Raw genomic sequence first — 57671 nt, forward strand, 5'->3', positions numbered from 1 at the left:
GTTCTACGCGCACGGGCCGAACAATGCCGAGGGGCAGAACTCGTACAGCCTGCTGGTCGCCGATCCCGCGTTCATCGCGCGCTTCGGTGCGTTCGTAGATCTCCTCGATCCGGCTCGGGTGGATCCGGCCGTCGAGCACCAGCGAATCAAGGGTCAGCCGCGCCGTCTCCCGCCGGACCGGATCGAAGCAGGACAGCAGCACCGCTTCCGGGGTGTCGTCGATGATCAGGTTGACGCCGGTGGTCTGCTCGAACGACCGGATGTTGCGGCCCTCGCGGCCGATGATCCGGCCCTTCATGTCGTCGCTCGGCAGGTGTACGACGGAGACGACCGACTCGCTGGTCTGCTCCGAGGCCAGCCGCTGCACAGCGCCGGTGATGATCTTGCGCGCCTTCGTCTCGCCCTCGTCCAGCGCCTGCCGCTCGATATCGCGGACGATCGTGTGCGCGTGCCGCTTCGCCTCCGCCTCGATCGACGCGACCAGCTCGGCCTTCGCCTGCTCGGTGGTGAGGTTCGCGACGCCCTCGAGGATCCGGCGGCGCTCGTCCTCCAGGTCCTTGATCTCGAGCTTGTGCTGCTCGAGTTCGGCGAGCTGCGCGGTCAGCTCGACCTGGCGCTCCTCGATCGAGCGGTGCTGCTCGTCGAGCCGGTCCTCACGCTCGGTCAACCGGTGGTCCCGACGCTCCATCTCGAGCCGTTGCTCCCGCAGGTCGTCCCGGATCGACTGCGCTTCGGCCTCGGCTTCCCGCCGTACGTCGGACGCGCGCTGGTCGGCTTCCCGCCGTACCTCCGAGGCGCGATCCTCCGCGGCCCGGCGCACCTCCTCGGCCCGCTGCTCGGCGGTCTCGGCCCGGACCCGCAGTACGGCGGCCTCTTCCTCGGCCTGGCGGCGGAGCGAGTCGGCCGCGGTCTTCGCACCGGCCGCGATGTGAGCGGCCTCGAGTTGCGCGTTCGCGGCGGCCGTGGAGGTATCGGCGGCCTTTCGGCGGGAGAGGGTGAAGCCGATCCAGCCCAGCAGGCCGGCGATCAGCAGTCCGATCAGGGTCAGCCCGAGCGACGTCGGCGTCATCGGCATCTCCCCTCTTCTTCGAGTCCCGCGCAGGCGGAGCTTTGGCGTCGGTCGAAGGGACTAGCCACTCGTACGGTCGCGGATACGGCTGAACGCATCACCGTCGTCCGGCGATGCGGGGTTGGCGCTGTTCGGGGTTGTGCTTGTGAACAGCCGACGCCGTCCGGGTGCCGATCGTGGCGGCTGCCGGAGCCTCGCCAGGGTGTGCGTCACCCACGGTCAATGCTCCTGGTCGCTGCCACCGCCGGATCCGTCCGTCGCGGTGCCGCCTATCCGACGGCGCTACCTGCCGCCGTCGTCCTGCCTTCAGCTCGGTCGAGCGTTGTTTCGTGTCTTCTTCCCGGCCGGTGTGGCCGAAAACAACCGGCCCGCCGGTGCTATGTCCGCCACCGTTCGGTGGAGTGATCCCTTCTTGATCCCGAGGCTAGGCGTGCCCCACCAGCCGGTCAAGACGGACACTCACAGCCCACCCCACCGATCACGGCGCGCACCACAGCCGCTCTGGCCCGTTATGACCACCGTCTGTGCTGGTCTGCTCCACAAAGAGGTCGCCCTGGGCGTGACACAGCCCAGGGCGACCTGCGGTTCGAGGTGCCGGCCGGGCTCCGCTTTTATGCGGCGGTCCGCCCTATGGACGCGGACCGGCCTGCGGGTCGGCGCTGCCTTCGCTGTCTTCGCTGCCGGCGTCTGTCTGGCCGGCGTCTGTCTGGCCGGTGGCGGTGCTGCCGGCGTCCGTCTGGCCGGTGGCGGTGCTGCCGGTGGCGGCGCCTTCTGTGCCGGAGCCGGCCGAGACGTCCGGACCTTCGGACGCATCCGGAACTGTGCCGCCGACGACCGTTCCCTCGGCGGCTGGGGTATCCGCTCCAGCCGTCCGGGCTTCGGTCGGGCCATCGGCCTGCTCGGAGGTGGTCTCGGGGGACGGCGCGGTGCCGTCGGCGCTCGGTCCGGGGGTCGGCTCAGGCGCCTGTCCGGAGGCTTGCTCGGAGGTGGTCTGCTCGGAGGATTGGTTGTCGACGAAGGTGCCGACCTTCTGCTGGACCGCGTCGACCTTCTCCGCGTACTTCCCCCCGGTCTGCTTGTCGATCAGGTCTCCGGCCTTCTCTACGCCGGCCTTGATCTTGTCCGGGTTCTGCTTGACGACGTTCCGGAGCCAGTTCTTAGCCTGTTCCTGGAAATCGTTCATTGCACCCTCCGCGGTGTGTCAGGGGCGGATCGACGGAAAATCCCCAGCGTACGGGCCGGTCAAAGCACCGGTCCTACTTCGGATAACACACCGTCACACCGCACCCGTCAACGCCCCTCGCCGCTCACGGCCCTTCGAGTACCGTCACTCTCCGTCGCCAAGCCGTGCCTTCGCCACGTTCGGCGGGGCGAAAACCAGCCATCCGTCGAGCAGCGCCTCACCCAGCGCAGTCTCCGAAACCCGGTCCAGCTCGACCAGTACGGCGGCATAGTTGTCGAAGTGCGGGATCGTGAAGAACCCGTCGTCCGCGCGGGCCGCGAGCACCGCTTCCTTCTCGGCGAGATCCTCCACGCGGATCGCCAGAATCGGTTCGTCCGGCGGGGTCTCGTCGCCGAACCGCTTCAGGTCCGCCTTGCTGAACGGCCGTTCCCACGCGAACGTCTTCCCGCCCACACCCCAGGCCCGCGTGCCACGTTGCGTCGTCTCGACGGTCTCCGGCAGGGCCGCGACCAGCCGCTCCACATCCTCCAAGCTCGCCATGCCGCTCACGCTACGCCGCCGGTGATGCCCGGGGCTTGAACATCTGGGAACTCTCGCGGCGCTCCTTCTGCGGCAGAGCAACCAGCCTCCTGCGGCACAGCAATCAGCCTGCTGCGGAGGAGTGACCAGCCTTCCGCGGAGGAGTGACCAGCGTGCTGCGGAAGAGTGACCAGGCGATGGGGCGGTCGCCTGGTCACTTCTCATTCGCCGGCGGTCAGAGGCGGTGTCGCGAGCCGTGCTCCTGGTGCGGGACAACCTGCGCCGCCCCGGGGAAGGTCGGCGCCGGGAACTGCGCCGTCTCGTAGGTGGCCAGGTTCAGCCGGGCACCCGTCTCCGGGAGGAGCGGCGGCTTGGCCGTGTGGTCCTGACGGAAGACCGACGTGAGGTCACCGAACGTCCGGCGGCGCCACTGGCTGACGTTGGTCTCCTTGACCCCGGTCAGCTTCTCCAGGAACTGCACGACCGACGTGTGGTCGAACTTCTGGCTGCTCACCCAGCCGCCCGCGGTCCACGGCGACACGATGATGCACGGCACCCGGAACCCGCCACCGATCGGCAGGTCGAGCGCGTACTCGTCCGCCGTACCGGCCGGAGCAGTCGGCGGTACGACGTGGTCGAACAGGCCGTCGTTCTCGTCGTAGTTGAGGATGAAGACGGTCTTCTTCCACACGTCCGGGTTGGCGGCGATGGCGGCGATCTTCGAGGCAACGAAGTCGGCACCGGCGGCCGGCATCTCCTTCGGGTGCTCGGAAACCCCACCGGCCGTCATGAGCCACGACACGGTCGGCAGCTGGTCGTGCAGAGCGTCGTACTCGAACTGGCCGAGCGACGAGACCTTCATGCCCTTTTCGTACAGCGGCGTACCGGGCGCGGCGTCCTGGAACTGCTGGAAGTGCGGCAGCATGTTGTAGCTGTTCAGCCCAACCTGGTCCTGGTAGACCTTCCAGCCAACACCAGCTGCCTCAAGGCGTTCGGCGTACGTCGTCCACCGGTAGGCGCCGTTCGGCAGCGAGTTCGAGGTGATCGGACCACCGAGCGTGCCGCCCGGGTCGATCGTTCCGGTCTGCCAGTACAGGCGGTTCGGCCAGGTCGGACCCTGGACCGAGCAGAAGTACTGGTCGCAGATCGTGAAGGCATCCGCGAGCGCGTACTGGAACGGGATGTCGTCACGGGTGTAGTAGCCCATCACGTACGGCCCGTTGGCCTTGTCCGCAGCCCGGTGCGCGGGCAGCCAGGCGTCCATCTTGCCGCCGTTCCACGCCTGGTGCTGCACGGAGTACGCGTGGCTCGTCGACGGGATGGCCTGCGAGTTGGTCGAGTGGGTGTCGAGGTGGAACGGCAGCAGGTAGCCGTCCGGGTTCTCGGCATCGGGCTGGTGGAACACGTTGCGTCCGGTGGACAACTTGATCGCCTGCGGGTCGTCGAACCCCGCAACTCCGGACAGTGTGCCGAAGTAGTGGTCGAAGCTGCGGTTCTCCTGCATCAACATCACCACGTGCTTGATGTCGCGGAGCCGGGCCGGGCGCGGCGGCGGAGTAGCCAGCGCCTTCTGCACACTGGCAGGCATCAAGGCTGCGGCAGCACCCAGGCTGGCAGTAGCGGCTGCGCCACCAAGGAAACGGCGGCGAGAGAAATCAGACATCGGGCGGAACCTCTCGGGGGGATAGACGGTGATTCCGACCACCGACATTCCGCCCCGAACATGACCACCACCCAGCCCCCACTCCAACGTTGGAGAACTAGTTTCCAATCACAACCTTGTCCCCAGGTAAACGATTTCAACCCAGCTCACCTAACCAAACCAGACCACCCCCACAACTGGTGATCTCCCCACCCACCCACAACCACCTGAAGCTCCGAGCCCCCCAAACCCGAGTGCCAACCCCGCAACCAGCCACCCACACGCACAACAACAACCCTCCGCCCCCACGCCAAACCCAAACCACAGAGCTCTACCAACCCGCCCCAACGATGCCGTCCGGGAGACCGAGGAGCTCACGCAGCAGGTTGCCGGCGACGTCCGCACAACCTCAAGTTGCAAAGCCCCCAGGCCACCCCGACTCGCCGCCTCGGCCCACCACTCACTCGGCATACGAGTAGACGCCCCTCAAACTCAACGCCCCGCCCACCCGCCCGACACGTCGCAGAACGCCCCCCAACCCAACACCCTCGACCACCCCACACCCAGCACGTCGGGGAACCCCCCTCGAACCCGACGCCCCGACCACCACACGTCCAGCACCTCGGAGAACGCGCCTCGAACCGACGTCCCAGACCACCACACGCTAAGCACGTCACAGAACGCTCCCCGAACCCGACACTCTGGCCACCACACGCATGGCACGTCAGAGAACGCCCGTCGAACCCGACACCCCTCAACCACCACACGCACGGCACGCGGAAAACGCCCCACGGACCCGACGCCCCAGACCACCACCTGCCCAGCACGTCAGAGGACGTTCCTTCAAGCGGGCAGCCGTACCAGCACCTGCTCAAGGTGTGCCGGGGAGCTTGTCGGACTCGATGTCGGGGGTTTACTCGATTTCGATGCCGGAGGGGTCTAGGAGAGGGAGTTCTTCGTGGCCGGCGTCCAGTTCCTGCTTGATGATGTTCATCGCGAGACCACCGGGATATCCCTTGCGGGCAAGCATTCCGAGCAGTCTCCGCATGGCGACCTGACGATCGAGTGAACGCATCGACCGAAGCTTCTTTCGGACCAGCGCACGAGCCGTCTCCTCTTCCTGCTCAGGCTCCAACTCGTCCAACGCATCCCGCGCCAGTTCGTCATCCACACCCCGACGACGAAGCTCCTGAGCCAGCGCCCGCTTCCCCAACCCACGCCCACGATGCCGCGACTCCACCCAGGCATTCGCGAACGCCGCATCGTCAATCAGCCCAACCTCAGTGAACCGATCAAGCACCTCATCGGCCACCTCGTCCGGAATCTCCCGCTCAGCCAGCAACCCCGCCAACTCAGCCCGAGTCCGAGGCTGCCCCGACAACTTGTCCAACAAGATCGTCCGAGCCGCCGACGCCGGATCCTCCACCCCGTCCAACCCGGGATCCGCCGCCCCCTCCGGCCCCTCCGCCCCCCGCCGCTTCCGACGCCCCCCACCAAACTCCCGCCGAGCAACACCTCGGCGTCCACCAGACCGCCGCGCCGCAGGCTCCTCACGTGGCTCGCGGGCTGTAGGCGTTTGCTCCGGGCGCGCATCGGGCCGCCAGGGTGCGGGCTCTTGATCCGTGCGACCAGTGATTCCACGAGACGGTTGGGCTACGGAGGCCACATCCGGCTGTTCATCGACGGATGAGTAAACGGCAGGTTCAGGAGCTCGAGCCACGGTTGGGTCCGGCGGCGTTGCTGTCACGCCGGAGGACTCGCCCCAGGGGTCGACCTGCTCTGGACGTGAATCACGAGCTCGGGCAGGACTCTTCCGGGAGATTGGCGCCGGGTTCGGGGCGACCTCCACCGACGCGTCGTCGGATCCGGGAACCGAGTCGTCCGGTCCGGGGTACTGCGTGCGAGATTTCGAGGTCAGCTCGTCAGGCGCAGGAGCTCGCGTGACAGGTTCAGGTGCAGGTGTTGGTTTGGTTGCCGGTCGGCTCGAGGGTGGCTCGGGTGCGTCATCGGCGAAGGCTCGTGCCGCAGCCAGCCGTTCAGCCGCGCTCGCGACAGAGGCTTCTGTACTCGCGGAGTCGTTCAGATCACCCCACGGGTCAACGGCCTGTGCGTCCGACCCAGCCTTGGACGACGACTTCCGCTTACCTCGGCGACCGGACTCAGCGCGGCCGTCCTCCTGACCTCCCCCGGCGACCTTCTCGGGGCCCGCGGCAACGTCTTCAGGATCTGCCCACGGGTCGTACGCCGCCGCGGTCCGCCTGATCCTGCCCACGCGACCGCGAGCAGACCCTGCATCCGACGGCTCATCGCCCGCGAAGTCATCCGAATCAGCCCAAGGCTCAGCGGCTTTCGCACTAGCCCCACGACCACGAGTACGACGCTCCCCGCGGCCGGCGCCCCGATCCGCACCAGACTCACCGCCGCGACCACCAACGTCAGATGCACGCTCGGCGACGTCGTCTGGTTGGCTCCGCGCGGGTGCCGCGGGCGTCGCGGGAGCCGGACGAACATCCCGCGCCGACGCGGACCCGGCCACGCCCTCGGCCAGAAGTTTTCGGGCCAGGGCTAGGCGGTCGGCGTGGGGTAGGGAGAGGGCTGCGGGGGCAGCGTCGTCGGCCGGGGGCCGAGGGACGCTGCCGTCCGCAGCGGGCCGATCAGAAGTCGACATCGACCTCGGCCGTGGCGGCCGCGTCGGCCGGGGCGTCGAGAGTCGGGCCGATGCCCATCTTCTCCTTGATCTTCTTCTCCAGCTCGTTGGCCAGATCGGGGTTGTCGCGCAGGAAGTTCCGCGCGTTCTCCCGGCCCTGGCCGAGCTGGTCGCTCTCATAGGTGAACCAGGCGCCGGCCTTGCGGACGAAGCCCTGATCGACGCCGAGGTCGAGCAGGCTGCCCTCGCGGCTGATGCCCTGGCCGTAGATGATGTCGAACTCGGCCTGCTTGAACGGCGGAGCCACCTTGTTCTTCACGACCTTGACGCGGGTCCGGTTACCGACGACGTCGGTACCGTCCTTCAGCGACTCGATTCGGCGCACGTCCAGCCGCACCGACGCGTAGAACTTCAGCGCCTTACCACCGGTCGTCGTCTCCGGGGAGCCGAACATCACGCCGATCTTCTCGCGCAGCTGGTTGATGAAGATCGCGGTCGTGTTCGTCCCGCTGACCGCACCGGTCATCTTCCGCAGCGCCTGGCTCATCAACCGGGCCTGCAGACCGACGTGGCTGTCACCCATCTCACCCTCGATCTCGGCCCGCGGCACCAGCGCGGCCACCGAGTCGATCACGACGATGTCGATCGCGCCGGAGCGGACCAGCATGTCGGCGATCTCGAGTGCCTGCTCACCGGAGTCGGGCTGCGAGACCAGCAGCGCGTCGGTGTCGACGCCGAGCTTCTTCGCGTACTCCGGGTCGAGCGCGTGCTCCGCGTCGATGAAGGCCGCGATCCCGCCGGCCCGCTGGGCGTTCGCCACCGCGTGCAGGGCGACCGTCGTCTTACCGGAGGATTCCGGACCGTAGATCTCCACCACGCGACCGCGCGGCAGACCGCCGATCCCGAGCGCGATGTCGAGCGCGATCGACCCGGTCGGGATGACCTCGATCGGAGGCCTGTTCTGCTCCCCCAGGCGCATCACCGAACCCTTGCCGCACTGCCGCTCGATCTGCGTCAGCGCGGTAGCAAGCGCCTTCTCGCGATCGCTCGCCGCGCGCTCCGCACTCGCCGTTGCACCAGCCATGTGACTGCCACCTGACCCATCTCATAATCGGGGCCGCTTCCCAGCCGCCCGGAGGACTTCTCGTGTCGCCAGAGAAGGTATCCATCAGCTCGGACAGTTTTCGTCGCCACTTCAAATCTGTGGACAACTTCGGCCGCCCGGCGCACCTTCAGGACCCAAACTATCCCGAACACGTGTTCGAATCGCAAGTGACACGCCGAACCTGCCCCGACAACCATTCTGGCCCGCCGACTCCCTACCCTGGCGGTCGTGACCGACCGTCCCGACGTACCCGATTCCGCTGTCGTCCTCGCGCTCAGCCGGGTCGAGTTCGGCATCGACGCCGTACTCGACGCGCTCCGCACGCAGGACCCGTTCGGCATCCGCAGCATCCTGACCGAGTACTCCGCCCAGGAGCAACCCAACCTGGCTGAGAAGGGTCTGATCCTGGCGATCGACCGGCTACTGAAGATGAAGGTGCCGGGGCACGCGGAGTGGCCGACACTGCCGCTGGCGAAGCGCTGCGACTGGTGGGTCGAGCGCCTCGGCGGGTTCGCTGCCGTCGTCGCCGGACTCCCCCCGGATCAGCGGAGCGGCCGCGGACCGGCTGCCGGTCAAGGACACCCTCGGGGCGGCTGTCCAGGCGATGGTGATCGGCGCGGTTTGCCGCGAGTACGGCGTCGATGCGCATGCCGACCGTACGGCGGTCATCGCACGCGTACTCACGGACCGCCCGATCACGCCGGACGACGTACTGAAGTACGACGATCCGACCGCGGCCGGACAGGACGTCGCCAAGCAACTGGGGCTCGGCGACGAGTCCGAGGAGGCCGGGGTGCGTAAGGGCATCCGGCTGGTGTGGCGGATCAGCAAGCTGTTCGGTGGGCTCGGTGAGGTGTTCGAGGAGCGCCCACGTGGCAGCCTCGGCGCCCGGTTCATCGGCAAGCTCCCCGGGGTCGGCGTCGTCGGCGGGTTCTTCGACGAACGCAAGGGCATCCGCAAGGCGGCGTACGAGGCCGCGGACCTGCTCACCAACAGCACGTTCCGGGTCAAGCCGACCTGACCAGGACTGGGGCCGGAGGCGCGGTACTGGGATGATCTGGTCATGACTGGGATCGTCATCGCCCGACCGGACGAGAGCTGGCCGGCGCAGTACGAGAAGACAGCACACGCGGTCGGCGGCCTGCTGGGCGAACTGGCGCAGCGGATCGACCACATCGGATCGACGTCCGTACCGGGCTTGCCCGCCAAGGACATCATCGACATGCAGGTGACGGTCGGGACGGAACCCGAACTGGACGACGTGGTCGAGCGAATGGTTGCCGCGGACTGGGAGTCCCGCCCCGCGAAACGGGATCACGTCGTGCCCGGGCTGCCTGCCGACGACCCGCAGTGGGTGAAGCGCCTGGTGGTCGAACCGATGTACCGCCGGAAGGTGAACCTGCACATCCGTGTGGCCGGCCGGGCCAACCAGCGCTATGCCCTGCTCTTCCGTGACTACCTGCGCAGCCATCCGGACACGGCCAAGGCGTACGGCACATTCAAGCGCCAGGCTGCGATGTTCAAGCTCGACGTCGGCGACTACACCGACCTCAAGGACCCGGTCTGCGACCTGATCTACCTACCTGCCGAGGAATGGGCCGCCAGCACTGGCTGGACTCCCTGAACGCAGTGTGAGGGCACTACTACTCCAGGGTCGTTGACCCGTTCCCAGCGCACCAGCCAGGCTGGACTCGGGGGTGGTTCGGGTGGCTGGAGCGGGACGGCTGGCGGCGTTGCCGTGCGGCAAGGTGTCGAAGTGGATCGTGCTGGCGCTGTGGATCGTGGCTATCGCGGTGTCCTTCAGCCCGGCAGGCAAACTGACCGGTGCGCAGGAGAACGACGCGGTCTCCTGGCTGCCCGGTAAGGCCGAGTCCACCGAGGTTCTGAAGGCGACCCAGCAGTTCTCGTCACCGGACGAGATCCCAGCGGTGCTGGTGTACGAGCGTTCGTCCGGTATCACCCCGGACGACCAGCAAGCCGTCGGTCGGCATCTGGCCCAGTACGGCGATTTGCAGGACGTGGACCGGGATGTGATCGGGCCGATCCGTTCTGAGGATGGCAAGGCATTGCAGGTGCTCGTGCCGATCAACGCCGGTACTGGCGGCTGGGAGACGATCGGTGCTCGTGCTGACGACATCAGACGCGTTGCTGCCGACCGCCCCGACGGGCTGTCGTTCCACCTGACCGGACCGGGCGGGTACGCCGCTGACTCGCAGGAAGCGTTCGCAGGGATCGACGGCAAGCTCCTGTACTCAGCCGCGGCCGTAGTCATCGTCATCCTCCTGCTGACCTACCGCAGCCCAGTCCTGTGGCTACTGCCCTTGCTGTCCGCCGGTGTCGCACTGTTCGCGGCACAGGCGGTCGTCTATGTCCTGGCGACCCAAGCGGACCTGACGGTGAACGCGCAGAGCGCAGGCATCCTCACAGTCCTGGTGTTCGGTGCAGGGACGGACTATGCCCTGCTACTGGTCGCCAGATACCGCGAAGAGCTCAGGAGGCACGAAGACAGACACGAGGCGATGGCCTTCGCCCTCCACCGATCCGGACCGGCCATCATCGCCTCCGGATCCACAGTGGTGGCAGGCATGCTCTGTCTGCTGTTCGCGTCACTCAACTCCACTCGTGGACTCGGTCCGGTCGCAGCGGTCGGCATCGTGATCGCACTGCTCGCAATGCTGACTCTGCTGCCCGCGCTGCTTGTCATCTGCGGTCGCTGGGTGTTCTGGCCGGTGCGTCCGACGTACGGCTCGGACGACCACACCGAGACGAGTGTCTGGGGCCGCATCGGCAGGCGGATCGCCGTACGGCCGCGGCTGACCTGGGTCACGACGTCTGTCCTCCTGGCTGCCGCCGCACTCGGCATCCTGACGCTCCAGGCCAACGGACTGTCCAACGAGGAATCCTTTGTCGGTACGCCGGACTCCGTGGTCGGCGAGAAGGTCGTGGCGGCTCACTTCCCCGCCGGCGCAGGGAACCCACTCGTCGTGGTGAGCAACGCCGACAAAGCCGCAGAGGTCCGTACGGCGATGTCCTCGACGCAAGGTATTGCGGCAGTTGCCGAGCCGCGGATCACCAACGGGGTGGCGTATCTCGAGGCGACCATGACCGATGCGGTGGACACCCAGGCCGCGAAGGACACAGTGGATCGCGTGCGGGCGTCAGTACACGCCGTACCGGGTGCGGACGCGCTGGCCGGCGGCGGGGCCGCCATTGTGCTCGATACCCAGCGGGCCGCCGATCACGACAACAAGATCATCATTCCGGTCGTGCTCGCGGTCGTGCTGGCAATCCTCGCGCTGTTGCTGCGGGCCCTGGTCGCGCCGGTGTTGCTGGTAGCAACCGTCGTGCTGTCCTTCGCTGCCGCGCTCGGAATCAGCTCGCTGGTGTTCAAGGCACTCGGGTTCGAGGGCGCGGACACTTCGTTCCCGCTCTTCGTCTTCGTGTTCTTGGTTGCCTTGGGCATCGACTACAACATCTTCCTGATGACGCGCGTCCATGAGGAAGCGAAGGTGCACGGCACCCGGCGCGGTGCGCTGATCGGCGTGGCGGCGACCGGTGGCGTGATCACCTCGGCGGGGCTGGTGCTGGCGGGAACGTTCGCGGTGCTGGCGACGCTGCCGGTGGTTGCGTTCGCGGAGATCGGGATCGCGGTCGCACTCGGCGTACTGCTCGACACCATCGTGGTCCGGTCCGTGCTGGTCACGGCGCTGAACCTGGATGTCGGCCGGCACCTGTGGTGGCCGAGCCGGTTGTCTCGTCAGCGTGACCCGGAGCCGGCTGACGACCTGCCTGAGCCGGAGCCGGAAGCGAGCCTCACCAAGGCCTGACCGCTCGGCTCCTCAGCGGTCACTCGGCGGAAGTTGGAGGTGTGCCCAGACAGCGCGCCAGATGAACTTGGCGTGCTCTCCGTCGGCGAGGGCCTCGTTGACCGTGCGGCCGCCAAGGCCCTGCACGACCTGGGTCTCGGCCCAGGTCCGTGCATAGGCGGAACCCAGATGTTGATCCATCCGGTCCCAGAACTCCGTCAGTCTCATGCCTACCCGTTGTCGTCCTTCGGTGGCTGCTCCCAGCCACCCTGCTGCGGCGGCTGCCCCTGCTGAGGCGCCGACGGACCGCCCTGCTGTTGTTGCTGTCCCCATCCGCCCTGCTGCGGCGGCTGCTGGCCGTGCGGCGGTCCCTGCTGGCCCTGGCCGGGCTGTTGGCCCTGCCCCGGCTGCGGTCCCCAGCCACCTGGGCCTTGCTGCGGCGGCTGTCCTTGCGGACCCCACTGACCCTGCCCCGGCTGGCCCTGCTGTGGCTGAGGCTGCCCAGGGTACTGCGGCTGCCCACCCGGTCCCGGATACGGCGCCTGCCCCTGACCAGGCTGGCCTGGTCCCGGCTGACCCGGGTACTGCCCCGGTTGACCGCCGTACGGACCGGGCTGGCCGCCGTACTGGCCGGGCTGTCCTGGGTACTGACCGCCTGGGCCGTAGCCAGGCTGCTGTCCGTAGCCCGGCTGGCCGCCGTACTGCCCCGGCTGGCCCGGGTACTGACCTGGGTATTGCCCGTAGCCCTGCTGCGCCTTCGCCTTGCGTCCACGCAGGACGAAGAACAGGACGCCACCGATTACCAGCAGCACCAGCACGATGATGAGGATGAGCAACCAGACCGGGAAGCTGCTGCCCGCCTCGGACGTCAGCGAGACCTTGCCGAGCTTGTCGAGAGTGTCGTACGTCGCCGTCCGGCCGCTGACCGAGGCTCCGTCGTCGTGCTCGAGGATCTTGCCCGGCATGGTGATCTTGAAGTTCACCTCGGGGTTGCTGCCGGACGGGACCTGGCCCAGGCTCGAGTCCTTCACCGAGACGGTGACCTTGCTGCCGTCCTTGCGGAAGCTCACGCCGTCGCCGCTCGAGCTGCCCATCTTGTCGAACGGCACGCTCTCGAACTTGCAGTCCGACCCGACGTACTTGTCGTCGTCGAACGGCTTGCAGTTGACGCCGTCGGTGGTGGTGTCCTTGATCGACTTGTCGATCTGCCCCCGGACCTTGTCGAGCGACTGACCACTCGCCTCCAGCAGCTGCTTGTCGACGCCGATCTTCATGGAGCCCGAAACCGTCTCGTTCGACCCGACCTTGAGGTCGGCGTCGACCTTGACGCACCCGGTCAGTGCGACCAGGCACGCCGCGACGACGAGCGCTGCACGTACGCGGTTGATCATGGCGACGATCATTCCAGACGATGGGGACAAGATCCGCACCGGACGGAAACCACCTGCTCACCGTCGGCGATCGGAAGGTCATCACCGGGTGATTGCCGGGTGATCGGGCGGTTGATGAAAACTGTCGGCGCGACCCGGCAAGATGGTCAGCGTGAAGAAGACCAGCGCGTTGAGCCGGTTCTCGCCCGCGACCCGGGCGTGGTTCGGCGACGTCTTCGAGGCGGCGACCCCGGCCCAGCTCGAGGCGTGGGACGCGATCACCGCGGGCCGGGACGCGCTGGTGGTTGCCCCAACCGGCTCAGGCAAGACGCTGGCGGCCTTTCTCTGGGCGCTGGACCGACTGGCCACCATCCCGCCTCCGGACGACCCGAAGCTGCGCTGCCGGGTGCTGTACGTGTCGCCGCTGAAGGCGCTCGCGGTCGATGTCGAGCGCAACCTGCGCGCGCCACTGATCGGGATCCGCGAGACCGCACGCCGGCTCGGTGAGGCGCCGGTCGAGGTAGAGGTCGCGGTTCGATCGGGTGATACGCCGGCCAACGAGCGACGACGGTTCGCCACGCGGCCGTCCGACGTACTCATCACGACGCCGGAATCACTGTTTCTCCTACTGACATCGCAAGGGCGGGAGTCGCTGCGCGGCGTCGAGACCGTCATCGTGGACGAGGTGCATGCGGTCGCGGGGACGAAGCGCGGCGCGCATCTGGCCCTCACGCTCGAGCGGCTCGACGCTCTGCTGCCGAAGCCGGCGCAGCGGATCGGGCTGTCGGCAACGGTGCGGCCGGTCGAGGAGGTCGCGCGCTTCCTCGGTGGCGAGCGGCCGGTGACCGTGGTGCAGCCCAAGTTCACGAAGCAGTGGGACCTGAGTGTCGTCGTACCGGTCGAGGACATGGCCGAGCTGGCGTCCACTGAGCTCGAGACGTCCGGATCGGCTGCCGGTCCCCCGCAGCACGCCTCGATCTGGCCGCATGTCGAGGAGCAGGTCTTCGATCTCATCAGTCAGCACAAATCGACCATCGTCTTCTCGAACTCGCGCCGCCTGGCCGAGCGCCTCACCGCCCGGCTGAACGAGATCGCCGCCGATCGGGCCGAGCTCGAGCTGCAGGAGGAGGGTTCTCCGGCGCAGGTGATGGCCCAGTCCGGCGCATCGCTGGCGGCGCCACCGTTGATCGCGCGGGCACACCACGGTTCGGTCAGCAAGGAGCAACGGGCGCTGATCGAGGGTGACCTGAAGTCCGGCCGGCTGCCGTGTGTGGTCGCGACGAGCAGCCTCGAGCTCGGTATCGACATGGGTGCGGTCGATCTGGTCATCCAGGTCGAGGCGCCACCATCGGTCGCCAGTGGACTGCAGCGCGTCGGTCGCGCCGGTCACCAGGTGGGTGCGGTGTCGCGCGGCGTCCTGTTCCCCAAGTTCCGTGGCGATCTGATCGACACGGCCGTGGTCGTGCAACGCATGCGCGATGGACTGATCGAGAGCCTGCACATCCCGGCCAATCCACTCGACGTACTGGCACAGCAGATCGTGTCGATCGTTGCCCTGGACTCGATCGACGTCGACGAGCTTTTCGCTTTGGTACGACGATGCGCGCCGTTCGCGACGTTGCCACGGTCGGCTTTCGACGGGGTCCTGGACATGCTCTCGGGCCGGTATCCGTCGGACGAGTTCGCGGAGTTGCGGCCGCGGATCGTCTTCGACCGGGTTAGCGGCGAGATCTCCGGCCGCCCCGGTGCGCAGCGGCTCGCGGTGACGAGTGGCGGGACCATCCCGGACCGCGGGCTGTTCGGCGTCTTTCTGGTCGGCGAGTCGACCAACCACCGCGTCGGCGAGCTCGACGAAGAGATGGTGTACGAGTCGCGCGTCGGGGACGTGTTCACGCTGGGCGCGTCGAGCTGGCGGATCGAGGACATCACCCACGATCGGGTGCTGGTCTCCCCGGCACCCGGGCAGCCGGGTCGGTTGCCGTTCTGGAAGGGCGATGCGGTCGGACGGCCGGCGGAGCTCGGTGCGGCGACCGGCGCCTTCGTTCGGAAAATGGCTGCACTGCCCGCAGGCAAGGCGGTCGAGCGAGCGCGGACTGCTGGCCTGGACGAGTACGCCGCCAACAACCTGGTCGCATATCTCGCCGAGCAGCGAGACGCGACCAGCCGAGTGCCGGACGACGTGACGATCGTGGTCGAGCGCTTCCGCGACGAGCTCGGCGATTGGCGAGTCTGCGTGCATTCGCCGTACGGCGGTCAGGTGCATGGACCGTGGGCGCTGGCGATCGCCGCGCGACTGCGCGATCGGTATGGGATGGACGCGCAGTCGGTCTCGGGTGATGACGGGATCGTGCTGCGGTTGCCGGAGACGGACGAGGCGCCGCCGGGTGCGGAGCTGATCCTGTTCGATCCGGCGGACATCGAGGACTTGGTGACGACCGAGGTTGGTGGATCCGCCTTGTTCGCCGCGCGATTCCGGGAGTGCGCGGCACGCGCATTGCTGCTGCCGCGACGAAATCCGGGCCGACGGTCGCCGCTGTGGCAGCAGCGCCAGCGGTCGGCGCAGCTGTTGAGTGTGGCAAGCAAGTACGGCTCCTTCCCGATCGTGCTCGAGACTCTGCGCGAGGTGCTGCAGGACGTCTACGACTTGCCTGCCTTGAAGGATCTGCTGACTGGGATCAGCGAGCGGCGGATCTCGGTCGTCGAGGTGGAGACGTCAGAAGCGTCGCCGTTCGCGAAGTCGTTGCTGTTCGGCTATGTGGGCGCGTTCATGTACGAGGGCGACAGTCCACTCGCGGAGAAGCGTGCGGCCGCGCTTGCCTTGGACCAGAGTCTGCTCGCCGAGCTGCTCGGGCGGACCGAGCTGCGCGAGTTGCTCGACGCGGAGGTCGTGCTGCGGACCGAGGCCGAGCTGCAGCGGCTCGCGGAGGATCGCCGAGCACGTGACGCGGAGGGGCTGTTCGACGTACTGCGGATGGTCGGTCCGTTGTCGTTGTCCGAGGCATCGCAGCGCTGCGTCGACGGTTCCGATGCTGAGTCGTGGTTGACGTCCTTGGCATCGGCTCGACGAGTGGTCCGGGTTCGGGTCGCCGGTGAGCATCGCTGGGCAGTCGTTGAGGACGTGGCGCGGTTGCGGGACGCCCTCGGCGTACCGATTCCGCCAGGGGTTGCCGAGGCGCATGCGGAGTCGGTTGCGGATCCACTTGGAGACCTGGTCTCGCGGTATGCGCGGACGCACGGCCCGTTCCGGGCGATCGATCTCGCGACGCATTTGGGGATCGGCGTTGCCGTTGTCAACGATGCGCTTCGGCGATTGGGAGCGGCTGGACGCGTTGTCGAGGGTGAGTTCCTGCCGGGCGGGATCGCACTGGAATGGTGCGACAGCGAGGTTCTGCGCTTGCTTCGACGACGGTCCTTGGCCGCGCTGCGCAAGGAGGTCGAGCCGGTTGATCCGGCTGCGCTCGCCCGGTTCCTGCCTGCGTGGCAAGGGATCACCAGCAGCCGCGGGCGTGGGTACGACGTACTCCTCGGCGCGATCGAGCAGTTGGCCGGATGCGCGGTGCCGGCGTCGGCGCTCGAGTCGATCGTGCTGCCGTCGCGCGTGCCGGGGTATCAGCAGTCGATGTTGGACGAGCTGACCGCGACCGGCGAAGTGGTGTGGGCAGGTTCGGGTTCGCTGCCGGGGACGGATGGGTGGGTGTCTCTGCATCTCGCGGACAACTGCGATCTGACTTTGCCCGATCCAGACCCTGCGTTCGAGCTCGGCGAGACCCATCAGGCTGCGCTCGATGCGTTGTCGGGTGGTGGCGCGTTCTTCTTCCGGCAACTGAGCGATGTCGTCGGCGCGGCCTCGGGCGCGGTGGACGACGAGACGCTGGGCGGGGTGCTGTGGGATCTCGTCTGGGCAGGTCATCTGACCAACGACACGTTGGCTCCGGTGCGCTCGCTGGTCGGCGGAGGGCGTGGGAGTCATCGAGCTCGACGTACGACACCTCGGGCGCGGCCGGGTCGTCAGATGCGACCGGGACGTCCGACGATGCCGTCGCGGAGTGGTCCGCCGACGGCGGGCGGACGGTGGTCGTTGCTGCCGGCCCGGAGCGAGGATGCAACCCGACGGGCACATGCTGCGGCGGAGACTCTCCTGGATCGGTACGGGATCGTCACGCGCGGGTCGGTGATCACCGAGCGGACTCCGGGTGGGTTCGCCGCCGTGTACAAGGTGCTGAGCGCGTTCGAGGAGTCGGGGCGGTGCCGGCGCGGGTACTTCGTGGCTGGGCTCGGTGCTGCCCAGTTCGCTCTGCCCGGTGCGGTCGATCGGCTGCGGGCGTTGGCTGAGCTGCCGGGGACCGGTGGGACTGGACGCGGTCGGCGTGATGAGGAGCTGACAGCGCGGGCCGTCGTACTGGCTGCTTCTGACCCTGCGAACCCGTACGGCGCTGCCCTGCCATGGCCCGAGCGCGAGAGCGCGGGCGGCCATCGACCGGGGCGGAAGGCCGGTGCGCTGGTCGTGATGGTCGATGGCCAGCTGATCGTGTACGTCGAACGCGGCGGGCGGACCGTGTTGAGCTTCACCGAGGATCCTGACTTGCTGCAGCCTGCGGTCGATGCGCTGGCCCTGTCGATCCGCGATGGCCAGCTCGGGAAGTTGAGTGTGGAGACGGCCGATGGTGAGCAGGTGCGGCATACGGCCTTCGGCGATGCGCTGGCGAAGGCGGGCTTCCACGCCACGCCGCGAGGCCTGAGGCTACGGGCCTGAGCCATGCCTGAGGGGGATACGGTCTGGAGGGCTTGCAAGCGGCTGAACCAGGCGCTGGCCGGGCAGGAGCTGACCCGTACGGACTTCCGCGTGCCGTCCTTGGCGACGACCGATCTCAGCGGCCGCACGATGCTGGAAGTGGTTGCGCGGGGCAAGCATCTGCTCATGCGGGTGTCCGGCGGCGTGACGATTCACAGCCACTTCCGGATGGACGGGAGCTGGCATCTGTACCGGCCCAAGGAGCGTTGGCGTGGCGGGCCTGATCACCAGATCCGTGCCGTCCTCGAGACTGCCGCGTGGACGGCCGTCGGGTACCGGCTGCCCGTGCTCGAGCTCGTCGCGACAGATGCTGAGGACACCGTGGTCGGTCATCTCGGGCCGGATTTGTTGTCTCCGTCGTTCGATCGCGAGCAGGCGATTGCCAACCTCGAGGCGGATCCGTCGCGAACCATCAGCGAGGCGTTGCTGGACCAGCGGAATCTGGCCGGCATCGGGAACTTCTATCGGATCGAGGTCTGCTTCCTGCTCGGTCTGCATCCGTGGCGACCCGTCTCCGCGGTCGATCTGCCTGCGGCGGTCGATCTCAGCCGGCGGCTGATGAAGGCCAACCTGCGCAACGGCACGCAGGTGAGCACCGGAGTCGATCGCCCCGGTCAGCGCACCTGGGTCTTCGAACGCGCCGGCAAACCCTGCCGCCGCTGCGGTACGACGATTCTGACCTCGACCATCGGCGAACCTCCTCGGGACCGGGTCACCTGCTGGTGCCCGGCCTGCCAACCCGAGGGCGATCAGTCCGAGAACTGACCTGTGGATAACCCCATCACCGGGACGGAACGCGGATACCTTCTCTGACGCATCGAACATTTGTTCGAAGGAGAGGAGAGGGTGATGTGTGACAGGTGCGGTGGCGTGACCCACGAGCAGTTCTCACGCCAGATCGAGCAGAACATCCAGACCTACGGCTGGGCCATGCAGTACATCGAGGGCGACGGAGTACGCAATCCAGCCTTCGGGTATTCGCTGGGACTCAGCCTGTACGGGCACCCGGAGCTCATCGTCTTCGATCCTGACCCGTGCTGGGCCTATCGAGGGCTCAAACCGCTGGCCTGGGCGGTGATGGACGGCGCGGTTTTCGACGAGGGCGACGACCTGTCCGAGTTCTTCCCGCCACCAGAGCCCGCCGAGCTACTCCGCTTCCCGGACTCGGCGACGCACCTCTACACGGCCAACCAGATGTTCCGCCGGCCCGGTTGGCCGCCGATCCCAGCACTCCAGCTCATCTGGGCAACCCGCATCACTCTCATGCGGCCGGCAACGACCGGCCATACCCCGGACGGAGGCGCCCGATGACCGCAACGCAGCACTCCCCCGGCTTTCGCCTGGACCAGGACCGGTCAGGCGGCGGAGGCGACGACCTCGGGCTCGATGGTCGGGTGAGTGAGAACCAGGGCCTCTTCGCGGGCCAGATCCTCGGAGACTTCGGCGAAGACCGTCGACAGCGGGACTTCCAGGGCCATGCAGATGGCAGCCAAGAGCTCGCTGGAGGCTTCCTTCTGGCCGCGCTCCACCTCGGAGAGGTAGCCGAGGCTGACGCGGGCATCGGCAGACACCTCGCGGAGAGTGCGCCCCTGGCGCAGCCGCTTACGCCGCAGGACGTCGCCCAGCAGGCCACGAACCAGCACCATGAGGTTTCTCCCTTCCGCCTGTCCAGTCGTGTCTACACGCACGGTAGCTCGACCGTAGGAACCAACGGTACCCGTTGCCGGGTCACTACTCCTCGCAATGTCCACCTTCGGTGCGCCGCGCCAGTCTGCCCTACCTGTTCCCATGCTGGTCTCAACATGCCGATCAGTCGAGTTCTTCCGTCACCAAAGCTGCTCCGAGTTCCAGAACGGCCTCAACAGTCGCCCACCGGACCTCAGCCCGGTCGCCGGTCAACTGCAGCTTTCGCACCTGTACAGACGCCGGTCCGGCCGCCGCGACGTACACCGTGCCGGCTTCGATGCCGTCCTGAGGGTCCGGACCGGCTACACCGGTCGTGGCGAGGCCGTAGGTGGCGTCCAGCCGCTCTCGGACGCCTGTGGCCAATGCGGCGGCCGTGTCCGGGTGGACCGGCCCGACAGCGGCCAGCAGGTCCTCCGGGACGCCTGCGAGTTGAGCCTTCAGTTCGGTCGCGTAGACGACCACGCCACCGCGGTACACGGCCGACACGCCCGGCACATCTGTCAGCGCGCCTCCGACCAGACCGCCGGTCAGAGACTCAGCTGTGGCAACTGTTGCGCCACGCTGTTTCAGCGCTCCGACCAATCGCTCCAGGACCGCTTCGTGTTCCATCAAGCTCACCTCTACGGGAGTGGCCGTTTGGCGGCGGCGCGGAGGCGGAGGGCTCGGCCGACGTAGTCCAGGCCGGTGACGATCGTGACGAGGACGGCCGCCGCCATGAATGCCACGGCGGTCCAGTGCAGCAAGGCGAAGGATTGCCACGGGAGCAGGTACAGGCCGAGGGCAATGGCTTGCAGGACGGTCTTCAGCTTGCCGCCGCGGCTGGCCGGCATGACGCCGTGCCTAATCACCCAGAACCGGAGTGCGGTGACGCCCCACTCGCGGACCAGGACGACCACCGTGACCCACCACGGGAGCTCGCCGAGGTAGGACAGCCCGATGAAGGCGGCACCGGTGAGAGCCTTGTCAGCGATCGGGTCGGCGATCTTGCCGAAATTCGTGACCAGGTTCCACCGGCGAGCGATGTCCCCGTCGAACCGATCGGTGACGATCGCCACCACGAACGCGGCGGTCGCCAGCAGGCGATTGCCTTCGCCAGTGCCACCGTCGCGGAGCAGCAGCCAGACAAACAGCGGGACCAGGACCAGCCGCAGCACGGTGAGCGCGTTCGGCACGTTCCACGCGCTGGGCGCGTGGAGGTGGCCGGCGCGCTGCGCCGGGTTCGGAGGGTTGGTCACGCGGTCAGGTTAGCCGCCGGACGGCTGTCCTGGGGGCTCACGAGCGCCGCGAACTCGGCGATCAGGTCGACCCCGTCGCTCCCGATCACCTTCGCGGACACCAGATCGCCGACCCGGATGTTCTCCGGGAGGCCCGTGAGTGTGGTCGACCCGTCGACCTCGGGTCCCTGATGGGCGGCGCGGCCTTCGGCCTCGTCGTCGTCCAGGGACTCGATCAGGACCTCGAGGAGTTCGCCGATGCGGGACTCGGCTCGGGCGGAGGTGAGGTCCTCGGCGAGGCGGGTGACCCGGTCGAGCCGGGCGGCGATGGTGTCCTCGTCGAGCTTGCCGTCGTACGTCTCGGCCTCGGTGCCGTCCTCGTCGGAGTAGCCGAAGACGCCGATCGCGTCCAGGCCGGCCCGGGAGAGGAAGTCGCACAGGATGTCGACGTCTTCCTCGGTCTCGCCCGGGAAGCCGACGATGACGTTACTGCGGATCCCGGCGGTCGGGGCCTGGGCGCGAACCTGGGCGATCAGCTCGAGGAAGCGCTCGGAGTCGCCGAAGCGGCGCATCCGGCGCAGCAGCGGGCCGGACGCGTGCTGGAAGGAGAGATCGAAGTACGGGACGACGCCGGGAGTCGACGTCATCGCGGTGATCAGGGTCGGGCGCATCTCCGCGGGCTGGAGGTAGGACACGCGGACGCGGATGATGCCGGGGACGGCGGCGATCTCGCCTGCCAGGGTCTCGAGCAGGCGCAGGTCGCCGAGATCCTTGCCGTAGGAGGTGGAGTTCTCCGAGACCAGGAAGAGTTCGCGTACGCCGTTCTCCGCCAGCCACTCGGCCTCGCGCACGACCTCACCCGGTCGGCGGGAGACGAATGCACCCCGGAACATCGGGATCGCGCAGAACGCACAGCGACGGTCGCACCCGGAGGCGAGCTTCAGCGGAGCCATCGGGCCACCGTCGAGCCGGCGACGCATCACCCGCGGACCACTCGCCGGGGCGGCGGCAAGGTCAGGAGCCTCGATCTTCAACTCTTCAGGCTTGCCGGTGACGAAGCGGCCCTTGAGGCCTTGACGCTCGCCGTCGGACACCGGCACGTCCCCCACCGGCCTGAGCTGCTCAGGGATGTGGGAGCCGACCTGCGTCCGTTGCGCAGAGGCGTGGTCGCCGTGCCGGATCTGGGTCTGATCGTCGTGGGCTTCGGGTCCAGCGCCGCTGACCGGGGTCTGGGGGTGACCGCCGTCAGTTGCCGGGGCGTGGTCGCCGTGGCCGGGGATGGCTACGCCGGTGGTGGCGGCGCGGTCGGCGGGGGCGAGCGGCAGGAGTTTGCGGCGGTCGCGCGGGACGTGCGGCTGGTGCTTGGTGCCGGACAGGATCGAGCGGAGCCGGTCCGAGACGTCCGCATAGTCGTCGAAGCTGAGGACCGCGTCCGTCTCCGGGAGCGCCTCGGCGAGCTGATCGCCGTACCGCTCGGCCAGGCAGCCGACCGCGACGACGGCCTGCGTACGGCCGGAGTCCTTGTAGTCGGCTGCGGCGAGCAGGGTGTCGACCGAGTCCTTCTTCGCGGCTTCGACGAACCCGCAGGTGTTCACCACCACGGTGTCGGCCTCGGCGGCGTCCTCGACGAGCCGGAACCCGCCGGCTTCGAGGCGGCCGGCCAGTTCCTCGGAGTCGACATCGTTGCGGGCACAGCCCAGCGTGACCAGGGCGACGGTGGTTTGTGGCGTAGTCATCCCCACGAGTATGACTCGCCGTGCAGGTCCCCACCTAACCCGGTGAGCGTGATCTACGCGGTGGCGTTGTTCGTCAGAGTGCCGTTGGGGTGGGCGGTGAAGCGGTAGAACTTCGTCGTACGGCGGGTGCCGTTCAGCGTGACGATGAGGTTCGCGGGGTTGCCGACCGTGACGCGGACATCGCCGGAACTGGTGACCGACTGGGCGATCCCGGTGCCGAGGTGGCCCTGGAAGAGCCGCTTGCCCTTCTTGTCGCGGACCGTCAGGTAGGTGCCGTCACCCTTCGCAGTCAGCGTGAGCGCCGTCTTCAGGACCGGCGGCTTCTTCGTCGGCTTTCGGGTCGGGACGACCGTGGGCTTCGGAGTCGGCTTGGGCGTCGGCGTGGTCACCGTCGCGGTGGTGGTCGCGGTCTTGGAGGCGTTCGCCTCGATGTCGCTGGGGAGCGTGAAGAGGCGAACCATCCCCCAGCCCATCAGGATGACCAGGATCGCGCCGACGACAACAGCCCATCGCGGGCGGGCCGGGCGCAGGTTCGGGCCTTTGGAGGCGGCACGTTCCTCGCGCCGGGTCTTGTCTTCCTCGACGGCCTGCTCGGCGTCGAAGCTGGCGATCAGCGGTGCGGGATCGGCCTTGACCACGCGAGCGATCGCGCGGATGTGACCACGGGCGTAGAAGTTGCCGCCACAACGGGAGAAGTCGTCGGCCTCCATCGCGACGAGCAACCCGGTTCTGATCCGGGTCGCCGCGCTCAGCTGCTCGATCGTCATGTCGGCCCGTTCACGGGCCGCCGTGAGCTCGCTGCCGATGCTCACGTCTCCACCATCCTCTCCATCGCCCGATCGAACTCACTGGACCGACATCGTCAGCCGGACCGCCAACATCACGTCAACGGCCATTCAACGTCTCAGGTGCGACGGGGTCACGGCAGATTCAGAGTTGTTCCCTGACCGGACATCTGGCATCCGCCAACATGTGCAGTGCCTGTACCACTTCCCCGTTCGACGGCCGAGCCGTCAACCCGAACGGTACCGCGAGAGAGGAGCCGGTCAGGCGGCGGTTCGCATCGGTCGTCTTGCGAGTCGAACTCGGCATCGCACTCAGGACCGGCCCAGGATCCAGCAAATGCACGGCAATCCGGCCGTCGTCGAGCGGATGACGGCGCTGCAGCACCGTCACCTCCTCGATGTCTTCCCAGCGCGTCCCAACCCATTCGTTGCGGATTCGCAACCGGATGCCGACATCGTCGGCGACGAGCATGTCCCCCACTGTCAGCGCCCGAGCACAAATCACCGCCAGTACGGCGAAGGCCGCCGCGACGATCCATCGCAGTACGCCGGTGGGACTGGAGGATCCGGATGCGGCGAAGCCGATCGCGACCAGACCAGCGCCTACGGCCAGCCCGCCGTGCACCCGCTGCGACGCACGCACGGTGAACGGCACGGGCTTGGGGTCGAGGTCGAAATGTTCCTGCCTGGGCAGTGCGCTTGCGGCGGACACGGGTCACTCTCCTCGGAGGGTGGTGATGAAGTCCTCTAGATCGTCCGGTTTCACCAGCACATCACGGGCCTTCGAACCTTCGCTGGGACCGACGACGCCTCGGCTCTCCAGGATGTCCATCAGCCGGCCGGCCTTCGCGAAGCCGACACGGAGCTTGCGCTGCAGCATCGACGTCGATCCGAACTGGGTCGAGACGATCAGCTCGGCAGCCTGTACAACGAGGTCCAGGTCGTCACCGATCTCGTCATCGAGATCCTTGCTCGGCCCGGCCACCACCGTGACGTCCTCGCGGTACGTCGGCTCCAGCTGCGTCTTACAGTGCTCAACGACGCCACGGATCTCGGACTCCGTCACCCAGGCGCCCTGGATACGCATCGGCTTGCTCGCGCCCATCGGCAGGAACAGACCGTCACCCTGACCGACCAGCTTCTCCGCGCCGGGCTGGTCCAGGATGACCCGGCTGTCGGCCAGCGACGAGGTCGCGAACGCCAGCCGCGACGGCACGTTCGCCTTGATCAGACCGGTCACGACGTCCACCGACGGCCGCTGGGTGGCGAGCACCAGGTGGATGCCGGCCGCTCGGGCCAGCTGTGTGATCCGGACGATCGAGTCCTCGACGTCACGCGGGGCAACCATCATCAGGTCGGCGAGCTCGTCGACGATCACCAGCAGATACGGGTACGGCGTGAGCACCCGCTCGCTGCCCGGCGGTGGCTTCACCTTGCCGCCACGGACCGCCTTGTTGAAGTCGTCGACGTGCCGGAACCCGAACGCGGCCAGATCGTCGTACCGCATGTCCATCTCGCGGACGACCCACTGCAGCGCCTCGGCCGCCTTCTTGGCGCTGGTGATGATCGGCGTGATCAGGTGCGGGATGCCCTCGTAGTTGTTCAGCTCGACCCGCTTCGGGTCGACCAGGATCATCCGCACCTCGTCCGGCGTGGCCCGCATCAGGATCGACGTGATCAGCGAGTTGATGAACGACGACTTACCCGAGCCGGTCGCACCCGCGACCAGCAGGTGCGGCATCTTCGCCATGTTCGCTACGACGAAGCCGCCCTCGACGTCCTTACCCAGACCGGCCACCATCGGGTGGTGGTCGTTGCGGGCGGTCGCCGAGCGGATCACGTCACCGAGGCTGACGATCTCCTTGTCGGTGTTCGGGATCTCGATGCCGATCGCGGACTTGCCCGGGATCGGCGAGAGGATGCGTACGTCGGCCGACGCCACCGCATAGGCGATGTTCTTCGACAGTGCGGTGACCTTCTCGACCTTCACCGCCGAGCCGAGCTCGACCTCGTACCGCGTGACCGTCGGACCGCGCGTGTAGCCGGTGACCTGGGCGTCGATGCCGAACTGCTCGAACACCTCGGTCAGCCGGTCGACGACCTGGTCGGAGGCCTTGGTCCTTGCCTTGTGCACCGAACCCGGCTTGAGCATCTGCCCGTCCGGGAGCGTGTACGTGATGTCGCCGGACAGGCTGAGCTGCTCGACCCGCTGCGGCAGCGGCGTGTGCGGTGGCGGCTCGGGCGCCGACTCCGCCTTCGAAGGCCCACCACCAGCACCGGCCGGCGCAACAGCCTCAGCACCGAAAGCACCGGCTGCCCCGGCCGCGTCGACGTCGTAAGCGTCCTCGTCCACCGGCGCAGCGGCCTTGGACTTGCGCCCACGCTTGGAGATCTCCCTGCCCTCGAGCACAGGCGAGTCGTACGGCTTCACCGTCGGCTCGCCGTCCTCATCCAGCTCCGCCGCCTTGGCCCGGCGCTCCTTGCGGGTCAGCCGCACGGTGTCGTCGGTCGGCGCGGCCACCACGGACGGTGCGTCCTCCGGCAGCGCCGTACGTCCCATCAGTACGTCGAAGGCGGCACGGAACCGCAGTGGGATCGCGTAGATCGGCGTGCCTGTGATGACGAGGGCGCCGAAGATCGAGAGCAGCACCAGCAGCGGTGCGGCCACGTACTGGGTGAGGAGGTCCGACAGGAGCGAGGAGACGACGTACCCGATCGCGCCGCCGGCGTCGCGCAGGGAGCCGTCGGCCGGGTTGCTCGGCCGGGGCAGACCGTTGGCGATGTGGATCAGGCCGAGTACGCCGAGCGAAACGGCCGTCCAGCCGATCACCTGGCGTCCGGCCGGGCCGTTGCGGTCCGGGTGACGCAGCGTGCGGATTGCGACGAACAGCAGCATCAGGGGAACGGCCCAGCCGAGCACGCCGACGCTGCCGCCGATGACGGTCCGGAGTCCGTTGCCGACCGCTCCGGGAAGGTTCCACCAGATCGCGGCGGCGACTACAACCGCCAGACCGATCAGAAACAGGCCACCGCCGTCGCGACGGTGCTCGGGATCGAGGTCGCGGGCGCCGTGACCGATACCGCGGACCATGCTGCCGAGCAGGTGCGCGATGCCGATCCAGACCTTCACCACACCGCGACCGACAGCGATCATGGCGGCCGCGAACGGTCCTGGTCCGCTGTTTTTGGGCGTGCTGGTCCGCGCGGCGGAGGAACCTCCGCGCTTCGAACTCTGCCCACGCTTCTGGGCGCCTGACGAACGGGTGCGTCCACCTGCCGCCGAACGGGCCGTACTCGGCCGTTTGGCTGCCGACTTCTGCGCCCGCGCCGGGGAAGACGTGCGGGTCGCCATGCCTAGCAGGCTACCCCGATTACCACTCGAGTCCCACGTGTCACACGCCGATTACGCTGCCCCATCCGTAGCGTCACAGCGCCGCCACTCCCCTGCGCAACCGGGCCGCATGCCACAGAACGACGTACCAGCTGAGCGCGGCGAGCCCGCCTGATGCGAACCCGGTCAACGCGAGTCGTACGGCGGTTTCGCCGGTGAATCCGCCTTCCGCGCGGCCCAGTTCGATGACCGCGCCGGCGGCTGCGAGCAGGACCACAGCGGTCAGTACGACGTACCGCACCCAGGCCGGCACCTGGTCACCTGGAGTGACCGGGCGTGGGTTCGTCCGCCGGTACCAGTGGTAGAGCCACCAAGCGAGGACGACGCAGCCACCGACGGTGCTGACGTACTGCAGGATGCGGTTGACGTCCCAGGCCGCGGTCACCTCGGCACGGAAGAAGTCAGGAAACCGGCGGACGAAGTAGCCGTCGCCATGGGTGAACGAATCCCAGAGGACGTGAGTGAGCGCGCCGACGACGACGGAGACGAGGGTCCAGAGCAGGACCGATAGCGAGGGCAGCCGAAGCGGAGCGCGAGGTGACGGGAGCCGACCGGCGAGCGGCACAGGTGCCAGGGCGAGGAGTGGGCGCTTGATGACCAGGTTGAAGACCACGAGCAGCAGCAACCCCAGCAACGGGTCCAGCCAAAAAGCTGACGTGAACTTGTGCGTCAGGGTCAGAGTGAGGTTGCCGCTGATCCCCTGGGTCGCGAAGCGGTACACCGGGCCGACGTACAGGACATCCGGTGCCACCGCGCCGGCCACCAGAGCCGATGCCACGAACGGCCGGCGGACCAGCGGCAGGACTGCAGCGGGATGGGCGAGGGTGAACGGCACACGCGCACCCTATGAGAGGGCCAGGCCGCGTTACGCGCCCGTGGTGCCGTCGAGTTGCTCCCGCAACAGGTCGGCGTGGCCGCAGTGCCGCGCGTACTCACCGATCAGGTGGATGTAGATCATCCGCAGCGTCGACTCGGTCCCGCCGAACGTGAACCGGGCGTCCAGCGACCGCCCGGCGGCCGCCTCGTCAGAAAGCTTCCACTCCGCGACCAGTCCGTCGTACGACGCCTCCGCCTCAGCCGGATCGATGAGCTCGAAGTCCGCGTCCTACCCCAACTCCGGCGCGAACAGCGGCTCGGCCGGGGAGTCCGCGAAGTGGATCCGGAACCAGATCCGCTCGACCTTGGTCAGATGCCGGATCAACCCGAGCAACGAAAGGTTCGACGGCGGCGAAGGACGCTCGGCCAACTGCTCGGCGGTCAGGCCTGCGCACTTGAACAGCAAGGTCGTGCGATAGAAGTCGAGATAGCCCTTCAGCAGCTCGCCTTCCGGCGCCGTCAGCGAGCCGTCCGGCCGCTCCACCTGCGGGGCGATCCAGCGCACCACATCCGTCGTCATGCCCGCTATCCAACACCAGCCTCGAGAAACCGGAGCCCCTGCTTCATCCACTCGCGCGGATTCGTGTCCAGCCGCTCCGCCCAGGCAGGCGTGGCCTCACCCCGCATCCAGGCGTAGCGCGCGAGCGCGTAGGCGTACATCGCCTCGGTCAGATAGCCGAGCCGCGTGGTCCCGTAATGCGTGCTGGACCGGTGGAACTCGAAGGCGGCGTTCGCGCTGAAGATGCCGAACCCGAAGAAGACCGTGAACAGGTCCGTCAGCGGTTCGCCGTCGCGACGGTCGTGGTCGATCCGGTCCTCGCCGAGCAGACGCTCGTGGCCCAGTTCGTGAGCGATGGTCGCGACCAGGGCGACCGGCTGCAGCGCCTGCTTCATATCGATCCGGACGACCGTGGCGCCGTCGTCGTCCTGCCGCCAATGCGCGGTAGCCCCCGACGATCTGGACTCGAGCATCGACAGGCTCGCGGTCAGATCGTCCTCGGCCTCCTCGAGCTCCAGACGGACGCGGTCCGCGGGGACGTCGAGGTCCGCGCAGAGCTTGTCGAACACCCTGCGTGCGTCGTCCTCCGAGCCGCTGTAACCGGGCGGGAACCAGGACGGCTCAGGCAGCACGACCGGACGGCGCAGCGTCTCGTCGCCGAACTCCGCGGCGAACCAGTCGAGGTTCTCCTCGATCCAGAGCTGCTCCTCGGTCCGGACCGGACAGCTCGGCTTCCTCCACCACATCTCGACCACCTCCGCCGATCGGACGCCGCACCCGTGGGATCGGTTGCGGTCCAGACCTGCGTCTCACGATGCATCCGCCTATCTCACATTTCGGGATTGTCACTGGCGCGGCCGTGGCCGGTTCGTTACCGTTCTCGGCAGGTCATGAGTGCCAGCGTCAAGCCCCGGCTCGCTGGCCGGCAACCCTCCTCCGCGGTGGGGTGCCCCGGGTGAAGACCAGGCCGTGCGGATACCCCGTTCGGCAAGCGCGGACTTCCGGGAGCACCAGCATGTCGATTCTCTCCATCCTCGAGCCGGCCAGTACGACGACCCCCCGGCCGACGGTCACCCGCCTCGTCACCGGCACCATCCCCGCCACGGTCGGCTCGGACCTCCTGGTCCCGCTGGCCGACGGCCGGGTCACGGACTACGCGAACTTCGATCACGGTGCCAGTGCGCCGTGTCTGGAGTCGGTCCGGGCCAGCGTCGAGGCCGCGCTGCCGTCGTACGCGTCGGTGCACCGCGGCAACGGGTACGCCTCCCGCATCACCACGCAGTGGTACGAGCGTGCTCGCGCCGAGGTGCACGCGTTCGTCGGAGCGCGCACCGACGACCAGGTGATCTTCACCCGGCAGACCACGGACGCGCTCAACCTCCTCGCCCACGCGGTCCCGCAGGACGCAACGGTCATCGTGTTCGAGTCCGAGCACCACGCCGCGCTGCTCCCGTGGCCGGCCGAGCGGACCGTCCGTCTCAACGCGCCCGGCTCTCCCACCGAGGCAGTCACCGCAGTCGCCGACGCCCTGCGCCAGGCGCCCGAGGGTCCTCGGCTTGTGGTGCTCACCGGCGCCTCCAACGTCACCGGTGAGATCTTCCCGATCGCGGAGATCGCCGCAGTCGCCAAGGCACACGGCGCGCGGGTCTGCCTCGACGCCGCCCAGCTCGCGCCGCACCGGACGGTCAACATCGCCGCTCTGGACGTCGACTGGGTCGCACTCTCCGGCCACAAGCTCTACGCGCCCTACGGAGCCGGCGCGCTGATCGGCCGCTCCGACTGGCTCGACGCCGCCGACCCGTACCTGTACGGCGGTGGCGCGACCACTGCGGTCACCAGCGACACCGTGGTCTGGGCCACCGGCCCGGCCCGCCACGAAGGCGGCTCCCCCAACGTCATCGGCGCGATCGCCCTCGCCTCCGCGTGTGCCGCGATCAGCAAGCACCGCGACGCGATCGAGCAGCACGAACGCAGCCTGCTCGCCCGCCTCCGCACCGGACTCGCTCAGCTTCCCGGCGTCACGACGTACTCGATCTTCGGTGCGGACGCGGACCGGGTCGGCACTGTGTGCTTCACGGTCGCCGGTCTGAGCTCAACGCTCGTGTCTGCGGCGCTGAGCGCCGAGTACGGCATCGGCGTCCGCGACGGCAAGTTCTGCGCGCACCCGCTGGTCGGACACCTGCTCGCCGACTCCCCCGAGCACGGCACCGCGGTCCGGGCCAGCCTTGGCCTCGGCACGACGCGTGAGCACGTGGACCGCCTCGTCAACGCCGTACGGACGCTTGCCGCCGGCGGACCGCGGTCGGAGTACGAAGACACCGACCACGGCTGTCAGCCCGCTGACGACCCGCGGGACCTGCACGCCCCGCGCATCTGGTAATTCGGCAGCCCTCCTACTGCTCAGGAGGCACGAGACCTACATGGTGAGCAGCGAACGCCAGTAGGTCGGCCCATTCCGCCGCGATCAACGCGGCGGGTTTCCCGAAGCCGTGACCGGTGTTGACCTCAACCCGCGTCAAGACCGGTTCGGCCCCGGACTGGGCGTGCTGCAGAGCGGCGATGAACTTGTGACTGTGCAACGGCACCACCCGGTCGTCATGATCACCCGTGACCACCAGCGTGGCCGGATACGACGTCCCGTCGCTCAACCGATGCAACGGCGAGTAAGCCAGCAGATCCTCGAACTGCGACGCATCGTCCGGATGCCCGAAGTCAGAAGCCCACGCGGCGCCCACTGTGAACAGGTGGAACCGCAGCATGTCCATGACGCCCACACCGGGTAGCGCGACCGCGAACAGGTCCGGTCGCTGTGTCATGGCCGCACCGACGAGCAGACCGCCGTTGCTGCGACCGTGAATCGCGAGCTGCTCAGACGTGGTGATGCCGGAGTCGCGCAGGTGCTCGGCGACCGCGATGAAGTCGTCGAAGACGTTTTGCTTGTTCTTCAGCCGGCCCGCGTCATGCCAGGCGCTGCCGTACTCACCGCCGCCACGCAGGTTGGCGATCACCAGCACTCCGCCGGCCGCGAGCCAGCCTGTCCACCCGGGCTTGTAGTCGGCCTGGATCGGGATCCGGAAGCCGCCGTACCCGTAGAGCAGGGTGGGGCGCGGTGTGGAGAAGTCCAGGTCTGACCGGGTGATCAGGAAGTACGGCACCTCGCGGACCGGGTCGACGCCGCGCGTCACCGTGACGGACGGAGAGGTGAAGCCACCGGAGCCGCGGACGAGCTCTGGCAGCGCCCGGACCGCGCCATTAGCGGTCGAGACGACGTACGCGACGGTTGGGTCGGTCGTGGTCGACAGTCCGATGAAGAGCTCGTCGTACTCCGGGCTGGCGTTGAGGTCGACCACTCCCCCGCCCGGTACGTCGACGACGCGGGCATCGGAGCCGTCGAGCGCATAGAGCGTGAGCACGGGCTGTGCGTCGACAAGCGTCAACGTGACCAGCCCGGCCGCAGTACCGCGGACTGCCTGCAGCGTCGACGAGCCTTCCGGGATCAGGTCGACGAACCCGCCGTCCAGCGACGCCAACACCACCCGACCACGGGAGGCGTCCCGATCGGTCCGAAGGACCAGCTGGTCGCCGGACATCCGTACGAATGCGATCTCGTCCGCGAAGGTGTCCACGACCTTCACCGGCTCGCCGAACCCGTCCGAGGTGATCGGATAGACCCACAGCTTGCTGCCCGGATCGGTGCCTTCGTTGATGTGTACGACGAGGTAGCGATCGTCCTCGGTGATCTCCGGCGTGATGAAGTAGCTGTCGTCGTCCGGGAAGCTCAGCACCAGCTCGTCCTCGGACTGCGGTACGCCAACCCGGTGCAGCATCAGCCGCCCACCGGTCTGCGCCTTCGTCTCCGTACCCTCGCTGCGACCGCTGGCCGGGTAGTGCAGATAGAGGTACGCCGAACTGTCCGGAAGCCACGTGGCTTCGCAGAACTTGGCCTCCGTGACCAGATCATCCACCGGAGTCCCGGTAGCGATGTCGAGCAGCCGGAACGTGGTCCAGTCGCTCCCGCTCTCGTTGACGCCGTACGCAAAGTACTTGCCGTCCGGGCTCACGGTGAACGAGCCCAGCGAGTCGGTGCCGTCCGCAGAGAGAGTGTTCGGGTCGATCAGCAAGCGGCCGCGGTCGACCAGTTCGTCGAGGGACTCCGCGACGTACACGACGTCCTGGGCCTGGGTGCCGTCGTTCCGGCCGACGAAGTACCAGCCCGCCTTCCGCACCGGGACTCCGGCGCGTGGGCGGGCCAGGATCGCGGCCATCGTGGTCTGGAACCACTCACGCTCCGGATACCCCGAGAGCTCGGCCTGGGTGAACTCGTTCTGCCGACGGACCCAGTCCTGGGTGTCGGGTGCGTCAGGATCTTCCAGCCAGCGGTACGGGTCGGCGATCTCGTGCCCGTGCAGGGTCTCGACCACATCGTCGCGGCGGCTCTCCGGATAGGTCATGCGGACAAACCTAACAACGCTGCCCGGGCCGGCAACTGGATTCGGCGTCGTACCCACCCGGGCTCCGGTGGGCGGCATCCCGCGCAGGCGCCGGAGCCGGGTGAGTACGACGGGCCCTCAGTGGTGGGCCGGGGTGATGTCCTTGGTCCAGAGGACCTTGCCGAACAGGTTGCGGAGCGAGACCGTGAAGACGCCGGTGCGCGGGTCGATCTCGACGTACCCGAAGAACTGGTTGCCGCCGCTCGGCGGCTGGTTCGGGAAGTCGGCGGCCTTGACGAACACGGCCTCCGGACCGAACGTCGGGTCGAGCGCGTTCGGCCCGAACGTGCCCGCGTTGACCGGTCCGGCGACGAACTCCCAGAACGGGTCGAAGTCGGTGAAGGTCGCCCGCGACGGGTCGTAGTGGTTGGCCGCGGCGTAGTGCACGTCCGCGGTGAGCCAGACCGCGTTGCGGACCTTGCGCTTCTTGAACTGGCTGAGCACCCAGGCGATCTCGAGCTCGCGGCCACCCGGCGCACCGGGCAGACCGTTCGCGACCGCCTCGATCAGGTCGCCGTCCGGGACCAGGATGCCGAGCGGCATGTCGCTGGCGATCACCTTCCAGGTCGCCTTCGACGCGGCCGCCTCCCGGACCAGCCACTCGGCCTGCTCGGCACCGAGCATCGCGACCGGGCCGACGGTCGACGGCACCGGGTTCGCACCGCGGTAGGTCCGCATGTCCAGGCAGAACACGTCGAGCAGCGGGCCGTAGCTCACCCTGCGGTAGATCCGGTTCCGGCCGGCCGAGTGCACCATCGGCAGGTACTCGAGGAACGCCTGCCGGGACCGCTGCGCCAGTACGTCGACCCGCTTCTCGGTGTACCGGTCGTCGGTGAGGATCTCCCCCGGATACCAGTTGTTCAGCGTCTCGTGGTCGTCCCACTGCGAGAGGATCGGTACGTCGGCGTACAGCGACTTCACGTTCTCGTCGAGCAGGTTGTACTTGTACCGGCCGCGGTACTCGGCCAGCGTCTCGGCGACCTTCGAGACTTCCTCGGTGACCACGTTCTTCCAGACCGTGCCGTCCGGGATCGCCACCTCGGCCTCGATCGGGCCGTCGGCGTAGATGTTGTCCCCGGAGTGCAGGAAGAAGTCCGGCCGCGTCTCGTGCATGGCCTTGTACGCCGCCATCCCGCCGATCTCCGGGTTGATCCCGAAGCCCTGACCGGCCGTGTCGCCGGTCCAGACGAAGGACAGTCCGCGGTTGCGTCCCGGCGTACTGAAGGAACCCTCGAGGGACTCACCGCGGCGGCCCCACGCGTCCTCGAACGCGATCCGGTAGTCGTACCGCTGCCCCGGGCGCAGGCCCTTCAGCGGCAGCTGCGCGGTGAAGTCCTGGTCCGGCCCCGTGACCGGGCCATGCAGCCGGACGGCGCGGTCGAACCGGCCGTTGCTGGTCAGGTCGACGACCATCCGGGCGCGACGGTCGGTTCGGGACCAGACCACTGCGGAGTTCGTACTGACGTCACCCGACATGATCCCGGACGGCAGTCCGGGACGGTCCCGGCGTACGACGTTGGCATTCGCTACCCCTGGTACGGCGAGGGTCGCGCCGGCGACTGTGGATGCGGCCAGGAGCTGGCGGCGGCTCAGGTTCATGAGCCGAACTTGCGCCCCGCTGATGACAGTGAGGTGACGCCCGGGCGAACTGAGCCTCAAATCACCCGCACACCGGACGTGCGCCACCGGGCACCACCTTGCTTGTCGCGACCCTACGTGGTTCCGTTAACGACGTAAGCCCATTTTCGTTTCGCTGCCCCGGACCTGGTAGCGCATCGGACCGATGCACTATCAGAACAGGGGCACTGCTGATGTCACAGCTTCTTGCTGAAGATCACGATCCGCTGCGCGTGCAGCACCGACATACGAACCTCTACACGGACCTGCTCCGCACTGTGCGTGAGCTCGGTCTGCTGAAACGGCGACGCGGCTACTACTTCACCCGGATCGGCCTGGTCCTCGCGGCCTTCGCCGGGGTCTGGGTCGGCTTCGGCCTGCTCGGCAACTCCTGGTTCCAGCTCCTGATGGCGGGTGCATTGGCGCTCGTGCTGACGCAGGTCGCGTTCCTGAGCCACGACAGTGCGCACCGGCAGATCTTCGACTCCGCCGCCTGGAACGACTGGACCGCTCGCCTGCTGGCCGGTGGGCTGGTCGGCATCTCAGCCGCGTGGTGGCGCTCGAAGCACAGCCGGCACCACGGCGCACCGAACCAACTCGGCAAGGACCCGGACATCGCGATCGGCGTCGTCGCTTTCACGCCCGAGCATGTTGCCCAACGCACCGGTTTCCGGGCCTGGCTGACCGCCCGGCAGGGCTGGCTGTTCTTCCCCCTGCTGACACTGGAAGGCCTCAGCCTGTACGTCTCGAGCCTGAGTCACCTGTTCCGCCGCGGCGCGTCCTCGGTCGAGCGTGTGGAGGCCGCGATCGTGGTGAGCCGGATCGGTGCCTACCTGGCCGTGCTGTTCCTGCTGCTGCCGATCGGCAAGGCCGGTGCGTTCCTCGGCCTGCAACTGGCCGTCTTCGGAGTCTGTCTCGGCGGTTCGTTCGCCCCGAACCACAAGGGCATGCCGCTGGTGCCGCGGACGATGAAGCTGGACTTCCTCCGTCGGCAGGTGCTGATGTCGCGCAACATCCGCGGCGGGGTGATGGTCGACTTCGCGATGGGCGGCCTGAACTACCAGATCGAGCACCACCTGTTCCCGAGCATGCCCCGGCCTACCCTGCGCAGGGTCCGGCCGATCGTCCGCGAGTACTGCGAGCTGCACGGTGTGAAGTACACCGAGGTCGGATTCCTTGCGTCGTACAAGATCGTCGTCGATTATCTGAACAACGTCGGGCTCCGGGCCCGCGATCCGTTCGACTGCCCGCTGGTCACGCAGTACCGGAACTGACCCCTGGCACTTTGCCAGGCCTACCTCGGAGGTACACCTGAGCGCACGCCGAGCTTCATGCTAGATCGAGACGATAGGGGCGTGAGTGCCCAGCAGCGGTACGTCAGCCTCTACACGGATCTCCTCCAGACGGTTCGCGAACTAGGCCTGATGCGGCGCCGTCAGGGCTACTACTACACGCGGTTCAGCCTGGTCGTCGCCGCCCTGCTGGCCGTTGCCACCGGCATGATTCTGCTCGGCGATTCCTGGTTCCAGCTGCTCCTGGCCGGTGCACTGGCGCTCATTCTGGTCCAGGTCGCATTCCTCAGCCACGACAGCGCGCACCGGCAGATCTTCACCTCGGCCGCGATGAACGACTGGACCGCGCGCATTCTGGCCGGTGCCCTCGCGGGCATGAGCGTGACCTGGTGGCGGAACAAGCACTCGCGGCACCACGCCGCCCCGAACCAGGTCGACAAGGATCCCGACGTACAGCTCAAGGCCGTCGCCTTCACCCCGGCCGCGGTCGCGGGACGCGGGCGGCTCGGCCGGTGGATCGCCGCCCGCCAGGGTTGGCTCTTCTTCCCGCTCCTGACGCTGGAGGGGGTCGGCCTGCACGCCTCGAGCCTGCGGCATCTGCTGCGCCGCGACACCACCAAGCTCGAACGCATCGAGGCCGCGGTCGTGATCTCACGGATCGGCGGCTACCTGGCCTTTCTCTACCTGATGCTTCCGGTCGGCAAGGCCAGCGCGTTCCTCGGTCTGCAGCTCGCGGTGTTCGGCGTCTGCCTCGGTGCCGCGTTCGCGCCGAACCACAAAGGCATGCCGCTCGTCCCGGCCGGGATGAAGCTCGACTTCCTCCGCCGCCAGGTGCTGATGTCCCGCAACATCCGGGGCGGCACGCTGACCGATTTCGCGATGGGCGGCCTGAACTACCAGATCGAGCACCACCTGTTCCCGAGCATGCCCCGGCCGACGCTCCGCCACGTCCGGCCGATCGTCCGCGAGTACTGCGCCGCCCACGGCGTCGCCTACACCGAGGTCGGCCTGTTCGAGTCGTACCGCATCGTCATCGACTACCTGAACAACGTCGGCCTCAAGTCCCGGGACCCGTTCGACTGCCCGCTGTCCGCGCAGCTGCGCTCACCCGGGCGGAATCTCGCCTGATCCCCGGATCGTGAGCTTCACCGGCACCCGCACCGTCCGGCCCGGGCGGTGCGGCTCCGGAAGGCGCTCCGTCATCAACTGGATCGCCGTACGGGCCATCACGTCGGCCGACTGAGCGACGGCCGTCAGACCTGGGCTGAGCAGGTCGCCGAGGGCCAGGTCGTCGAAGGATACGAGCGCGACCCGCCCGCGCCGTCCGGCCAGGCCACGGAGGACCTCGGCGGTGGTCATGTTGTTGGCCGACAGCAACGCGGTCGCCGGCTCCGGCCGATCCAGTACGGCGGACAGCGTGATGCCGATACCCTCCGTCGTGGGCTCGGACAGGTGGACCAGGTCCTCGTCCACGTCGATGCGGTGCCGCGACATCGCGGCCCGGTAGGCGACGACACGCTCGCGGGCAGTGAAGATCCGCTCGTCGTCACCGAGGTACGCGATCCGGCGATGGCCCTGCCGGACGAGGTGGTCGATCGCCTGATCGATCCCGCCGGCGTTGTCCGCGAGTACGGCGTCCGCCTCGATCCCGTGCGCCGGCCGGTCGATCGTGACCACGGCCATCCCGGCGTCGACGTGCGGCGCGAGGTACTCCTGGGTCTCCCCGATCGGCGCCATGATCAGCGCGTCCGGCCGGCGGGCGACGAACTCCAGACAGACGTCCCGCTCCCGCTCCGGGTCCTCGTCGGTCAGACCGATCATCACCACCGAGCCGGTCGAGCGGGCCCACAACTCGACCGCGCGGCCGAGCGAGGCGAAGAACGGGTCGCCGATATCGCGGATCACCACGGCGATCGTCCCGGTCTTGCCGCGGCGCAGCATCCGGGCGCTCTCGTTCGGGGTGTAGTTGAGCTCCTTGATCGCGGCCTGGACCTTCGCGGTCAGCTCCGGGCTGACGTTCGGTTCCTCGTTCACCACCCGGGAGACGGTCTTCAAGGCGACCCCGGCCCGGGCCGCGACCTCCTTCATCGTGGGCCGGCGCTGGCCCCCGTTCACCCCGCTGATGCTCATCGCCGGCCCACCCTCTCGTTTCTCAGTGCCTCGCACGAGGCACTTAGCTCTCCACGACGACCGGGATGATCATCGGGCGGCGGCGGTGAGTGTCGCTGACCCACTTGCCCACCACCCGGCGGATCACCTGCTGCAGCTGGTACATGTCGTCCACGCCGCCACCGATCGCCTTCTCGATCTCGGCCTCGATCCGCGGCTTCAGGTCGTCGAAGACGGTGTCGTCCTCGGCGAACCCGCGGGCCTGGATCTCCGGACCGGCCGTCAGCTTGCCGGTGACCGAGTCCATCACGGCGATGACCGAGATGAAACCCTCGTCGCCGAGAATCCGGCGATCCTTCAGCGAGGTCTCGGTGATGTCGCCGACGGTCGAGCCGTCGACGAACACGTACCCGCAGTCGACCTTGCCGGCCACGACGGCCTTGCGGTCGATCAGGTCGACCACCACACCGTCCTCGACGACCACCACGTTCTCGCGCGGGACGCCGGTCTGGATGGCCAGGTCGGCGTTCGCGTGCAGGTGCCGGATCTCGCCGTGCACCGGCATCACGTTGCGCGGCTTGACGATGTTGTAGCAGTAGAGCAGCTCGCCCGCGCTCGCGTGGCCGGAGACGTGGACCAGCGCGTTGCCCTTGTGGATCACGTTCGCGCCGTGCCGGGTCAGACCGTTGATCACCCGGTACACCGAGTTCTCGTTGCCCGGGATCAACGACGACGCCAGTACGACGGTGTCGCCCGGCTGGATCTGGACCACGTGGTGGTCGTTCGCCGCGATCCGGGACAGCGCCGACATCGGCTCACCCTGCGAGCCGGTCGAGACCAGCACGACCTGCTCCGGCGGGTAGTTCTCCAGCTCGCGCATGTCGATCAGCGTGTCGCCGGGGACGGTCAGGAAGCCGAGATCACGAGCCACGCCCATGTTGCGGACCATCGAACGGCCGACGTACGCGACCTTGCGGCGGTGCTTCACCGCGGCGTCCATGACCTGCTGGACCCGGTGCACGTGCGAGGCGAAACAGGCGACGATGATGCGCTGGTTCTTCGCGTTGGTGAAGACCCGGTCGAGCACCGGAGCGATGTCGCGCTCGTGGGTGGTGAAGCCGGGCACCTCGGAGTTGGTGGAATCGACCATGAACAGGTCGACGCCCTCCTCGCCGAGCCGGGCGAACGCACGCAGGTCGGTGATCCGATTGTCCAGCGGCAACTGGTCCATCTTGAAGTCACCGGTGTGCAGCACCTGGCCGGCCGGCGTCTTGATCGCGACCGCGAGCGCGTCCGGGATTGAGTGGTTCACCGCGACGAACTCGCAGACGAACGGGCCGATCTGAAGCTTCTCACCCTCGACCACGGTCTGCTGCGGCACGTTGCGGTGCCGGTGCTCCTTCAGCTTGCCCTCCAGCAGCGCGAGCGTGAGCTGCGAACCGATGACCGGAATGTCACCCCGCTCACGCAGCAGGTAGGGCAACCCGCCGATATGGTCCTCGTGGCCGTGGGTCAGGACCACGGCGACGACGTCGTCGAGCCGGTCCCGGATCGGCTGGAAGTCCGGCAGGATCAGGTCCACGCCGGGTTGGTTCTCGTCCGGGAACAGTACGCCGCAGTCCACGATCAGCAGCTTGCCGTCGTACTCGAACACCGTCATGTTGCGGCCGACCTCGCCGAGGCCGCCGAGCGGGATGACCCGCAAAGCGCCCGGAGCCAGCGGTCCGGGCGCGTCGAGATCTGGATGGGGATGGCTCATGCAATCAGTCCTGCCGTTTTGAGGTCGGTGGTGAGCCAGTCCACTTGCTCGGCGGTCGCCTCAACCAGCGGCAGCCGAAGTGTCGCGTGCTCGATGACGCCGGCCAGCTTCAGCGCGGCCTTCACCATGATCGCGCCCTGGGTCCTGGTCATGATCGCTTCGACGGCGGGCACAACCCGTCGATCGATCTCCTGTGCGGTGGCGAGGTCGCCGGCCACCACGGCGTCGATCAGTTGCCGGTACTCCGGGCTCGCGACATGCGCGACCACGCTGGCGATCCCGACCGCACCGATCGCGAGCCAGGCGAGGTTCAGCTCGTCGGCCCCGCAGTAGTAGAACAGATCGGTGTTGGCCAGCACCTTGGTGGCCCCGGCGACGTCGCCCTTGGCGTCCTTCACCGCGACGATCCGCGGGTGCTCGGCCAGCGCGAGCAGGGTCTCGGTCTTGATCTCCACAGCGGCACGCGCCGGGATGTCGTAGACCATGTTCGGCAGGCCGGTCGCGTCGGCGACCGCGGTGAAGTGCGCGCGCAGCCCGTCCTGCGGAGGCTTGTTGTAGTACGGCGTGACGACCAGGAGCCCGTCGGCTCCAGCGGCCTCGGCCTGCTTGGCGCACTCGATCGTGTGCGCGGTGTCGTTCGTGCCGACGCCGGTGACGACCTTGGCGCGGTCGCCGACCGCCTCAAGCACGGCCTTGATCAGCTGGACCTTCTCCGCGTCGGAGGTGGTCGGCGCCTCGCCGGTGGTCCCGTTGATCACGAGCGCGTCGTTACCCCGGTCGACCAGGTATCCGGCCACCTTCTGCGCAGCGTCGAGATCCAGCGAGCCGTCGGGCCGGAACGGAGTGATCATCGCGGTCGTCAGACGGCCGAAAGGCAGATCCGGCGACGCGGTACGTGCTGGCGAGGACATGGGGGTCAGATTACCGCTCCGCAGCCCTGGAGAAATGAGTAGGCCTGGTGGCTGTCCGCTCGGGGGTCCGGGCAGCCACCAGGCTCACTCGTCCTATCGGGCACAACCCCGTAGTCGTTACAGCTTCTGCCAAGAAAATCCGGAAAAACTTCTGCGAATACTTTCGGTGAGCTCGTCATCACTCTTCGTCGAGAAATCATCGCCCAGCAATCCAAATCGAGGTCGCGTCGAAGAGATGCTCGACCGCCGGGAGTGCACCAGGTAGGAGGAGTACGGCAGCAACCGTCAGAGCCGGCACGATCAGCAAGCGCTCGACCCAGCTGTTGGTGCTGAAGCGGAACAGCCGCGGCAGCCGGAGTTCGTACCAGGTCTCGCCACGGATCGGCAGCGGCCAGAGCCATGGACAGCCGGAGCGGGTGAGGCTGTCGCCGAGGCAGTGGACGAACATGCCGAGACCGACCGCCATCCCGATCCAGCCGCCGATCTCGGACAGACCAGCCTGTACGGCGTCGGCGGCCGTCGTACCGGGGAGCGCCGTACCGGTGACCGACCAGGCGGCGCCGCCGAGGGCGACGAAGATGATCCAGTCGCCGAGCGCGTCGGCCGCCAGTAGGAGACCGGTCACTGCGACTGCGAGGACCGCCCACTTCCCGCGGTCGCCGAGGCTGGCGGCGAGGATGCCGAGCCCGATCGCGGCGGCCAGCGTGTGGGTCGCGTGACGATGCTTTCCGGTGCTGTCCTCGTCGCGTGGTCCCTTGGTGAGGTTGTAGAGGACACCGGAGAAGGTACGCACAGCTCCGGAGACCAGCCGGGTCACCGGGCCGAGCAGCCGGGACGCGCTGGCGCCAGGGTGATCGAGATCCGGGACGAGGGCGTAGCCGGCCGTGGCTGCGGCGAACGGAACCATCTCCGCCACGGACGTCAGCCCGATCAGCGGGGCGACCGCCAGACCGGCGCACCACCCCGACACCGCATGCGACCGCCCCATCATGGCGCCCCACCACTCCCCTCACCGCGGAGCGCTCATCGTGCCAACCAGGACACGGTCCGGCGGGGAGGCTCGCCGCTTTGCATAATCATGCAGGGTGATGCATACTTTTCCTGTGTCCAAGGTACTTACGTCATTGCCAGTTGGTGAGCGGGTCGGGATCGCGTTCTCGGGCGGTCTCGACACGTCGGTCGCGGTCGCGTGGATGCGCGACAAGGGCGCGGTCCCGTGCACCTACACCGCCGATCTGGGTCAGGCCGACGAGCCTGACATCGCCTCGGTTCCCGGCCGAGCCACGGCGTACGGCGCTGAGCTGACGCGCCTCGTCGACTGCCGGGCCGCGCTGGTCGAGGAGGGTCTGGCCGCGCTGGCCTGTGGCGCGTTCCACATCCGGTCTGGCGGGCGGACGTACTTCAACACCACGCCGATCGGGCGGGCGGTGACCGGCACGTTGCTGGTGCGGGCGATGCTCGACGACGACGTACAGATCTGGGGCGACGGGTCGACGTTCAAGGGCAACGACATCGAGCGGTTCTACCGGTACGGGCTGCTGGCGAACCCGCAGCTGCGGATCTACAAGCCGTGGCTGGACGCGCAGTTCGTGCAGGAGCTGGGCGGGCGGAAGGAGATGTCGGAGTGGCTGGTCTCGCACCAGCTGCCGTATCGGGACAGCACCGAGAAGGCGTACTCCACCGACGCGAACATCTGGGGTGCGACGCACGAGGCGAAGACGCTCGAGCACCTCGACACCGGGATCGAGACCGTCGACCCGATCATGGGTGTGCGGCACTGGGATCCCTCGGTCGAGATCTCGCCCGAGGATGTGACGATCGGGTTCGAGCAGGGCCGGCCGGTGACGATCAACGGCAAGGAGTTCGGCTCCGCGGTCGATCTGGTGCTGGAGGCGAACGCGATCGGTGGCCGGCACGGGCTGGGGATGTCGGACCAGATCGAGAACCGGGTGATCGAGGCGAAGTCGCGCGGGATCTACGAGGCGCCGGGGATGGCGTTGCTGCACGCGGGGTACGAGCGGCTGGTCAACGCGATCCACAACGAGGACACGCTGGCGAGCTACCACAACGAGGGCCGGAAGCTCGGGCGGCTGATGTACGAGGGTCGCTGGCTGGACCCTCAGTCGCTGATGCTGCGGGAGTCCCTGCAGCGGTGGGTCGGTACGGCGGTCACCGGTGAGGTCACACTGCGGCTCCGGCGGGGTGAGGACTACTCGGTCATCGACACGACTGGCCCGGCGCTCAGCTACCACCCCGACAAGCTGTCGATGGAGCGGATCGAGGACTCGGCGTTCGGCCCGGTCGACCGGATCGGTCAGCTGACCATGCGCAACCTGGACATCGCCGACTCCCGCGCCAAGCTCGAGCAGTACGCCGGTCTCGGCATGTTCGGCAGCTCCAACCCGGCCCTGGCCTCCTCCACCGACCTCATCGGCCCCATGCCCACCGGCGGCGCCAACGCCATCGCCTCCCGAGGCGAAGCAACCGAATCCGACGAACTCCTGGACCGAGCAGCCATGGAATCCGGCACCGACTAATACATGCCCTCCCCTGGCCGGTCGCTCCCCGCGGCCGGCCAGTTCCCAGGTCAGACCTCACCACGACGGTCCCCGAGGCGTGCACTCCCTGCCCGAACCTTCATCTTCTTTCGTTTGACCCCACCCGGGCCTGCTTGTCTCTCATGCGGCCGGGCAGGTTCACTCAACCCTTCGCCGCCGCGGCCGCTGGATGTTATTCAGCGAGCTACTTCCCCTGCTCGGGTGCGGGGCGTCCCTCTCCCTGCTCGGTTGGGGCTTTCCTTGCCCTGATGGGTGGGGTGGGGGCACTCGCCTGGTGGGGTGGCGCGGCTTAAGTCCCCTAGCTCTTTTAGGCGTCGTAGTCGAGGGTTACTGCGGGGGTGGTGGGGTGGGATTGGCAGGTTAGGACGTAGCCGGCTCTGATTTCGTCTGGTTCTAGGGCCCAGTTGGTGTCCATGCGAACGGAACCTTCGAGGACCTTGGCGCGGCAGGTGCCGCAGACGCCGCCCTTGCAGGCGAAGGGGGCGTCGCTGCGTACGGCGAGAGTCGCGTCGAGCACGACCTTCGAGTGCTCGGCCAGGGCGAAGGTGGAGCGACGGCCGTCGAGGATGACCGTCACCTGTGCGGCGTCCTCATCCACCTGAGCTTCCTCGACCGGAGCTGTAGGAGCCTCGTCGCCGACGTGGAAGAGCTCGGCGTGCACATGCTCCCGCGTCACGCCCTCGCTCAGCAGCAACTCCTGCGCACCGACGACCATCGCGTACGGCCCACACAGGAACCAGTCGTCCACACTGTCCAACGGCAGGATGGTCGCGAACATCCGCTGCAACCGCTCTGCGTCGATCCGCCCGCTGAACAACTCGACCTCAGTCGACTCCCGCGACAACACGTGCACGAGATGGAACCGTTCGGCGTACCGATCCTTCAGGTCCGCCAGATCATCCGCGAACATCACCGAACCGGCAGTCCGGTTCCCATAAAGCAACGTGACCCGACTCGACGGTTCAACCGACAGGATCGTCGCGACCAACGACAGCACCGGCGTGATCCCACTCCCCGCGGCCACGAACGCATAGTGCTTCACGTTCGCCGGATCGAGCGTCGTACCAAAGCGCCCGAGTGGCGTCATCACCTCAAGCTCGTCTCCGACCCTCAGCTCATGAGCCGCGTACGCCGAGAACTCACCGCCCGGGATCCGCTTCACACCGATCCGCAGCACCCCTGAGCCGGCGGCCGAGCAGATCGAGTAACTCCGCCGTACCTCGTCCCCGGCCCGCCGGATCGTCAGATGCTGCCCCGCGCTGAACTCGTACTCCCCCGCCAGCTCAGCCGGCACCGCGAACGTGATCGCGACCGAATCATCGGTGATCGCGTCAATCGCCGCCACCTTCAACGGGTGAAAGACAGCCCGCCGCCGGGGAGCCACAGTCGTCGTCGTCATCTAGATCGCCTTGAAGTGATCGAAGGGCTCCCGGCAGCTGTTGCACCGCCAGAGCGACTTGCAGGAGGTGGACCCAAACCGGCTGAGCTCCGAGGTATCCGGCGACCCACACAACGGACACCGGATCGCCAGCGACACCATCACCGGCCCGACCGCCCGCCGACCGGTCGGCGGCGCGATCCCGTACTCGGTCAGCTTCGCCTTCCCGGACTCACTCATCCACTCCGTCGTCCAGGCCGGCGACAACACCGTCTCGACCCGTCCATCGACGTGCAGAGCCTGCAGCGTCAGCTCGACCTCGTGCCGGATCACGTCCATCGCCGGACAACCGGAGTACGTCGGTGTGATCGTCACGACGACCTCATCACCGTCATGCCGAACCCCACGCAGTACGCCGAGGTCCGCGATCGTCAGCACCGGCACCTCAGGATCAGCGACCTCGCCTACCGCCTCGAGGATCGCAGTGTCCGTCACCATGTCGCCCCCGGATGCGAACGAGCCACGTGCTGCAGCTCAGCGAGCAGATACCCCAGGTGCTCGGTATGCCGACCACTGCGACCACCACTGTGCTGGTACGACGACGATGGCCGGTCGCACGTGGATTCGTCGATCACAGCCAGCACCCGACGAGTCCACTCGTCCTGCAACGTCGACGGGTCCACTGCGACCGACAGACGCCGTACGAGCTCGTCCGACTCGAAAAGCTCAGCCGTGTAAGGCCAGAGCGCGTCCAGCGCCGCCTGCATCCGCCCATGACTCTCCTCGGTGCCGTCACCAAGCCGCAGCACCCACTGGGTCGCATGGTCGACGTGGTACGCGACCTCCTTGACCGCCTTCCCAGCAACGCCCGACAGCGTCTCGTCAGCACTCGCGAGCAGCTCTTCGTACAGCAACTGCTGGTACGTCGCGAAGTACAGCAACCGAGCCATCGCATGCGCGAAGTCACCATTCGGCAGCTCGCACAGCTGCAGGTTGAGGAACTCACGCTCGTCGCGGAAGTACGCGAGATCGTCCTCCGAGCGACCGGCACCTTCGACCACACCGGCGTACTGCAGCAGCGAGCGGGCCTGACCCAGCTGGTCCAGCCCGATGTTGCCTAGGGCAACGTCTTCCTCGAGCTGCGGGGCGGCCGCGATCCACTCGGCGGTGCGCTGCGCCGAGATCAGCGCGTCGTCGCCGAGGCGGAGCGTGTAGGTGAAGAGGTCGTTCACAGGTGCTCGACGCCTTCCGGGACCTGGTAGAAGGTCGGGTGCCGGTAGACCTTGTCGCCGGCCGGGTCGAAGAACTCGTCCTTCTCGTCCGGGCTGGACGCGGTGATGTCGGACGCGGGCACGACCCAGATCGACACGCCTTCCTGGCGACGGGTGTACACGTCCCGCGCGTTCCGCAACGCCATGGTCGCGTCGGGCGCGTGCAGGCTGCCCACGTGCGTGTGCGACAGCCCACGACGCGAGCGAACGAACACCTCCCACAGTGGCTCGATCATGCTGCCCGCACCGCCTTCTTCGCCGCGTACGCCGCCGCAGCCTCGCGGACCCACGCGCCGTCCTCATGCGCCTTCACCCGATGCGCGAGACGCTGCTGGTTGCACGGGCCGTTGCCCTTCACCACGTCGTACAGCTCGGTGTAGTCCGGCTCGGTGAAGCGGTAGTGCCCGGACTCTTCGTCGTACGACAGTCCGTCGTCCGGCACCCGGATCCCGAGCACGTCGGCCTGCGGGACGGTCATGTCGACGAAACGCTGGCGCAATTCGTCGTTGCTGTGCCGCTTGATCCCCCACGCCATCGACTGCTCGGAGTGCGTGGACGCGGAGTCCGGCGGGCCGAACATCATCAGCGACGGCCACCACCAGCGGTCCAGCGCGTCCTGCGCCATCGCCTTCTGCTCAGGCGTGCCGTTGCACAGCGTGTGCAGGATCTCGAACCCCTGCCGCTGGTGGAACGACTCCTCTTTGCACACCCGGACCATGGCCCGCGCGTACGGCCCGTACGAGCAGCGGCAGAGCGGGACCTGGTTGACGATCGCGGCGCCGTCGACCAGCCAGCCGATCGCGCCGATGTCGGCCCAGGTCAGGGTCGGGTAGTTGAAGATGCTGGAGTACTTCTGCTTCCCGCTGTGCAGCAGGTCGAGCAGGTCGGCCCGATCCACGCCGAGCGTCTCGGCAGCGGCGTACAGATAGAGCCCGTGGCCGGCCTCGTCCTGCACCTTGGCCATCAGGATCGCCTTGCGGCGCAGCGACGGCGCGCGACTGATCCAGTTGCCCTCCGGCTGCATGCCGATGATCTCCGAGTGCGCGTGCTGCGCGATCTGCCGGATCAGGGTCTTGCGGTACCCCGCCGGCATCGCGTCCCGCGGCTCGATCCGGCCGTCGGCGTCGATGGTCGCCTGGAAGCTGTCCATCTCCGCAGCATAGCCGAGATGTGACACTTTTTCTCCAGATCAACAACAGGTGTCACAAAGCCGGACGCGAGGTGGTGCTAGGCCCACCCTCAGGAGTGGTGGCACCACAGTGGGTGCGGACAGCCTCCCCGAGGAGGATTCGAGTAACAGCTCAAGGACTGAACAGTTTCTCGGAAGGGTGTCCCCCGTGACTACGCAGACTCTCCCGGCCGTCGACCACCGCGGCCCGGTTCGCAGCAAGGAACGCGCGCTGGCGCCCGACCTGATCCGCGGCGCGATGCTGCTGCTGATCGGCCTGGCCAACAGCGCCAACTTCGCCTTCGCCGGCCAGCCCGGCGTCGAAAGCGCGCCGCACGGCCTCGAGCGCGTGCTGAACTTCGTCAAGCTCACCTTCGTCGACGCCCGGGCCTACCCGGTCTTCGCGGTGATGTTCGGCTACAGCCTGGTCCAGCTGGCCCGGCGGCAGCGCTCCGCCGGCGCGACGCCGGGTGCGGTCCGGCGGGTCCTGCTCAAGCGGAACGCCTGGCTGATCGCCTTCGGCCTCGTCCACGCGACCCTGCTTTACTTCGGCGACTTCCTCGGCGCGTACGGGATCGTCGGCATCGTCTGCACGCTGCTTCTGATCAATCGCAGCGACAAGTTCCATCGGATCATCGTCGGCATCTGGGTCATCGAGGCCCTCTACGTCCTGGCCACCGGCGCGAAGGCCGTAGTCGCGCTCCTGAACAGCTCAGGCCCCGCGCACCCGCTCGTCAACGAGCCGAACCCGTCGCTGGCGGCCACGTCGTACGGCGCGAGTCTGATCGACCGGCTGCAGGAGTACCCGCTGCACACCGCCACCGTGCTCGGTTTCATCATGGTCGTCTGGCTGGGTATCTGGGCCGCCCGCAAGCAGATCCTGGAGAACCCGGCCGCACACCGCAAGCTACTCTCCTGGGTCGCCGCCGTCGGGATGGGCATCACCGTCCTGGGCGGGCTGCCGCTCGCACTCGTGGGCGCCGGTTGGATGCACGTCGACGAGTCGGCAGTCGACTCGGTCAACTACCTGTCTCACGTCAGCGGGATGTTCGGCGGCCCCGGTTACATCGCACTGTTCGCCCTGCTGGTCTCCCGGATCACCAAGCTGTCGCTTCCGGTCCGGGCCGTCTCTGCCCTGGGTCAGCGCTCGCTGTCCGGCTACCTGTTCCAGTCGGTGAGCTGGATGGTCCTGCTGGCTCCGTTCACGCTCCACCTGCGCTTCGGGAGTACGGCGTACACCGCCTTCTTCTGCGCGATCGGCGTCTGGGTCGTGTCGGTGATCGGGGCCTACGTGATGAGCAAGCGTTCGTACCGCGGGCCTGCTGAGACCCTGCTGCGGCGGCTCGTCTACTGACCCTCAGCTGTTGCCGGCCGGACCTGGTGTCCGGCCGGCAACACTGCTTTTGCGAGGATTGAGGCCATGAGTGACTTCGGCGTACCGGAACCCGCCAACTTGTCGGATCTGTCCGGTGACAGCCCCGTGGCCGAGACGAGCGTGCGGTTGGCCCTTCCGGCCGAGGCGAACGCGATCGGCGAGATCCAGGTCGCGGCGTGGCGCGCGTCGTACGCCGGTCTACTGCCGGCGGATGTACTCGCGGACCTGAACCCCGCGCAGTTCGCGGCCCAGTGGCGAGCGGCACTGCTCGCACCCGGCGAGGCCCGCAACCGGGTCATGGTCGCGCTCGCCGGCCGCGACCTCGTCGGCTTCGCCGCGATCACGCCGTCCGACGACCCGGACTCGGACCCGCAACGCGATGCATTGATCGCCGAACTCGCGGTCCAGCCCGACGCCACTCGCGCCGGTCATGGCTCCCGTCTGCTGAACGCGGTCGTCGACACCGTCCGCGCCGACGGCTTCACCCGCGTGACGGTCTGGGTCAACTCCACCGACGACGTCCTCCGCGCCTTCTACACCGAAGCCGGCTGGGCCCCCGACGGCGCCCACCGCGAACTCGACCTCTACGGCGACGAGTCGGTCCGGATCAAGCAGATCCGCCTCCACACCGACCCAGGCTCAGACGACTGAGGTCAGCGTGAACCTGGCCGCCTGACGTGCGACTCTTGCGCGCATGGCGCAGGTAGAAGTGAATGACGTCGGGGACATGGTTCTGACCGAAGCGGCCGCGATGCGGGCGCTTGCCGATCCGATCCGACTGGCGTTGGTGGATCGACTGACTCGGCACGGTACGGCGAGCATCGACGAGCTGGCCGCCCACGCGGGCATCGACGCGGACGCAACCCAGGCCCACGTCGAGAAGCTCGTCGAGGTTGGGCTGGTGGTGGCCGACGGAGACGGGTGGCGTGCGGTCGGGCGAGGGCTGTTCTTCGAGGTGCCGGAGTCGGGTACCGAAGAGACCCAGGCCGCCGCCAGAGCATTGGCCGGCGCGATGCTGCTGAGCTACGAGCGGTTGCCGCGCGACTGGGTGGAGAACACCGAGCCGCAACTGGAGCTCAAGTGGGCCCGCGCGGCCGGCCTGTTCAATGCCGGGATGACCGTGACCGCGGACGAACTGAACCAGATCCAAGCAGATCTGGAGATCATGCTGAAGCCCTACCTGAACCGGACCGAGCCGCCGGCCGACGCCCGGCGGGTCCGCATGCTCGCCTATTTCCTGCCGTCGGGCACATAGCATCCGGCCGATCCACGACCGGCCGGGGGTGGTGCTCGACCGGCATCGGCGAGCATGACAGATTGCAACGGTCCGATTACGCAAGGTCCGCTGGAGTCTTCATGAAGTACCTCACCCTGGCCGTCGGCCTGGGTCTTTCCGCTGCCGCCGTACTCGTCGTTCCGGGCTCGGGCGCAACCGCCTCGATGCAACAAGCGACGGTCGTCGACCGGGCGCATCCGGTCGCCAGTAAGTACCTGAAGCAGAGACCGGACTGGATCCAGTGCGGCGATCCGGAGCTGCGGACGTACTGCGCGAAGATCACCGCACCACGCGACTGGGCGAACCAGTACGCGGGCAACGACATCCAGCTCGCGGTCAGCAAGGTCGCACCGCTCAAGGGCAAGCCGAGCCGGGTCGTATTCGGCAACCCGGGCGGCCCGGGTGGCGCCGGCCTCGGGATGGCGCCGTACCTGGCAAGTCAGGCACCGCTGGCGAAGGACCACCTCGCGGTCGGGTTCGACCCGCGCGGCACCGGTGACAGCAGCAACGTGACCTGCCAGGGCTCCCCCGGCTACACGATGGACGCGCGCGACCGGGAACCGTGGAACCTCGACCTGATCGCCGAGGCGTCCCAACTGGCCCAGCCGTACTGCGACCGGATGTCGCGCGGCCTGCTCCCCTACGTGAACACCGCGCAGACCGTGCAGGACATGGACCTGATCCGGCAACTGCTCGGCTTCGACAAGATCGACTACGTCGGCTACTCCGGCGGCACCTGGCTCGGGGCGTACTACCAGACCTATTTCCCCGACCACGTCGGCCGCTTCGTGCTCGATTCCAACACCGACTTCACGCAGCCCTGGCTGAACACCTTCATCGGCCAGCCGCAGGCGTTCGAGCGCCGGTTCCGCGAGGACTTCGCGACCTGGGCCGCCAAGTACGACGCCGACCTGCACCTCGGCGCATCGCCACGGCTGGTGATCCGGACCTACGAACGGTTACGCGCCGTACTCAAGAAGCAGCCCGCTGTCGAGGAGTTCCTCGACGGCTCGATCAAGATCAGCTACGACGAGAACACCCTGGACAACATGGTTGCCGGGGATATGTATACAAAGCTCGACTTCAATTCACTCGCCACCGACCTGGCATTTCTGCGTGGCCTTTCCGAGGCGCAGACAAAGGGCGGGCCCCAGGCCGCGCAGCGGCACGTCGACGCATTGTCGGTGGCACGGCAGCACGAGCTGGTCCAGCGCGCCAACCGGGCGACGGTCGGATTGCGGCCGGTCGGCCGGCTCACCGGCGATGACGCCGAGTCCGCCACGTTCACCGCGGTCACCTGCAACGACACCCCCTGGCCGCAAGGACGCGAGTACGGCGAAGTGATGGCCGGCCGCCTCGGCCCGCACTACCCGCTGCTCGGCTGGACCATGACGGAGAACCCCTGCTTCTCGTGGAAGCGGCCCAACCTCACGATGCCCACGCCGACTGGCAAAGGCTTGCCCACAACGCTGATGGTGCAGTCGGTCCACGACCCGGCGACCAACTACGGCCTCGCCGTCTCGGCCCACAACCGGTACGCCGGTTCGCGTCTGCTCACCGTCACCGGTGAAGGCGACCACGGCGTGTACGGCGGGGTGAACAAGTGCGCCGACAAGATCATCAACACGTTCCTCACCACCGGGACCGCACCGCCCAAGGACACCAGCTGCGCCGGCGAAGGCATCCCCGCGCCGAGTGCACCGGCTCCGAGTCTCGAAGAGAGCGAGGAGCAGGGGTACGCCGAAGGTGCGCCGCTGCGCCGGATCGCCGGATTCAGCAAAGCCGTCTCCGGGTATCTGCACTGACGCCGAGCGAACGTTTGAACCGCTGGGGGTTTGTGGCCAATTCCTGCCACCTTTTCCCTACCCTCGGGTGTTTCCTGATCACCGTGGGCTAAATTCCGGCCGGGCTTTCGTTGTCAGGACAAATTTGTCAGGGCGATGTCAGGGTAACGTCCCTGTGCGACAGAGCGTGATTTCGACAACCTTGAGTCAGCGCGGAGGAACCGGACGTCGACTGGGAGGGCTCGACGACGGTGACCATCGCCGACGTGGCTTCGGCCGGCTGTGGGGTGGGGGGACTGCCTGGGGGGTCAGACAGAACACAGCCGGCCGGGCCCACGGACGAAGCCCGCGCCCTCAGATCCCTCGCGGGGTGCCGTCGATCCCCCAGGTCGTGGTGCTCCGCGAGGCACCAATCGGATCAGCAGCCAGGTGGCAGGCTGATCCGATTGCCGTTCAGATCCGGCCGGAGCGATCCGCGTTCGGATTCGTCGGCGGTGGATAGCCGTCCGCGACGGCCGCCAGTGGAGCGGCCCGGCCGGCCGACCACGCCGTACGGAATGCGCGCCGTTCCAGCGACTTCTCGACCGCGGCCCGGGTGGCCTGGTGGTCCAGCTGCTCGATCACCGGCACCGGTGCGCCGATGACCTCCCGGACGCCGTCCGCGGCACCCAGCAGGAACGCGGCGTACTCGCCCCGATCACGTTGCTGGGCGACTGCGGCCAGCTCCTCGAGCACACTGGCCGACCGCCACCGGTCGCCCAGATCGCGATGCTCGGCCAAGCTCTCGTCCAGCAGATGTACGGCGCGTTCCGTCACGCCGCGACGCCGTTCCACGATGCCCAGCTGGTTCAGCGACCAGGCGACACCTTCGCGGTACCCGAGCCGCTGGGACAACGCCAGGCTCTCCTGCAGCAGATCCTCGGCCTCGACCAGTTCACCTTCGTACTGCGCGATCGTGCCGAGGCTGATCAGCGACCAGGCCAGGCCTTCGCCGTCACCGAGGATCCGGAAGCTGTCCCGCGCCCGCCGGCAGCGGCGAGCCCCGACCTCGAGGTCACCACGCAGCCACGCGACGAAGCCCAGGTGGTTGTGCGCCCACGACATTCCGTTCCGGTCGCCCAAGCTCTCGTACAGGTCGTAGCTCTCGCAGTGCAGGTCTTCCGCGGCCTCGTAGTCCCCGCGCTCCCGGGCGACTCCCCCGAGCCGCTGCAGGACGAGCGCCGTACCGGCTGCGTCGTCGAGGGCCTTGTACTGCGACAGCGCGAGCTCGAGCCGGACCGTCGCGGCGTCGTACTCACACTGAAGGAACGCCAGCGTGCCGGCACCCAGATTCGCCTTCGCGCAGTAGGACTCGACGCCGGTCAGGTCCTCGGCCGGCACCGCGTCCGCCAGGGACAGTGATCGTTCCAGCCACTGGCTGCCTTCGGCGTAGTGCCCGCGCAGGTAACAGAACAACCAGAGTCCGCCGGCGAGCCGGAGGGCGTCCTTGGCCGCCCTGGTCCGCAACGTCCACGCCATGGCGGCCCGGAGGTTGTCGAGCTCGCCGTCCAGTCGATCGAGCCACTCGGCCTGGTTCGGGCCGCGCAACTCGGCCTCCGCCTCTTCGACCAGCTTGATGTAGAACTGCGCGTGCCGGTCGGCCGCCTCGTCGGTCTTGCCGGCGGCAACCAGCCGGTCGGCGGCAAACTCGCCGATCACCGCGAGCATGTAGTACCGCGCCATGCCGCGACGCCGGATCACCCGGATCAGCGACTTGTCGACGAGCCGCCCGGTCAGGTCGAGCGCCTCGGCCCGTTCCAGTGGTCCCGGCGACGCCTTCCCCGACATGAGCGTCGCGGCCGCGCTCAACGTCCAGCCACCGACGAACACCGACAGCCGGGCGAACACGTCCCGCTCGGCCGGGGTGAGCAGGTCGTGGCTCCACTCGATCGCGCCGTACATGGACTGCTGTCGCGGCGACACCGTCCGCGAGCCGCCGCTCAGGATGCCGAACGACGTCTCCAGCTCGGACGCCAGCTCCTCGATCGTCATCATGTTCGTCCGCGCCGCGGCCAGCTCGATCGCGAGCGGCATGCCCTCCAGCCGCTTGACCACCCGCGCGACCTGATCGATCTGCCCGGTCGGGTCGTAGCCGCGAGCCGTCGCCCGCTCGACGAACAACCGGACTGCGGCCGACGACTCCAGTTGGTCGTCGTCGTGCGGCAGAGCCAGTGCGGGTACGACGTACACGCTCTCGCCCGAGACCCGGAGGAGCTCGCGACTGGAGGCGAGGATCGAGAGGTTCGGGCAGTACTCCAGCAGCACGGAGCAGATCTGGCCGACGGTCGCGACCACGTGGGAGCAGTTGTCGAAGACCAGCAGCATGTGGCTGCGGCCGATCTGTTCGGCGATCTCCTCGACCAGTCTGGTGCTCTCCAGCAGGTGCAGGCCGGTAGAAGCCGCGACGGCAGGCAGTACGGCGGCTGGATCGTTCAGTGACGCCAGCGGCACCCAGCAGACGCCGTCCTGGAAGTTGTCGACCAGCTCACTGGCCGCGGCCATGGTGAGACGGGTCTTTCCCACACCACCGGGTCCGGTCAGAGTCAGCAGGCGGGTGATGCGTTGGCCCAGCAATCGCTTGGAGGCGTTGAGCTCGGTGGTCCGGCCGATCAGCCCGTTCGGCGGCGCGGGTGGCTGGCGCATCGCCGGCCGGCTGCTCTCGGATTCGCGGCGTGCCGCGGCCGTGAGCTGCGAGCGCTCCAGATCACCCAGCCGAAGGGCGTCCGCGAGCAGCCGCAACGTGTGCGCGCGCGGCGCGCGCCGACGTCCCCGCTCCAACGCCGCGATCGCGTCGACACTCAAGCCGGCAAGTTCGGCCAATCCCTCTTGCGACAGCCCGGCTTCTCGCCGGTGCCGGCGCAACAGGCCGCCGAAACCTGCCCCCTGCACGTCGTCCGAGCCGCGGCGAGACCCGTCTGATGGCACAGGACGGCTCCACCCAGTCTCCGACCCCTATGTGGCGGCTGCCACATAGCCTTGGTGAGAAACTATCTCTTTCCGCACTGCCTTGTCAGTCACCTCGCGTGGTTCACAGCCAACTCCCAGGTAACTCGCAGCCTTCAGACCGCCCTGTCGTGGTGCGCGATCGCCGTCCGCATGGTCGAACGGGCCCGTTTCCGGTCCCCCGCCGCGTCGTACGCCGTGGACAGCCGGAACCACACCCGCCAGTCCTCCGGGGCCGCCTCCGCCTCCTCCTTGTACCTCCCGAAGGCGGCGTCCGCAGCGGCCCGGTCGATCCGGCCGGACGGGCGGCGCGGGAGGTCATCGACCGGCAGACCGCCGGCCGCCTCCAGCTCCCGGGCGAGCGCTTCGGTCTGGCGGCCGAACTGCAGCTCCCGCCAGACCAGGTACGCCCCGAGCAGTGGGATGACCAGGACGGCGATCCCGAGCACGATCGCGACCGGGTCGCCGGTCCCGATCAGCAAGACCCCGCGCCAACCGAGAAGTACGGCGTACGCGACGAAGACGACCGCCAGCAGGATGGCGGTCCGCTTGGCCGTCAATCAAGCTCCAGGAAGTGCTCGAGGCCGACCGTCAGCCCGGGGGTCTCGACGATGCGGCGGACGCCGAGCAGGACGCCGGCCATGAACGAGACCCGCGCCATCGAGTCGTGCCGGATCGTCAGGGTCTCCCCCTCGTCACCGAGCAGGACCTCCTGGTGCGCAACCAGCCCGCGCAGCCGAACCCCGTGCACCCGGATCCCCTCGACCTCCGCACCCCGCGCGCCGTCGAGTGCGGTGGTGGTCGCGTCCGGGATCGGCCGGGCGTCGGCCTCCCGGCGGGCGGCCGCGATCAGTTCCGCCGTACGGCGTGCTGTCCCGGACGGCGCGTCCACCTTGTCCGGGTGGTGCAGCTCGACGATCTCGACGGACTCGTAGTACGGCGCTGCCTTGGCCGCGAACTGCATCATCAGTACGGCGCCGATCGAGAAGTTCGGCGCGATCAGTACGCCGGTCCCCGCCGACTTCTCCAGGAGTCCGCGCAACGTGTCCAGCCGCTCGTCGTCGAACCCGGTGGTGCCGACGACCGCGTGGATGCCGCGCTCGATGCACCAGGCCAGGTTGTCCATCACCACCTCGGGGCGGGTGAAGTCGACCACCACCTGGGCCCCGGCCTCGGTCAGCTGGTCGAGCTCGTCGCCCTGGTCCAGCCGCGCGACCAGTTCGAGGTCGTCGGCCTCTTCGATCGCGAGGCACGTCTGAGCGCCCATCTTGCCCTTGGCCCCCAGCACACCGACCTTGATCATGCGCACCCTTCCGGAGTGGATTCGAGGCCACCAGGATCTCATCCGGTCAGGGTGTCTTCACGGCACCCTCGGCACGGGGCACCCAGACCTGCACGCCCATCGTCTCCGGCGCGGGTGCGAGCAGCCGGTAGTCGGTCCGGAAGTCGAGCAGGCAGGCCCGCAGCGCGGTGATCTCCACGTCCGAGATCGCGCGGTTGAGGATGATGATCGGGCGCCGGCTCGGGTCCCACGGCTGACCCTTCCGGCAGACCTCCTCGATCCCGGCCGCGGTCCGCTCCCGCTCCTTCGGCGCGACCCACGCCTCCCCGACCGGCCGGCCCTGGAGCATCAGCACGATCCCGGCCATCTTGTCGAAGGCGAGCATCGGCCGTCCGGCCTGGCCGGTGTAGGGCTTGAGCCGGGCCGCGAGTTCGGTGAAGTTGTCCTCCGCGGCCGGCTGCAGGTAGAGCCCCTTGAAGGCGGGCTGCTTCGCCGGGGCCGTCAGCTGCGAATGCCCGACCGATCGGTACGGGTAGAGGAACATGCCGCTGTACGCGATCGTCCCGACCGCGACCAGCGATGCCACCGTGACGACCCCGACCGTCGCTCTGGCCACCACCGGCGTGGCCCATATCCCCGTCAGCACCGCGATCATCACCGCGGCCCAGGCGGCGAACGCGTTGAAGCCGATCTGGTACAGCGGGGTGTTCGTCCCGAAGGCCTGCACGAGCGGCAACACCACGAGCAGTCCGAGGATCACCCAGCCCCGCGTGTTCTCACGGCTCAGCAGCGACCGATCCGTCACGCCGGTCCGCCCGGCCACCACGGCACCGACCGCCGCAACCACAGCGACCAGTACTGCGGCCAGCAACGTCACCGTGTAATCCGTCGTGTGCCCGGACCCGCCGAGCGCACCGTCGCCTCTGACCACCTGCCAGATCGACAGCGCGAACCCGGCCACGGCGAGGACCGCCGCGGCGATCCGCACCCGCGGCCACCGACCCACTACTGCCACTGCGGTCGCGATCAGCAGCAACCAGTGCGCCTGGAGCGTCCGTCCGAACAGCTCCAGCGTGCTCGACCAGTAGAGGTGCAGCAGTTCGGCCGGCGAGTACGACGTACCCGCGATGAACTTGTTCACGGTCATGATCCCGGGCACCGCCACGTTCAGCCGGACCACGAACAGCTGCACCACCAGCGCCGCCACCGCCAGCCCGCCCAGGGCGAAAAGGATGCCGCGGGCAACGGCTCGCCGGCCTTGACCGGCCAGTACGACGACGGCCGCGACCACGATCAGCCCGATCACCGCCACCGAGGTCCACTTCGCCAGCACCATCACACCGATGACGAGACCGGCCCCGACCAGCACCCAGCCCGGGACCTCCTTCTCGCGGTCGACCGCAGTCGCCATCCAGAGCACACACGACACCAGCGTGAGCGCACCGAGCAGGATCACATCGTTGTAGCCGGGCGTGAGCGGCAGCCAGCTGTAACACATTCCGCCCGCGGCCAGGACGACCGCCATCCCGGCCAGCTCCCACAGTTTGGTCGGCGCCGCTCCCGGCCGCCGACCGCGTAACCAGCGCATGAAGCTGTACCCGAAGAGCAGGTGTACGACGACCACCGTCAGCAGCCGGAACAGCCGCAACCGGGCGACGTCGTACCCGAGCCACTCGAAGACCGGTCCGTACAGATACTGCACGCCGGTCAGCGCCAGCGGGTTGCTGTTCCACCACCGGTAGGACAGCAGGTAGTAGCCCTCGTCGGTGATGTCCAGGCCCTCGTTGGCGACACGCCCCGCGGTCAGGACCCACCAGGCCGCCAGCCCGCCGGCAACCACGATGACCCCGATCAGCAGGACGAACTGCCTGCTCCTAGGGGTCATCGGTAGTGCACTCACGGCCGCAACCCTAGGCCATCACTCCACAGCCACCCCGGGTGTGTAGGCGGTTTGCGCGTCCTCGGCGAAGTGACAGGCCACCGTTTGGCCGGCCGGAATCAGCCGAAGTTGCGGCTCCTCCTTGCTGCAGCGGTCCTCCGCGCGCAGGCAGCGGGTGTGGAAACGGCAGCCCGAAGGCGGCATCACGGGTGACGGCGGG

47 protein-coding genes, 1 pseudogene and 1 riboswitch (1 of these 49 running past the window's edge) are annotated in these 57671 nt (G+C 68.1%); of the genes and pseudogenes, 14 read left to right on the top strand and 34 right to left on the bottom strand.

The annotated features are described in order from the left end of the window. The 6 genes from AB0L70_RS11500 to recA form a co-directional block, all read right to left on the bottom strand. Positions 1 to 1069: Rnase Y domain-containing protein (locus AB0L70_RS11500; protein ID WP_363682695.1), on the bottom strand; the 1069-nt coding region annotated here is incomplete at its 3' end. Between the two features lie 628 nt (positions 1070 to 1697). Then, a complete protein-coding gene (locus AB0L70_RS11505) occupies positions 1698 to 2252 on the bottom strand; it encodes an Rv0909 family putative TA system antitoxin (protein WP_363682697.1) in 555 nt (184 codons plus the stop codon). Positions 2253 to 2396: 144 nt separating this feature from the next. Then, positions 2397 to 2792 (bottom strand): hypothetical protein, encoded by a 396-nt coding sequence (locus AB0L70_RS11510; RefSeq protein ID WP_363682699.1) that lies wholly within the window; start codon positions 2790 to 2792, stop codon positions 2397 to 2399. Positions 2793 to 3006: 214 nt separating this feature from the next. After that, positions 3007 to 4434, bottom strand: coding sequence for an alkaline phosphatase family protein (locus AB0L70_RS11515; RefSeq protein ID WP_363682701.1), 1428 nt, complete (start codon positions 4432 to 4434; stop codon positions 3007 to 3009). 892 nt (positions 4435 to 5326) lie between these two features. Then, positions 5327 to 5839, bottom strand: coding sequence for a regulatory protein RecX (locus AB0L70_RS11520; protein WP_363683387.1), 513 nt, complete (start codon positions 5837 to 5839; stop codon positions 5327 to 5329). A gap of 1228 nt (positions 5840 to 7067) precedes the next feature. After that, the gene (gene recA / locus AB0L70_RS11525) at positions 7068 to 8144 is read right to left on the bottom strand and encodes a recombinase RecA (protein ID WP_363682703.1); all 1077 of its coding nucleotides are present in this window, start codon (positions 8142 to 8144) and stop codon (positions 7068 to 7070) included. Positions 8145 to 8769: 625 nt separating this feature from the next. On the opposite strand from recA, the gene AB0L70_RS11530 reads away from it, so the two are divergent. The 3 genes from AB0L70_RS11530 (at position 8770) to AB0L70_RS11540 (ending at position 11992) form a co-directional block, all read left to right on the top strand. After that, positions 8770 to 9186: a hypothetical protein gene (locus tag AB0L70_RS11530; RefSeq protein ID WP_363682705.1), complete on the top strand. Its 417-nt coding sequence runs from the start codon at positions 8770 to 8772 to the stop codon at positions 9184 to 9186. A gap of 42 nt (positions 9187 to 9228) precedes the next feature. Then, positions 9229 to 9789 (top strand): GrpB family protein, encoded by a 561-nt coding sequence (locus tag AB0L70_RS11535; protein ID WP_363682707.1) that lies wholly within the window; start codon positions 9229 to 9231, stop codon positions 9787 to 9789. Between the two features lie 82 nt (positions 9790 to 9871). Continuing rightward, positions 9872 to 11992, top strand: a complete 2121-nt coding sequence (locus AB0L70_RS11540) for an MMPL family transporter (RefSeq protein WP_363682709.1) — start codon at positions 9872 to 9874, stop codon at positions 11990 to 11992. Positions 11993 to 12004: 12 nt separating this feature from the next. Here the strand turns inward: AB0L70_RS11540 and AB0L70_RS11545 are convergent, their stop codons facing one another. Both AB0L70_RS11545 and AB0L70_RS11550 read right to left on the bottom strand, forming a co-directional pair. After that, positions 12005 to 12199, bottom strand: a complete 195-nt coding sequence (locus AB0L70_RS11545) for a DUF3046 domain-containing protein (protein WP_363682711.1) — start codon at positions 12197 to 12199, stop codon at positions 12005 to 12007. 2 nt (positions 12200 to 12201) lie between these two features. After that, positions 12202 to 13362 carry a hypothetical protein gene (locus AB0L70_RS11550; RefSeq protein ID WP_363682713.1) on the bottom strand — a complete coding sequence of 387 codons (1161 nt, stop codon included), beginning with the start codon at positions 13360 to 13362 and terminating at the stop codon, positions 12202 to 12204. A 142-nt stretch (positions 13363 to 13504) separates the two neighbouring features. Here AB0L70_RS11550 and AB0L70_RS11555 point away from each other — a divergent pair, with 142 nt between their 5' ends. The 3 genes from AB0L70_RS11555 (at position 13505) to AB0L70_RS11565 (ending at position 19444) form a co-directional block, all read left to right on the top strand. Further along, the gene (locus AB0L70_RS11555; RefSeq protein ID WP_363682715.1) at positions 13505 to 18094 is read left to right on the top strand and encodes an ATP-dependent helicase; all 4590 of its coding nucleotides are present in this window, start codon (positions 13505 to 13507) and stop codon (positions 18092 to 18094) included. A 3-nt stretch (positions 18095 to 18097) separates the two neighbouring features. Further along, entirely contained in the window at positions 18098 to 18898 is an 801-nt protein-coding gene (locus AB0L70_RS11560; protein ID WP_363682717.1) for a DNA-formamidopyrimidine glycosylase family protein, read from the top strand. Positions 18899 to 19003: 105 nt separating this feature from the next. Next, a complete protein-coding gene (locus tag AB0L70_RS11565; protein ID WP_363682719.1) occupies positions 19004 to 19444 on the top strand; it encodes a DUF4262 domain-containing protein in 441 nt (146 codons plus the stop codon). A gap of 44 nt (positions 19445 to 19488) precedes the next feature. Here AB0L70_RS11565 and AB0L70_RS11570 read toward each other — a convergent pair whose 3' ends face one another. From AB0L70_RS11570 to AB0L70_RS11615, 10 genes and pseudogenes are all read right to left on the bottom strand, one after another. Next, a complete protein-coding gene (locus tag AB0L70_RS11570) occupies positions 19489 to 19779 on the bottom strand; it encodes a helix-turn-helix transcriptional regulator (protein ID WP_360455209.1) in 291 nt (96 codons plus the stop codon). Between the two features lie 163 nt (positions 19780 to 19942). Beyond that, positions 19943 to 20428 (bottom strand): CinA family protein, encoded by a 486-nt coding sequence (locus AB0L70_RS11575; protein ID WP_363682722.1) that lies wholly within the window; start codon positions 20426 to 20428, stop codon positions 19943 to 19945. An 11-nt stretch (positions 20429 to 20439) separates the two neighbouring features. Further along, positions 20440 to 21054 carry a CDP-diacylglycerol--glycerol-3-phosphate 3-phosphatidyltransferase gene (gene pgsA, locus AB0L70_RS11580; protein ID WP_363682724.1) on the bottom strand — a complete coding sequence of 205 codons (615 nt, stop codon included), beginning with the start codon at positions 21052 to 21054 and terminating at the stop codon, positions 20440 to 20442. After that, positions 21051 to 22769 (bottom strand): radical SAM protein, encoded by a 1719-nt coding sequence (locus tag AB0L70_RS11585; RefSeq protein ID WP_363682726.1) that lies wholly within the window; start codon positions 22767 to 22769, stop codon positions 21051 to 21053. The genes pgsA and AB0L70_RS11585 overlap by 4 nt, the downstream gene beginning before the upstream one ends. A 53-nt stretch (positions 22770 to 22822) precedes the next feature. Continuing rightward, positions 22823 to 23581, bottom strand: a complete 759-nt coding sequence (locus AB0L70_RS11590; RefSeq protein ID WP_363682728.1) for a RodZ domain-containing protein — start codon at positions 23579 to 23581, stop codon at positions 22823 to 22825. Positions 23582 to 23699: 118 nt separating this feature from the next. Further along, positions 23700 to 24266 (bottom strand): hypothetical protein, encoded by a 567-nt coding sequence (locus AB0L70_RS11595; RefSeq protein WP_363682730.1) that lies wholly within the window; start codon positions 24264 to 24266, stop codon positions 23700 to 23702. 3 nt (positions 24267 to 24269) lie between these two features. Beyond that, positions 24270 to 26906 carry a DNA translocase FtsK 4TM domain-containing protein gene (locus tag AB0L70_RS11600; RefSeq protein WP_363682732.1) on the bottom strand — a complete coding sequence of 879 codons (2637 nt, stop codon included), beginning with the start codon at positions 26904 to 26906 and terminating at the stop codon, positions 24270 to 24272. Positions 26907 to 26979: 73 nt separating this feature from the next. Continuing rightward, complete coding sequence (locus AB0L70_RS11605) at positions 26980 to 27780, bottom strand: DUF4184 family protein (RefSeq protein ID WP_363682734.1); 801 nt, start codon at positions 27778 to 27780, stop codon at positions 26980 to 26982. A gap of 30 nt (positions 27781 to 27810) precedes the next feature. Beyond that, positions 27811 to 28341: pseudogene (locus AB0L70_RS11610) on the bottom strand (DinB family protein). Positions 28342 to 28346: 5 nt separating this feature from the next. Then, a complete protein-coding gene (locus AB0L70_RS11615; protein WP_363682736.1) occupies positions 28347 to 29066 on the bottom strand; it encodes a hypothetical protein in 720 nt (239 codons plus the stop codon). A gap of 140 nt (positions 29067 to 29206) precedes the next feature. Then, a riboswitch (SAM riboswitch) is annotated at positions 29207 to 29320 on the top strand. A 15-nt stretch (positions 29321 to 29335) separates the two neighbouring features. Between AB0L70_RS11615 and AB0L70_RS11620 the strand changes: the two genes are divergently transcribed. After that, positions 29336 to 30700, top strand: coding sequence for an aminotransferase class V-fold PLP-dependent enzyme (locus tag AB0L70_RS11620; protein ID WP_363682738.1), 1365 nt, complete (start codon positions 29336 to 29338; stop codon positions 30698 to 30700). 13 nt (positions 30701 to 30713) lie between these two features. Here AB0L70_RS11620 and AB0L70_RS11625 read toward each other — a convergent pair whose 3' ends face one another. Together AB0L70_RS11625 and AB0L70_RS11630 are read right to left on the bottom strand one after the other, a co-directional pair. Beyond that, complete coding sequence (locus AB0L70_RS11625) at positions 30714 to 32771, bottom strand: prolyl oligopeptidase family serine peptidase (protein ID WP_363682740.1); 2058 nt, start codon at positions 32769 to 32771, stop codon at positions 30714 to 30716. Between the two features lie 117 nt (positions 32772 to 32888). Continuing rightward, positions 32889 to 34409 (bottom strand): alkaline phosphatase D family protein, encoded by a 1521-nt coding sequence (locus AB0L70_RS11630; RefSeq protein WP_363682742.1) that lies wholly within the window; start codon positions 34407 to 34409, stop codon positions 32889 to 32891. Positions 34410 to 34660: 251 nt separating this feature from the next. Here AB0L70_RS11630 and AB0L70_RS11635 point away from each other — a divergent pair, with 251 nt between their 5' ends. Together AB0L70_RS11635 and AB0L70_RS11640 are read left to right on the top strand one after the other, a co-directional pair. Continuing rightward, positions 34661 to 35701, top strand: a complete 1041-nt coding sequence (locus AB0L70_RS11635; RefSeq protein WP_363682746.1) for an acyl-CoA desaturase — start codon at positions 34661 to 34663, stop codon at positions 35699 to 35701. Between the two features lie 81 nt (positions 35702 to 35782). After that, a complete protein-coding gene (locus tag AB0L70_RS11640; protein ID WP_363682748.1) occupies positions 35783 to 36847 on the top strand; it encodes an acyl-CoA desaturase in 1065 nt (354 codons plus the stop codon). Here AB0L70_RS11640 and AB0L70_RS11645 read toward each other — a convergent pair. From AB0L70_RS11645 to AB0L70_RS11660, 4 genes are all read right to left on the bottom strand, one after another. Beyond that, positions 36824 to 37849, bottom strand: coding sequence for a LacI family DNA-binding transcriptional regulator (locus tag AB0L70_RS11645; RefSeq protein WP_363682750.1), 1026 nt, complete (start codon positions 37847 to 37849; stop codon positions 36824 to 36826). The two genes, AB0L70_RS11640 and AB0L70_RS11645, sit on opposite strands and share 24 nt — an antisense overlap. A gap of 43 nt (positions 37850 to 37892) precedes the next feature. Further along, the gene (locus AB0L70_RS11650; protein WP_363682752.1) at positions 37893 to 39587 is read right to left on the bottom strand and encodes a ribonuclease J; all 1695 of its coding nucleotides are present in this window, start codon (positions 39585 to 39587) and stop codon (positions 37893 to 37895) included. Then, complete coding sequence (gene dapA / locus AB0L70_RS11655) at positions 39584 to 40498, bottom strand: 4-hydroxy-tetrahydrodipicolinate synthase (protein WP_363682754.1); 915 nt, start codon at positions 40496 to 40498, stop codon at positions 39584 to 39586. Before dapA ends, AB0L70_RS11650 begins: the two co-directional genes overlap by 4 nt. 196 nt (positions 40499 to 40694) lie before the next feature. Then, positions 40695 to 41489 carry a metal-dependent hydrolase gene (locus AB0L70_RS11660; protein WP_363682756.1) on the bottom strand — a complete coding sequence of 265 codons (795 nt, stop codon included), beginning with the start codon at positions 41487 to 41489 and terminating at the stop codon, positions 40695 to 40697. Positions 41490 to 41601: 112 nt separating this feature from the next. On the opposite strand from AB0L70_RS11660, the gene argG reads away from it, so the two are divergent. Continuing rightward, positions 41602 to 43035, top strand: coding sequence for an argininosuccinate synthase (argG, locus tag AB0L70_RS11665; protein ID WP_363682758.1), 1434 nt, complete (start codon positions 41602 to 41604; stop codon positions 43033 to 43035). Between the two features lie 328 nt (positions 43036 to 43363). On the opposite strand, the gene paaE is transcribed toward argG, so the two are convergent. Genes paaE through paaA form a run of 5 tightly spaced genes read right to left on the bottom strand, consistent with a single transcriptional unit; the run spans position 43364 to position 46855 of the window. Then, positions 43364 to 44455, bottom strand: coding sequence for a 1,2-phenylacetyl-CoA epoxidase subunit PaaE (gene paaE / locus AB0L70_RS11670; protein ID WP_363682760.1), 1092 nt, complete (start codon positions 44453 to 44455; stop codon positions 43364 to 43366). Further along, positions 44456 to 44932 carry a 1,2-phenylacetyl-CoA epoxidase subunit PaaD gene (gene paaD, locus AB0L70_RS11675; protein ID WP_363682762.1) on the bottom strand — a complete coding sequence of 159 codons (477 nt, stop codon included), beginning with the start codon at positions 44930 to 44932 and terminating at the stop codon, positions 44456 to 44458. Beyond that, entirely contained in the window at positions 44926 to 45666 is a 741-nt protein-coding gene (paaC, locus tag AB0L70_RS11680) for a 1,2-phenylacetyl-CoA epoxidase subunit PaaC (protein WP_363682764.1), read from the bottom strand. The genes paaD and paaC overlap by 7 nt, the downstream gene beginning before the upstream one ends. Continuing rightward, positions 45663 to 45941 carry a 1,2-phenylacetyl-CoA epoxidase subunit PaaB gene (gene paaB, locus AB0L70_RS11685; protein WP_363682766.1) on the bottom strand — a complete coding sequence of 93 codons (279 nt, stop codon included), beginning with the start codon at positions 45939 to 45941 and terminating at the stop codon, positions 45663 to 45665. Before paaB ends, paaC begins: the two co-directional genes overlap by 4 nt. Then, complete coding sequence (gene paaA / locus AB0L70_RS11690; RefSeq protein ID WP_363682768.1) at positions 45938 to 46855, bottom strand: 1,2-phenylacetyl-CoA epoxidase subunit PaaA; 918 nt, start codon at positions 46853 to 46855, stop codon at positions 45938 to 45940. Before paaA ends, paaB begins: the two co-directional genes overlap by 4 nt. A 187-nt stretch (positions 46856 to 47042) precedes the next feature. Here paaA and AB0L70_RS11695 point away from each other — a divergent pair, with 187 nt between their 5' ends. The 4 genes from AB0L70_RS11695 to AB0L70_RS11710 all read left to right on the top strand — a co-directional run bounded on the left by AB0L70_RS11695 (position 47043) and on the right by AB0L70_RS11710 (position 51329). Next, entirely contained in the window at positions 47043 to 48227 is a 1185-nt protein-coding gene (locus AB0L70_RS11695; protein WP_363682771.1) for a DUF418 domain-containing protein, read from the top strand. Between the two features lie 66 nt (positions 48228 to 48293). Next, on the top strand, positions 48294 to 48899 hold the full coding sequence (locus AB0L70_RS11700) for a GNAT family N-acetyltransferase (protein ID WP_363682773.1): 606 nt from the start codon (positions 48294 to 48296) through the stop codon (positions 48897 to 48899). 43 nt (positions 48900 to 48942) lie between these two features. Then, positions 48943 to 49503: a winged helix-turn-helix domain-containing protein gene (locus tag AB0L70_RS11705; RefSeq protein WP_363682775.1), complete on the top strand. Its 561-nt coding sequence runs from the start codon at positions 48943 to 48945 to the stop codon at positions 49501 to 49503. A gap of 101 nt (positions 49504 to 49604) precedes the next feature. Then, positions 49605 to 51329 carry an alpha/beta hydrolase gene (locus tag AB0L70_RS11710; RefSeq protein WP_363682777.1) on the top strand — a complete coding sequence of 575 codons (1725 nt, stop codon included), beginning with the start codon at positions 49605 to 49607 and terminating at the stop codon, positions 51327 to 51329. Positions 51330 to 51761: 432 nt separating this feature from the next. Here AB0L70_RS11710 and AB0L70_RS11715 read toward each other — a convergent pair whose 3' ends face one another. The 5 genes from AB0L70_RS11715 to AB0L70_RS11735 all read right to left on the bottom strand — a co-directional run. Continuing rightward, complete coding sequence (locus AB0L70_RS11715) at positions 51762 to 54272, bottom strand: tetratricopeptide repeat protein (protein WP_363682779.1); 2511 nt, start codon at positions 54270 to 54272, stop codon at positions 51762 to 51764. 134 nt (positions 54273 to 54406) lie between these two features. Continuing rightward, the gene (locus AB0L70_RS11720) at positions 54407 to 54850 is read right to left on the bottom strand and encodes a hypothetical protein (RefSeq protein ID WP_363682781.1); all 444 of its coding nucleotides are present in this window, start codon (positions 54848 to 54850) and stop codon (positions 54407 to 54409) included. Further along, positions 54847 to 55593 (bottom strand): 4-hydroxy-tetrahydrodipicolinate reductase, encoded by a 747-nt coding sequence (gene dapB, locus AB0L70_RS11725; RefSeq protein ID WP_363682783.1) that lies wholly within the window; start codon positions 55591 to 55593, stop codon positions 54847 to 54849. Before dapB ends, AB0L70_RS11720 begins: the two co-directional genes overlap by 4 nt. 46 nt (positions 55594 to 55639) lie before the next feature. After that, complete coding sequence (locus AB0L70_RS11730; RefSeq protein ID WP_363682785.1) at positions 55640 to 57472, bottom strand: hypothetical protein; 1833 nt, start codon at positions 57470 to 57472, stop codon at positions 55640 to 55642. An 18-nt stretch (positions 57473 to 57490) separates the two neighbouring features. Further along, positions 57491 to 57671 carry the final stretch of a dipeptide ABC transporter ATP-binding protein gene (locus AB0L70_RS11735; protein WP_363682787.1) on the bottom strand. It continues 827 nt past the right edge of the window, so the window shows 181 of its 1008 coding nt (coding positions 828–1008); its start codon lies beyond the right edge, outside the window; it ends in the stop codon at positions 57491 to 57493.

It is taken from the genome of Kribbella sp. NPDC051952, assembly GCF_040680855.1.
Taxonomy (GTDB): domain Bacteria; phylum Actinomycetota; class Actinomycetes; order Propionibacteriales; family Kribbellaceae; genus Kribbella.

Coding starts and splice junctions, on each gene's coding strand:
- AB0L70_RS11505 (WP_363682697.1), bottom strand. CDS start 2,252: ATGAACGATTTCCAGGAACAGGCTAAGAACTGGCTCCGGAACGTCGTC.
- AB0L70_RS11510 (WP_363682699.1), bottom strand. CDS start 2,792: ATGGCGAGCTTGGAGGATGTGGAGCGGCTGGTCGCGGCCCTGCCGGAG.
- AB0L70_RS11515 (WP_363682701.1), bottom strand. CDS start 4,434: ATGTCTGATTTCTCTCGCCGCCGTTTCCTTGGTGGCGCAGCCGCTACT.
- recA (WP_363682703.1), bottom strand. CDS start 8,144: ATGGCTGGTGCAACGGCGAGTGCGGAGCGCGCGGCGAGCGATCGCGAG.
- AB0L70_RS11530 (WP_363682705.1), top strand. CDS start 8,770: ATGGTGATCGGCGCGGTTTGCCGCGAGTACGGCGTCGATGCGCATGCC.
- AB0L70_RS11535 (WP_363682707.1), top strand. CDS start 9,229: ATGACTGGGATCGTCATCGCCCGACCGGACGAGAGCTGGCCGGCGCAG.
- AB0L70_RS11545 (WP_363682711.1), bottom strand. CDS start 12,199: ATGAGACTGACGGAGTTCTGGGACCGGATGGATCAACATCTGGGTTCC.
- AB0L70_RS11550 (WP_363682713.1), bottom strand. CDS start 13,362: ATGATCAACCGCGTACGTGCAGCGCTCGTCGTCGCGGCGTGCCTGGTC.
- AB0L70_RS11555 (WP_363682715.1), top strand. CDS start 13,505: ATGGTCAGCGTGAAGAAGACCAGCGCGTTGAGCCGGTTCTCGCCCGCG.
- AB0L70_RS11560 (WP_363682717.1), top strand. CDS start 18,098: ATGCCTGAGGGGGATACGGTCTGGAGGGCTTGCAAGCGGCTGAACCAG.
- AB0L70_RS11570 (WP_360455209.1), bottom strand. CDS start 19,779: ATGGTGCTGGTTCGTGGCCTGCTGGGCGACGTCCTGCGGCGTAAGCGG.
- AB0L70_RS11575 (WP_363682722.1), bottom strand. CDS start 20,428: ATGGAACACGAAGCGGTCCTGGAGCGATTGGTCGGAGCGCTGAAACAG.
- AB0L70_RS11585 (WP_363682726.1), bottom strand. CDS start 22,769: ATGACTACGCCACAAACCACCGTCGCCCTGGTCACGCTGGGCTGTGCC.
- AB0L70_RS11600 (WP_363682732.1), bottom strand. CDS start 26,906: ATGGCGACCCGCACGTCTTCCCCGGCGCGGGCGCAGAAGTCGGCAGCC.
- AB0L70_RS11615 (WP_363682736.1), bottom strand. CDS start 29,066: ATGTGGTGGAGGAAGCCGAGCTGTCCGGTCCGGACCGAGGAGCAGCTC.
- AB0L70_RS11620 (WP_363682738.1), top strand. CDS start 29,336: ATGTCGATTCTCTCCATCCTCGAGCCGGCCAGTACGACGACCCCCCGG.
- AB0L70_RS11625 (WP_363682740.1), bottom strand. CDS start 32,771: ATGACCTATCCGGAGAGCCGCCGCGACGATGTGGTCGAGACCCTGCAC.
- AB0L70_RS11630 (WP_363682742.1), bottom strand. CDS start 34,409: ATGAACCTGAGCCGCCGCCAGCTCCTGGCCGCATCCACAGTCGCCGGC.
- AB0L70_RS11645 (WP_363682750.1), bottom strand. CDS start 37,849: ATGAGCATCAGCGGGGTGAACGGGGGCCAGCGCCGGCCCACGATGAAG.
- AB0L70_RS11650 (WP_363682752.1), bottom strand. CDS start 39,587: ATGAGCCATCCCCATCCAGATCTCGACGCGCCCGGACCGCTGGCTCCG.
- dapA (WP_363682754.1), bottom strand. CDS start 40,498: ATGTCCTCGCCAGCACGTACCGCGTCGCCGGATCTGCCTTTCGGCCGT.
- AB0L70_RS11660 (WP_363682756.1), bottom strand. CDS start 41,489: ATGATGGGGCGGTCGCATGCGGTGTCGGGGTGGTGCGCCGGTCTGGCG.
- paaE (WP_363682760.1), bottom strand. CDS start 44,455: ATGACGACGACGACTGTGGCTCCCCGGCGGCGGGCTGTCTTTCACCCG.
- paaD (WP_363682762.1), bottom strand. CDS start 44,932: ATGGTGACGGACACTGCGATCCTCGAGGCGGTAGGCGAGGTCGCTGAT.
- paaB (WP_363682766.1), bottom strand. CDS start 45,941: ATGATCGAGCCACTGTGGGAGGTGTTCGTTCGCTCGCGTCGTGGGCTG.
- paaA (WP_363682768.1), bottom strand. CDS start 46,855: ATGGACAGCTTCCAGGCGACCATCGACGCCGACGGCCGGATCGAGCCG.
- AB0L70_RS11700 (WP_363682773.1), top strand. CDS start 48,294: ATGAGTGACTTCGGCGTACCGGAACCCGCCAACTTGTCGGATCTGTCC.
- AB0L70_RS11705 (WP_363682775.1), top strand. CDS start 48,943: ATGGCGCAGGTAGAAGTGAATGACGTCGGGGACATGGTTCTGACCGAA.
- AB0L70_RS11710 (WP_363682777.1), top strand. CDS start 49,605: ATGAAGTACCTCACCCTGGCCGTCGGCCTGGGTCTTTCCGCTGCCGCC.
- dapB (WP_363682783.1), bottom strand. CDS start 55,593: ATGATCAAGGTCGGTGTGCTGGGGGCCAAGGGCAAGATGGGCGCTCAG.